This is a genomic window from Cupriavidus sp. HE11 (assembly GCF_056097175.1).
The window spans coordinates 2,499,171-2,556,283 of the sequence record NZ_CP184464.1 but is presented as its reverse complement, the minus strand read 5'-3'; the positions used below and the strand labels follow the sequence as shown (position 1 = coordinate 2,556,283).

The following is a 57,113-nucleotide window of genomic DNA, read 5'->3' as shown; positions in this document are numbered from 1 at the left end:
CTCGGTCGAGGACGAAATCACCGCCGTCTTCTGCGGCTCGAAGAAGAGCCTTGCCAACGGCATCCCGATGGCAAAGATCCTGTTCGCCGGCCACCCGGCACTGGGCCTGCTGGTGCTGCCGCTGATGGTCTACCACCAGCTGCAACTGATCGTGTGCTCGGTGATCGCCGCCCGCTACGCCACCCGCGACGACATCAAGGAAGCGCGCAACGCGGTGCGCGCCTGATCGTCATTCGTCCAGTCCAATAAAAAACGGCGCCTCGGCGCCGTTTTTTCATGCGTGCGGTGTCTTACACCGACGGGTTCTTCGACAGCGGCGGATTCTTGGCGAAGTAAGCCTTGATACCGCGCAGGATCGCGTTTGCCAGCTGCTCCTGGTGCGCGTCGTCGTTGAGCTTGCGTTCCTCTTCCGGATTGGAAATGAACGCGGTCTCGATCAGGATCGACGGGATATCGGGCGCCTTCAGCACGGCAAACCCGGCCTGCTCGACGCTGCCCTTGTGCAACCGGTTGATGCCGCCGATTTCCTGCAGCACCGACTTGCCCACCTGCATGCTGTCGTTGATCTGCGCCGTGGTGGACAGGTCCAGCAGTACGCGCGACACCTGGGCGTCCTTGTTGCCCATGTTGGTGCCGCCGATCAGGTCGGCGTTGTTTTCCTTGTTGGCCAGCCAGCGCGCGGCCGAACTCGACGCGCCGCGCTCGGACAGCGCAAACACCGACGCCCCGCGCGCTTCCGGCGAAACAAAGGCATCGGCGTGGATCGACACGAACAGGTCGGCCTGCACGCGCCGCGCCTTCTGCACGCGCACGTTCAGGGGCACGAAGAAGTCCGAATCGCGCGTCATCATGGCGCGCATATTGGGCTCCGAATCGATCTTCTTGCGCAGGCGCGTGGCGATCTGCAGCACCACGTCCTTCTCGCGCGATCCCGCCGCGCCAATGGCGCCCGGATCTTCGCCGCCATGGCCCGGGTCCAGCGCCACGGTCAGCAGCCGGCGCATCTTGAACTGGCTCGGCGGCGGGACGTTGGTCTGCGCGATCGGGGGCGGCACGGGCGGTGCGGCCGGCCTGTCGGCCGCCGACGGCGTCGACGGCTTCGGCTTCACGGCGGCGATGGCGGGCGGCGGCGCAGTGGTGGCGGGCGGCAGTTGGCCGCGGTCCTCGAACTTGCGCACGATGGCGCCGATGGCATCTTCCTCGGCCCCGGCAGGCGCGCCGGCCACCGTGGCATCGCTGCCGGCAGGTGGCGGGGTCGCGGCAAAGCGGCGCTGCTTGTCCTCGGTGTCGCGCACAAGCTTCCAGAGCGGATCGGGCGGATTGACCGGATACAGGTCGAACACGAGCCGGTTCTTGTATTCGGCAATCGGCAGCAGCGTGAACACCTGCGGAGACACGTCCTCCTTCAGGTCGAACACCATCCGTACCACGCGCGGCCGGTTCTGGCCCACGCGCACCGACTGGATATACGGGTCATTCGGGGTGATCTTCGCCACCAGCTCGCGCAGCGTGGGCGACAGGTCCAGGCCGTCGATGTCCACGACCAGGCGGTCGGGATTGCGGATCATCTGGTGGACGGCCACGAGCTTCTCGTCGGATTCGATCGTGACGCGGGTGTAGTCCTCGGCGGGCCAGACGCGCACGGCCACGATGCCGGCGCCGAACGCGATCTGCGGGCCAGCCAGCGACAGCACCACCGTCCCGGCACCAGCCTTCAGGGCCTGCGCCATCCATTTGCGGCGGGCCTGAAGCAGTCCGTCGGGTCCATCGGGTCGGTCGGTGGCAAGTCGCTTGATCAGCATGCGTTCAGCAGGATAAGTCCAGTGGGAGTATAGGCGCGCAACGTCGCCATGCGGCGATCCGCGCCATCTTCATCCCCATTAACGGCAATTTGTGGCACGCGGTTGTCCGATTGGAGCAACACGTGCAGATCGGGTTCCCCAAGCAGGCGCCCGGCCTTCTCCGGCCACTCCACCAGATTGAACGCGGGCTCGGCGAAACAGTCGCGAAAACCGGCGTCGATCCATTCTTCGGGATCGGCAAAACGGTAGAGATCGAAGTGGTAGACGGTCAGCGGCGAGCCATCGGCGCGCTGCACGTCGTAGGGCTCGCACAGCGTGTAGGTAGGGCTGCGGACCTTGCCGGCATGGCCCAGCGCGCGCAGCACGGCGCGCGACAGCGTGGTCTTGCCCGCGCCAAGGTCTCCGGACAGCTGGACATGCACCGTGCGCGGCGGCATGTTGCGCACCGCGCCGGCCAGCGCCGCGCCAAACCGTTCGGTGGCGATTTCGTCGGGCAGCGGCAGGATGCGTTCTTCGAGCAAGGGCATTGCGTACAATTCAGGGATGATCGACCGTGCAGTGCCCGCCCCTACCCCCGCGCAAACCGCGCATCCCGCAGAAGATTCCGCTCCGGCGCGCCCAGATTCCGCCTCCGTCACCACGGACGTGGACCTGGCATCGCTGGCGGCATCCCTGCGCGGCTGGGGCCGCGCGCTCGGATTCGATGAAATCCGCATTGCCGATGTCGATCTGCGGCACGCCGAAGCGGGCCTGCTGGCGTGGTTGCAGGCGGGCTACCACGGCGACATGGATTATATGGCCAACCACGGCGCAAAGCGCGCCCGGCCGCATGAACTGGTGCCCGGCACGGTGCGCGCCATCGTTGCCCGCATGCCATACCTGCCCGCGCAGGGCCCCGACGACTGGCGCCGCCACGAACTGGCGCGGCTCGACGACCCCGCTACCGCCGTGATCTCGCTCTATGCGCGCGGACGCGACTATCACAAGGTGCTGCGCAACCGGCTGCAGCAGCTGGCGGCGCGCATCGAGACGGAAATCGGAAAATTTGGCTATCGCGTGTTCACCGACTCGGCCCCGGTCATGGAAGTGGCGCTGGCAAGCCAGGGCGGCCTGGGCTGGCGCGGCAAGCACACGTTGCTGCTGGACCGTGCCGGCGGGTCGATGTTCTTCCTCGGAGAAATACTGGTCGATATCCCGCTGCCGGCCGATCCGGCGGAGGCGCCCCATTGCGGCAACTGCCGCCGCTGCATCGACATCTGCCCCACCGGCGCCATCCTGGAGCCGTACCGGCTGGACGCGCGCCGTTGTATTTCCTACCTGACGATCGAGCACAAGGGCGCGATTCCCGAGGCATTGCGCGCACCGATGGGCAACCGCGTCTATGGCTGCGACGACTGCCAGCTGGCCTGTCCGTGGAACAAGTTCGCGCACCGCGCCACGCTGCCCGATTTCGACGTGCGCAACGGCTTTGACGCCCCCGACATGGCCGAACTTTTCGGCTGGACCGAAGCGGAATTCAACCAGCGGCTCGAAGGCAGCCCGATCCGCCGGATTGGTCACGAGCGCTGGCTGCGCAACCTGGCGGTGGGGCTGGGCAACAGCCTGCGCGCGGCGTCGGCCGGCGACCCGGCCCTGGCCCGGCGCATCCGCGCGGCCCTGCTGGCCCGGCGCGATACCGCCACGCCGCTCGTGCGCGAGCACATCGACTGGGCGCTGGCCCAGGACACCGCTGGCTGAACGGCCCCGAACCGGGCCGATCGGCTAGCTGACCAGCGACAGCCAGACCGGCGTGGTCACCACGGCCGCCACCGTCATGGCCGAAATGGTGGCCGCCACCATCGGCCCGTTGCCACCCATGCGCACGGCCAGGATGTACGCGCTGGACGCCGTGGGCAGCGACGCATAGATGACCACGATCTGGTACTGCAGCGTGGTCAGCGGCAGATACTTCCCGACCAGCCACGCAAAGCACGGCATCGCCAGCAGCTTCACGCCGCTCCACCAGGCCATCGGGCCCGCCGCACCGGTGGCCCCGCTCATCTGCAGGCCGGCGCCCACGGTCATCAGGCCCAGCGCGGTCGATGCCGAGCCCAGGCGGCCCAGCGTCATGCCGATCACCTCGGGTGGATGCAGGCCCAGCAGGTTCGTTGCCAGGCCGATGGCCGTAGCCAGGATCAGCGGATTGCGTGCCAGCTCGCGCAGCAGCTTCGATTCGCCATGCTGCGCCAGGGCCCACACCGCCGCCACATTGCACAGCGGCACGGTCACGCCGACGACCAGCGCCATCATCGCCAGCCCCTCGCCGCCGCCAAGCCGCGCCGCCAGGGCCAGCCCGATATAGGAATTGAAGCGGAAAGCGGTCTGGAAACCCGAGGCAAAGTCGATCGGGTCGGGCCGCAGCACGTAGCGCACCAGATAGCCGGTGGCCATGCCGAAAGCCATCGTGGCAAGCGCCAGGCCGAGCATGGCCGAGGTCGAAGAGAAGTCGAATTTCGCGCTGTTGGTGGATTGCAACAGCAGCGCCGGAAACAGGACGAAGTAGACCAGGCGTTCCACGCCGGCCCAGAAGGCGCGGTCGAACGAGGTGAATCGAACCAGCAGCCAGCCGATAAGGATCAGGCTGAAATCCGGCACCAGCAGCAGGGCGGCAGACATGTCTCGAATGCTTTGTAGTTATCGTGGCGCCCGACGGCAGGCTTCGTGAAAAGTGAAGACTAGGGCAGATCCGGATGGGTATTTTTTCAGAATTCCGACAACATGGCACGCTGAATTTCGCCTTGCCCGCGGCTTTGCCGCCACCTGTCGCACCATGAAGTCCACGCAGTCTTCGCCCCGCCGATTCACGCTTGCCCGCCGCCTTGCCGTTTCGCTGTGCGCGACGCTGGCGCTCGGCCTGCTGTTGCCGTCGGTATCCGCGATGGAGATTGGCGGCGTGCGCTTCGACGACATGGCGCGCCTGGGCGGCCGGCAGTTGCCGCTCAACGGCACCGGGCTGCGGCAGGTATTCGTGATCAAGGGCTACGCGGCAGGGCTGTACCTGCCTGAGCGGGCCCGCAATGCCACCGTGGTACTGGGCTCGCCGGGCCCGAAGCGGCTGCAGATCCGCCCGCTGCGCGAGGTGGAATCGGCGCAGTTCGTGAAGGCCCTCAACGACGGGCTGCGCGAGAACCATTCCGAATTGCAGATGCAGCTGCTGTCCGACCGCGTGACGCTGCTGGAACGCACGATGACCCAGCTGGGCACGGCCCAGCGCGGCGACATCATCAATTTCGACTTTACGCCCGAAGGCGGAACCGCCGTGACGCTGAACGGCATTCCGCGCGGCCAGGCCATTCCGGGCGAGGATTTCTACCAGGCGGTGCTGCGCATCTTCCTGGGCGAACACCCGGTGGACCGCAACCTGAAGCGCGGCCTGCTGGGCGGCTGATTCCGAAGCACGCCGGCGCACCGCTGCAACCGCAGCGGCGCACCGGTGTTTCATGACCTCCCCGGGCGCGATCCGCCCGGCTTCAACGACGGGAGACTCTCCTCAATGCAAGCTCACAAGAAAGCCCTGATCCTGGCTTCGACGGTCTTCATGGCCGCCGCCTCCGTGGCATCCGTAGCACAAGCACAGAGCAACTATCCGACCAAGCCGATCCGCCTGATCATTCCGTTCGCGCCGGGCGGCACGACCGACATCGTCGGCCGCGGCGTGGCCGACCAGATGAGCCGTATCCTGGGTCAGCCGGTGGTGGTGGAAAACCGCGCCGGTGGCGGCGGCTCGATCGGCGCCGACGCCATCGCCAAGTCGGCCCCGGACGGCTACACCATCGGCATCTCCACGGTGTCGACGATGGCCGTGAACCCGGCCTGCAACCCGAAGCTGTCGTACGACCCGATCAAGGACTTCAAGCCCATCGCCAACGTGGCGAACGTGGCGAACGTGATCGCGGTGAATCCGAACTTCCCGGCCAAGGACTACAAGGAATTCCTGGCCGTGCTGAAGGCCAACCCGGGCAAGTATTCGTACGCGTCGTCGGGCACCTGCGGCTTCGGCCACATGCTGGGCGAGCAGTTCAAGGTGTCGACCAAGACGTTCATGGTTCACATTCCGTACCGTGGCGCAGGCCCGGCACTGAACGACGTGCTGGCCGGCCAGGTGCCGATCATGGTGGACAACCTGCCGTCGTCGATGCCCTACATCAAGGCCGGCAAGCTGCGCCCGATCGTGGTGGCCTGGAACAAGCGCGTGGATGGCCTGGCAAACGTGCCGACCTTCGGCGAAATGGGCCTGAAGGAGCCGAACGATCCGGCCTGGTACGGCCTGGTGGCCCCGGCCGGCACGCCTGACGACATCATCGCCAAGCTGAACGGCGCGGTGGTCAAGGCGCTGCAGGACAAGGGCTTCGTGGACCGCCTGCAAGCCGCCGGCGCCGAGCCGTCGGGCAACACGCCGGCCCAGCACGCCGCCGAGATCAAGAAGGAATTCGACAAGATGAAGAACCTGGTGAAGGTTCAGAACATCAAGCTGGAGCAGTAAGCCAGTCGAGCTGCGCAAAGGTGTTTTCCCCTCTCGCGCCTGTGCGGGAGAGGGGTCGGGGGAGAAGGCAGGCGCCTGATCCCGCTGACGCCTTCCGCCAGGGACCACCACACTGGTGGTCCTTTTTGTTTTCTGCGGCTGGCGGGCATGCGCTGCCGGATATTGACCCGCCCGCCTCACTCCCGCCCCTCTCCCGCAGACCGGAGAAGGGAGAAAACCAAGGGTGAGTTCGGCAAAAAGGCATAAAATCCGGACCTGGTCATTTCATCCAGCCACCCACCATGCAACGTCCCTTCGATGCCGTCCTGCCCGCGCCATTCGGCAAGGTCGGCGTGCGCGTCGATGGCGCGCAGATCCACGAGATCGTCTACCTGCCCGATTCGTTTGCCGACATCGCGCCGGCCGATGCGCTGACACGGCGCGTGGCCGAGCAGCTCGCGGCCTACTACGGCAACCCGGACATGGTCTTCGACCTGCCGCTGGCGGCGCGCGGCACCGATTTCCAGCGCAAGGTCTGGAATGCGATCTGCGCCGTGCCGCGCGGCGGGCTGACCACATACGGCACTATCGCCAAATCGCTGCAGAGCATGCCGCGCGCGGTGGGCCAGGCCTGCGGACAGAACTGGTTTCCGATCGTGATCCCGTGCCATCGCGTGGTGGCCGCCAACGGCCTCGGCGGCTTCGCCCATCACGGCGAGGAAGGCTTTCACCTGGGCGTCAAGCGCTGGCTGCTGCGCCATGAGGGGGCAATGCTCCTATGAGCGCGGTGCTGGCCGACGACCTGGCGCTGGTCGACCGCTTCTGCGATGCGCTGTGGCTCGAAGACGGGCTGTCGAAGAACACCATCGATGCCTATCGGCGCGACCTGGCGCTGCTGACGCGCTGGCTGCACGAGACCGACACCTGCGCGCTGCTGGCCGTCGACGACACGGCGCTGTCCGGCTACTTTGCTGCACGCCACATGGATACCCGCGCATCATCGGCCAACCGGCGCCTGACGGTCTTCCGCCGCTTCTACCAGTGGGCGCTGCGCGAGCACATGATCGAGGCCGACCCCTGCCTGCTGCTGCGTCCGGCCAAGCAGCCGCCGCGCTTTCCGAAGACGCTGTCCGAAGGCCAGGTCGAGGCGCTGCTCGAAGCCCCCGACGAGGACACGCCGCTGGGCCTGCGCGACCGCACCATGCTCGAACTGATGTACGCAAGCGGGCTGCGCGTGTCCGAGCTGACGAACATGAAGACGATCGAAATCGGGCTCAACGAGGGCGTGGCGCGCGTGGTCGGGGGCAAGGGCAACAAGGAACGGCTGGTGCCGTTTGGCGCCCAGGCCGGCGACTGGCTGCGCCGCTATCTGGCCGAAAGCCGGCCCGCGCTGCTGGCCGGCCGCGCCTGCGACGAACTGTTTGTCACCCAGCGCGGCGAAGGCATGACGCGCCAGACGTTCTGGCACCTGATCAAGAAGCATGCGCGCCAGGCTGGCGTCCACGCCCCGCTGTCGCCGCATACGCTGCGGCATGCGTTTGCCACGCACCTGCTGAACCACGGCGCCGACCTGCGCGTGGTGCAGCTGCTGCTGGGCCATGCCGACATCTCCACCACGCAGATCTACACGCACGTGGCGCGCGAGCGCCTGCGCGAGCTGCACCTGCATCACCATCCGCGCGGCTGAGCCGGCGCGGACCATCCTTTCCATGAGCAAGCAGAAACACATCTCCGAAACACCGGCCACGCAGATGCTGCGCAAGCAGGGCGTGGCATTCGGCGAGCATGCCTATGACTATGTCGACCACGGCGGCACCGGCGAATCGTCGCGCCAGCTTGGCGTGCCCGAGCACAACGTGGTGAAGACGCTGGTGATGGAAGACGAGGCCGCCAGGCCGCTGATCGTGCTGATGCACGGCGACTGCTCGGTATCGACCAAGAACCTGGCGCGTCAGATTGGCTGCAAGAGCGTGCAGCCGTGCAAGCCCGAGGTGGCCCAGCGCCACAGCGGCTACATGGTGGGCGGCACGTCGCCTTTCGGCACCAGGAAACGCATGCCGGTCTATGTGGAAGGCACCGTGCTGGCGCTGGACACCATCTATATCAACGGCGGGCGGCGCGGCTACCTGGTCAGCATCGCCCCGGGCGTGCTGACCGACCTGCTGGACGCCAAGGCGGTGACTTGCGCGCTGCCCGACTGATGCCGACCAGGCCGGCCGCCAGATTGCGGGAAGCCGGGGAAACCACGGAGTCCGCTGCCGCCGTGCCGCGCTACAATCGCGCCAGCCTGAAATTCCTTGTCTTTATTCCCACACAATGGTCAACCTGATATTTGCCGTCATCGCCTACCTGATCGGATCGGTGTCGTTCGCCGTCGTGGTCAGCAAGGTCATGGGCCTGCCCGATCCGCACAGCTACGGCTCCGGCAACCCCGGCGCCACCAACGTGCTGCGCACCGGCAACAAGAAGGCCGCCATCATGACGCTGATCGGCGATGGCCTGAAGGGCTATGTGGCGGTCATGCTGGTCAAGCACCTGGGCCCGGGCTACGGCGTGGACGATACCGGCATCGCGCTGGCCGCGCTGGCCGTGTTCCTGGGCCACCTGTACCCGGTATTCCACCGCTTCGCGGGCGGCAAGGGCGTGGCAACCGCGGCCGGCATCCTGTTCGCCATCCACCCGCTGCTGGGGGCCGGCACGCTGGCCAGCTGGCTCATCATCGCGTTCTTCTTCCGCTATTCGTCGCTGGCCGCGCTGGTGGCCGCGATCTTTGCGCCGTTCTTCTACGTGCTGATGTTCGGCGTGGATATCATCGCCGGCGCCGTGCTGGTCATCAGCGTACTGCTGATCGCGCGTCACCGTAGCAATATCGCCAAGCTGCTGGCCGGCAAGGAAAGCCGGATCGGGGAAAAGAAGAAGGTTTGAGGTTGAGCCACCGAGGGTGGTCTCCCCTCTCCCACTGGTGGGAGAGGGGCGGGGGAGAGGGCAGGCGGCTCAAGATGCGACGGTCGCATTTTGTATTGCCGCGCCCTCTCCCCCGACCCCTCTCCCGCGCTGCGGGAGAGGGGAGTGTAGTGGTCCAATTTCCTCAGACAGGTCGATAGGTGGAAAATCACGATCGACGAGGAAAGACGACATGACAAAGCAACGCCGCAAGTTTGACGCTGCCTTCAAGCTGGAGGTAGTCCGGATGATCCGGGATCAGGGCCTATCGGTCGCCGAGGTTTGCCACACGATGGCGATTGGCGAGACCGCCTTACGGCGCTGGCTGGTCCAGTACGACCTTGAAGTGGCTGGCGGCAAGGGAGTGGGCAAGCCGCTGACGCCTGAGCAGCAGCGCATTCGCCAGCTCGAAGAGGAAAACCGCCGCCTGAAGGAGGACAACCTGATCCTAAAAAAGGCATCGGCCTTCTTCGCCCGCGAACTCAAGTGATCTATCGAGTGGTTAGCGGATTGCAGAAGGAGGCGATCGCCATCAGTCGGGCATGCCGGGTGCTGGGCGTGAGCCGGGCGGGGTATTACGCGGCCGGGCGAGAGCCTGCCACCAAGGAGAAGGCCTTGCGGCAGGCGGTGTATGTGCGGGCGGCGTTCGAGGCCAGCGGACGTACCTACGGCAGCCGGCGCGTGGCGCAGGATTTGGACAGGCAGGGGGTGAAGATCGGGCGCTATCGGGCCCGCACGCTGATGCGCCAGGAGAATCTGCACCCGGTGTGGAAGCGCAAGTTCGTGGCGACGACTGACAGCCGGCATGGCAGGCCGGTGGCGCCGAACGTGCTGAGCAGGCAGTTCAGGCCCGCACAGCCCAACCGGGCCTGGGTGTCGGACATCACGTATGTGCGCACGGGGGAAGGCTGGTTGTATCTGGCGGTGGTGTTGGACCTGTATTCGCGCAAGGTAGTGGGCTGGGCCAGCGCAGCGGCCATGCCCGCCGCGCTGGTGGCGTCGGCCTTGAAGATGGCCATCCTGCAGCGCAATCCGGCGCCCGGACTGATAGTGCATTCGGACCGGGGCAGCCAGTATGCAAGCGAGGAGTACCAGGGATTGCTGGCGCGCCACGGCCTGGTTTGCAGCATGAGCCGGGCCGGCGATTGCTGGGATAACGCTGTAGCAGAACGCTTCTTCCTGAACCTGAAGATGGAGCGCGTCTGGCAGAGGCGGTACGTCGACCGGGCCGAAGCCCGGCGCGACATCACGCAGTACATCGTGGGTTTCTACAACCCGGTGCGCTTGCATTCGACACTGGGCTACACGTCGCCAACAGACTACGAGGACAAGTTCCAACAGACCACCCTAATACCTGTCTGAAAAAACTTGACCACTACAGAGCAAAACAACGCGCAATCAGGCCGCCTGTGCCAGCGCCGTGAATGGGAAGACCATCTCCACGCGCAGGCCGCCTTCATCGCGGTTGCTGATCGTCAGCCTGCCGCCGCCCTGCCTGACCAGACGGTCGACAATGGCAAGGCCCAGCCCCGAATGTGCATTGCCGCCGCGCGCCGGGTCCAGCCGCACGAAGGGCATGGTCACGCGCTCGATGGCATCGGCCGGGATGCCCGGGCCCTGGTCTTCCACGGTCAGGCACCAGCCCTCGCTGGTGCGCGCCGTTGCCACATAGACCGGCGGCGCCCCGTACGCATATGCGTTGTCCACCAGGTTGCCGATGATGCGGTCCAGCTGCGTGGCGATCATCCGGAAACCATCGCCAGCGGTCAGTTCCAGCACCACCAGCCTGTCCTGCTCGTGCAGCGATGCCGCCAGTTCCCCGATACGCTTGTCCACCGGCACCGGCCGGGCCGTGGGCTCGCTGCTCTGCGCAAAGGTCAGGAACTGCTCGACGATGGCCGACATCGAGTCCACGTCGCGCGTCACCCCTGCGGCCGCCTTGGGGTCCGACAGCATCTCGGCCCGCAGGCGCAGGCGCGCCAGCGGTGTCTTCAGGTCATGCGCAATGCCGGCCAGCATCGTGTTGCGTTCCTGGTCGATGCGGAACAGGTCGGCCACCATGCGATTGAAACGCACGATCAGCTGGCGCAGCTCGTGCGGCCCGCGCTCGCGCAGCGGCGGCACCGCCTGCTGGCGCGACAGCTTTTCGGCCGCCTCCGCCATGTCACGCACCGGGCGCTGGATCTGCCACGCCACGAACAGCGCGAACACGATCGCCACGCCTACCACCAGCACCACCCCAGGAATCAGGCGGTTGTCCGGCGGCGGGTTGTGGACGAACAGGATCGGCATGGCGATCCATCGGTTGCGGTTGGGCAGCTTGATCCAGAGCCGCGGCGTGGACAGTTCGTCTTCCAGCCTCACCTCCGCGCCGGGCGGCAGGCGGCGCGTGAACTGGTCCACCAGGCGGCGCGGGCGCCCTCCCTGCGGTGGCTTCGCGTGCTCGTCGGCCACGGCCGTATCGGCCACCTCCACCAGGCTCGGCAACGGCACGGGCGGCCGGGCGTCCAGCGCGCGCTGGATGCTGTCCAGCTGGAACAGCATCTGCTCGACCGAATAGTCGATCTGCTGCTGGCGCCGGTCCATGCGCAGGATGGCAAGCCACGAGAAATGGCTGATCACCAGCACGGCGGCGATCAGCAGCGCCATGCGGCCGAACAGGGTGTCGATTCTTAGCTTCATGCGGGAGCTTTATTGCGGAACGCTGTCCTCGGCTTCGTCGGGCACGAAGGTGTAGCCTCGGCCACGTACGGTCTGGATATAGCGCGGGCGCTGTGCGTCTTCGTCCAACAGTCGGCGCAGGCGCCAGATCTGCACGTCGATGCCACGGTCGCTGATGCCGTTGGCGGTGCCATACATCAGTTCGACAATGCGCTCGCGCGACAGCACTTCCAGCGGATGCATCAGCAGCAACTTCAGCAGCGCGAATTCGGTATCGCTGATCGACACAGCCTGGCCGCTGCGTTCCAGCGACCGCTGGCGGAAGTTCACGCGGAACGGGCCAAAGGCGATCGATTCACGGTCTTCGGGGGCGGCGGCCGGGCGTGCCAGCTTGCGGCGCAGCACGGCGTTGATGCGCGCCAGCAGCTCGCGCGGCGAGAAAGGCTTGCCAAGGTAGTCGTCGGCGCCGATTTCCAGCCCGACGATGCGGTCGATCTCGTCGCTGCGCGCGGTCAGCAGGATCACCGGGATGTCGTCGTTCTTGGCACGCAGATTGCGCAGGGCGGTCAGGCCGTCGACCTTGGGCATCATCAGGTCGAGCACGATGAGCGCCGGGCGCTCGCGCTCCAGCCTGGCTTGCAGGCCATCACCATCGTGCAGCACCGACACGGCAAAGCCCTGCGATGTCAGGTATTCGCGCAGCAGGTCGCGCAGTTCGGGATCGTCGTCGACAACGAGAATCTGTGTGGGCTGGTTTGTACGCATAGGCACATGATAGTCAGGACGGGCATCCAACTTTGCAAATGCCCGGGACGGTTTTGTTTCTGGAGGTTACACCCACGCCGCCCGTAACCCGCTGTAATAAAAGCGGGAGGCCGCGAAATACGTGGGACCACGGCTGCACATTATGCTTCCATCCATGACGCGCCCTGCCGGGCGCCATCCCACCTGACGGCGGGTCGCCCTGCCCTCGCGATGCGGCATACTGCTGCCACTTCGCCGTCACAGTCGCGGTGAGAATACCGTTTGGCACGCGCCCCTTTCATGTCGTGCCGGTTCCCAGGATTCCGTTCATGTCCCACCCAGAACAAGGTCAATCTATTCCTCCCACTCCGCCGCGCGGTCCGGGCCGTTCGCGCCGCCGCACCTGGATTGCCGTCGCCGTCATTGTCGTGCTTGCGGGTGCCGGCTGGTACTGGCACAGCCACCGCAAGGCGGCCCAGGAAGCCGGTGCCGCCGCACCGGGGGCGGCCAGCGGCGCGGCGGGCATGGGTGCCGGCCGGCGCGGGCCGGGCGGGCCCGGTGGTCCAGGAGGCCCGGGGGGCCCGAACGCCATGCCGCGCTCGCCGGTGGTGGTCAATACGGTCAGCAAGCGCAACATGGACGTTGTGCTCAATGGTCTGGGCAACGTGACGCCGGTGGCAAATGTCACCGTGCGCGCGCAGGTTTCGGGTCCGCTGCTGAAGGTGCTGTTCAAGGAAGGCCAGATGGTCAAGGCCGGCGACGTGCTGGCCGAGATCGACCCGCGCCCCTTCCAGGCCGCGCTGGACCAGGCCGTGGGCCAGCTGGCCCGTGACCAGGCGCTGCTGCAGAACGCCCGGCTGGACCAGCAGCGCTACAAGACGCTGCTGTCGCAGGATTCGATCTCGAAGCAGCAGGTGGACACGCAGGACGCGCTGGTGCGCCAGTACGAAGGCGTGGTCAAGACCGACCAGGGCAATGTCGACAACGCGCGGCTGAACCTGGGCTACACCCGGATCGTTGCGCCTACCTCTGGCCGGATCGGCCTGCGCCAGGTGGATCCGGGCAATATCGTCAGCACCGGCGACACGAACGGCATCGCCCTGATCACGCAGATCCAGCCGATCACCGTGCTGTACACGATCCCAGAGGACAACCTGCCCGCCGTGCTCAAGAAGCTCAACGCCGGCGAGAAGCTCCAGGTGCAGGCGTGGGACCGCCAGATGCGCAACCAGCTGGCCGAGGGCTCGCTGCTGACCACTGACAACCAGATCGACACCACCACCGGCACGGTCAAGCTCAAGGCCATCTTCCAGAACACCGACGGGATGCTGTTCCCGAACCAGTTCGTGAATGTGCGCACCCGGGTGGATACCATGGAAGACGCCACGGTGATTCCGGTGGCCGCCATCCAGCGTGGCCAGCAAGGCACCTTTGTCTACGTGGTAGGCGACGACAATACTGTGAAGGTTCAGGTGGTGACGCTGGGCCCGAGCGATGGCGCCCGCACCGCCGTGCTCAAGGGCGTGGAGCCCGGCCAGCGCGTGGTGGTGGACGGCGCCGACCGGCTCAAGGAAGGCATGGTCGTGGAAGCGGTGGACCCGGCCGCACGCGCCGCGCAGCTGCAGCCGTCGAGCGCGCCGCGTGCGCGTGGCCGCCGTGGCGCACATGGTGGCGCCAGCGCCGCACATGGCGCATCGGGGGCGCCGGGGGCACCAGGCGCCGCCAGCGATGGCAACGGGGCCTCGGCAGCAGCGGGCGCGCCGGGCGAACGCCGCCGCATGCGCGACGCCGACGCCAGCCCGAATCCGGCCACCAACACGCCTGCCAATCCGGGCGCCAGCGTGGGCCAGCGGCCGCAGCAGTAAGGAAGAGGACAGGGAAGCGGCATGAATCCTTCACGCATCTTTATCGAGCGGCCGGTTGCCACGGCCCTGCTGATGGTCGCCATCCTGCTGTCGGGGCTGGTCGCATTCAAGCTGCTGCCGCTCTCCGCCCTGCCCGAGGTCGACTACCCGACCATCCAGGTCACCACGCTGTACCCCGGCGCCAGCCCCGACGTGATGACCTCGTCGGTCACGGCGCCGCTGGAGCGCCAGTTCGGCCAGATGCCGGGCCTCAAGCAGATGTCGTCGTCGTCATCGGGTGGCGCGTCGGTCATCACGCTGCAGTTCGAACTGACGCTGTCGCTGGACGTGGCCGAGCAGGAAGTCCAGGCGGCCATCAACGCAGGCGGCAACCTGCTGCCGGCCGACCTGCCGATGCCGCCGGTCTACAGCAAGGTGAACCCGGCCGATGCGCCGATCATGACGCTGGCGATGACGTCCGACACCCTGCCGCTGCCCAAGCTGCAGGACATGGTCGACACGCGCGTGGCGGCCAAGATCTCGCAGATCCAGGGCGTGGGCCTGGTCACGATCAGCGGCGGCCAGCGTCCGGCCGTACGCATCCAGGCCAACCCGACCGCACTGGCCAACCTGGGCATGTCGATCGACGACCTGCGCACCGCCATCGGCAGCGCCAACGTCAACGGCGCCAAGGGCAGCTTCGACGGCCCCTCGCGCGCCTCCACCATCGACGCCAACGACCAGCTCAAGTCTGCCGACGAGTACAAGCAGATCATCATCGGCTACCAGAACGGTGCGCCGATCCGCATTACCGACGTGGCCGAGATCATCGACGGCCCCGAGAACAGCCGCCTGGCCGCGTGGGCCAACGCCAGGCCGGCCATCGTGGTCAACATCCAGCGGCAGCCGGGCGCCAACGTGATCGAGGTGGTAGACCGTATCAAGACGCTGCTGCCGCAATTGCAGTCGGCGTTGCCGGCATCGGTCCACGTGCAGCTGCTGACCGACCGCACCACCACGATCCGTGCCTCGGTCAAGGACGTGGAGTTCGAACTGCTGCTGGCTATCGCGCTGGTGGTGATGGTGATCTTCATCTTCCTGCGCAACCTGTCGGCCACGATCATCCCGGGCGTGGCCGTGCCGCTGTCGCTGGTGGGCACGTTCGGGGTGATGTACCTGGCCGGCTTCTCGATCAACAACCTCACGCTGATGGCGCTGACCATTGCCACGGGCTTCGTGGTGGACGACGCCATCGTGATGATCGAGAACATCATGCGCTACATCGAGGAAGGCGATTCCCCGATGGAGGCCGCACTGAAGGGCTCGAAGCAGATCGGCTTCACCATCATCTCGCTGACGTTCTCGCTGGTGGCCGTGCTGATTCCGCTGCTGTTCATGGGCGATGTGGTCGGGCGGCTGTTCCGTGAATTCGCGATCACGCTGGCGGTGTCGATCCTGATCTCGGCCGTGGTGTCGCTGACCCTGACGCCGATGATGTGCGCGCGCCTGCTGCGCCATGTGCCGGAAAGCGAACAGTCGCGCTTCCACCTCGCCACGGGGCGCTTCTTCGACAACGTGATCGAAAAGTACGGCCGGGCGCTGGAATGGGTGCTGGCACGCCAGACCGCCACGCTGGCCGTGGCCGTCGGCACGCTGGTGCTGACCGGCCTGCTGTACCTGCTGGTGCCCAAGGGCTTCTTCCCGGTGCAGGACACCGGCGTGATCCAGGCCATCACCGAGGCCGCGCAGACCAGTTCGTTCCAGTCGATGGGCCGCAAGCAGGAAGCCGTGCAGAAGGTGATCCTGGAAGATCCGGCGGTCGCCAGCGTGTCATCGTTCATCGGCGTGGATGGCACCAACCAGACCATCAACGCCGGGCGCATGCTGATCAACCTGAAGCCCAAGGGCGAGCGCGACTCGATGGCCGTGGTGACCGACCGCCTGCAGGAATCGGTGCACAAGCTCGGCGGCGTGTCGCTCTACATGCAGCCCGTGCAGGACCTGACCATCGAAGACCGCGTGGCACGTACCCAGTACCAGTTCACGGTGGAAGATCCCGACCCGGCCGTGCTGGCCGAATGGGTGCCAAAGCTCGTCGAACGGTTGCGGCAGGAACCCGAGCTGCGCGACATTGCCAGCGACCAGCAGAACAACGGGCTGCGCGCCTTCGTGGAGATCGACCGCGACGCCGCCGCGCGCTTCGGCATCACCACGGCCGTGATCGACAGCGCGCTTTACAGCGCGTTCGGCCAGCGCCTGATCTCGACCATCTTCACCCAGGCCAGCCAGTACCGCGTGGTGCTGGAGACGATGCCCGAGTTCCGTACCAGCCCGGCATCGCTGGCTGAACTGCGGCTGCCGTCGTCGTCGGGCGGCCAGGTGCCGCTGGGCTCCATCGCCCGGATCTCCGAGCGCACCGGCCCGCTCGTGATCAATCACCAGGGGCAGTTCCCGGCCGCCACGATCTCGTTCAACCTGGCGCCGGGCGAATCGCTGGGCGCCGCCGTCGACAAGATCACCAAGGTGGAGCAGGAAATCGGGCTGCCGATCTCGATGGCGACGGAATTCCAGGGCGCCGCGCTGGCCTTCCGGGCGTCGCTGTCGAACACGCTCTGGCTGATCCTGGCCGCCGTGGTTACGATGTATATCGTGCTGGGCGTGCTGTACGAGAGCACCATCCACCCGGTGACGATCCTCTCCACGCTGCCGTCGGCGGGCGTGGGCGCGCTGCTGGCACTGCTGGTCTTCCAGCAGGACCTGGGCATCATCGCGATCATCGGCATCATCCTGCTGATCGGCATCGTCAAGAAGAACGCGATCATGATGATCGACTTCGCGCTCGAAGCCGAACGCGAGCACGGCATGAAACCGTACGACGCCATCTTCCAGGCCTGCCTGCTGCGCTTCCGGCCCATCCTGATGACCACCATGGCCGCACTGCTGGCCGCGCTGCCGATGATGCTGGGCTCGGGCATCGGCTCGGAACTGCGCCGCCCGCTGGGTATCACGATGGTTGGCGGCCTGCTGGTCAGCCAGGTGCTGACGCTGTTCACCACGCCGGTGATCTACCTGGCGTTCGACCGCGTGGCGTACCGCCTGAGGGACTGGCGCACCCGCAGGTTCGGCAGCCCCGACGAGGGCGGTGACGACGGCGACGGCGGAGACGATGGCGGCCATCGCGTGACGCCGCGTCCGCAGGAGCCGAACGCCTGATGAACCTCTCGGCCACCTTCATCCATCGCCCGGTAGCCACCGCGCTGCTGACCATCGGCATCCTGCTGGCGGGCATTGCCGCGTTCCGGCTGCTGCCGGTGTCGCCGCTGCCACAGGTGGACTTTCCGACGATCTCGGTCTCGGCGTCGCTGCCCGGCGCCAGCCCCGAGACCATGGCGGCCACCGTGGCAACGCCGCTGGAGCGCGCGCTGGGCGCCATCGCGGGCGTGACCGAGATCACGTCGAGCAGTTCGCTGGGTTCCACGCGGGTGACGCTGCAGTTCGACCTGTCGCGCGACATCGACGGCGCCGCCCGCGACGTGCAGGCGGCCATCAATGCGTCGCGCGCCACGCTGCCCACCAGCCTGCCGAACAACCCCACCTACCGCAAGGTGAACCCGGCCGACGCGCCGATCATGATCATCGCGCTGACGTCGCCGACGATGACGCGCGGCCAGCTCTACGACGCGGCGTCGACGATCCTGGCCCAGAAGCTGTCGCAGGTGGAAGGCGTGGGCCAGGTCACCATCGGCGGGTCGTCGCTGCCGGCCGTACGGGTGGAGTTGAATCCGACCGCGCTGAATCAATACGGCATTTCGCTGGAGGACGTGCGCAACACCATCAGCGCCACCAATGCGAACCGGCCGCTCGGCATCCTGGACAACCCCAACACGGCGTGGCAGGTCTATGCCAATGACCAGGCGATGGCGGCCAGGGACTACATGCCGCTGATCATCCGTTACGCCACGCCGGGCACCTACTCGTCCACATCGGCCGGCGCGCTGATCGCCAGCACGGCCAACGCGGCAGCGGGCGGCAATGTCAGCACCAAGACCGTCAACGGCGTCACCACCACCACGATCACCACCAGCAGTGGCACCACCACCATCAGCACCGGCGCCACGGGCGGCAACGTCAACAGCGGTGGCCCGAACTCGTTTGCGGTGCCGGTGCGGCTGCAGGACGTTGCCAATGTGGTGGATTCCGTGCAGGACATCCGCAATGCGGGCTCGGCAAACGGCAAGCCGTCGGTGCTGCTGGTGCTGAACCGGTCGCCGGGCGCCAACATCATCGAGACCGTCGACCGCGTCAACGACATGCTGCCGCAGCTGCGCAAGATGATCCCGGCCACGATCTCGCTGGACGTGATGATGGACCGCACGCCCACCATCCGCGCGTCGCTGCGCGAGGTGGAGCACACGCTGATGATCTCGGTGGCGCTGGTGATCATGGTGGTGTTCGTGTTCCTGCGCAACGTGCGGGCCACGCTGATCCCCAGCGTGGCCGTGCCGGTGTCGCTGGTGGGCACGTTCACGATCATGTACCTGGCCGGGTTCTCGCTGAACAACCTGTCGCTGATGGCGCTGACCATCGCCACGGGCTTCGTGGTCGACGACGCCATCGTGGTCCTGGAGAATATCTCGCGCCACATCGAGGAAGGCATGAAGCCGATGGCCGCCGCACTACGTGGTGCGCGCGAGGTGGGGTTCACGGTGCTGTCGATGAGCCTGTCGCTGATCGCGGTGTTCATCCCGCTGCTGCTGATGGGCGGCATCGTGGGCCGGCTGTTCCAGGAATTCGCAATCACGCTTTCGGTAGCCATCCTGGTGTCGCTGGTGGTCTCGCTGACCACCACGCCGATGATGTGCGCGCGGCTGCTGCGCCCCGTGCATGAAGAAAAGCAGGGCCGCTTCCACCGGGCCACCGAGCACCTGTTCGTGCGCCTGCAGAACGGCTATGGGCGCACGCTGGGCGTGGCACTGCGCCACGGCCCGGTGATCTGGCTCGTGCTGCTGCTTACCATCGCGCTGAACGTCTACCTGTACGTGATCGTGCCCAAGGGCTTCTTCCCGCAGCAGGACACCGGGCGGCTGATCGGCTTTATCCGCGCGGACCAGGCCACGTCGTTCCAGCTGATGCGCACCAAGCTCGACAACTTCATCAAGATCGTGCAGTCCGACCCGGCCGTGGTCAACGTGACGGGCTTCACGGGCGGCTCGCAGCGCAACACCGGGCAGATGTTCGTCACGCTCAAGCCGCTGTCCGAGCGCAAGGAAACGGCCGACCAGATCGTGGCGCGGCTGCGCGGCAAGCTGGCGAAGGAGCCCGGGGCGAGCCTGTTCCTGACGCCCGTGCAGGATATCCGCATCGGCGGGCGCCAGAGCAGTTCGGCCTACCAGTTCACGCTGCAGTCCGATGACCTCGACGTGCTCCGCGCGTGGGAGCCCAAGGTGCGCGCGGCGATCTCGAACATCAAGGGCCTGGAGGACGTGGATACCGATACCAACGACAAGGGCTTGCAGACGTCGGTCATCATCGACCGCGACACGGCGTCGAAGCTCGGCGTCACGGCCCAGCAGATCGATGCGATCCTGAACGACGCGTTCGGCCAGCGGCTGGTGTCGACGATCTATCACCCGCTGAACCAGTACCGCGTGGTGATGGAACTGAGCCAGGAGTACCTGCAGGGTCCACATGCACTGCAGGATATCTACGTGGTCACGGGCGGCGGCAAGCGTGTGCCGCTGTCGGCTTTCGCGCACGTGACGCCCACCAGCACGCCACTGGGTGTGAATCACCAGGGCCAGTTTGCCGCGTCGACCATCTCGTTCAACCTGGCCGAAGGCTACTCGCTGTCGCAGGCCACCGACGCCATCAAGCTGGCAATGGCGCAGATCGGCGCGCCCGAGACGCTGCAGGCCAACTTTGCCGGCGGCGCCAAGGCGTTCCAGGATTCGCTCAAGAGCCAGCCGCTGCTGATCCTGGCCGCCATCATCACGATCTATATCGTGCTGGGCATTCTCTACGAGAGCTATGTCCATCCGCTGACGATCCTGTCGACGCTGCCGTCGGCGGGCGTGGGCGCGCTGCTGGCGCTGCTGCTGTTCAAGACCGAGTTCAGCATCATCGCGCTGATCGGCGTGATCCTGCTGATCGGCATCGTCAAGAAGAACGCGATCATGATGATCGACTTTGCCATCGACGCCGAGCGGCGCGACGGCCTGAGCCCGCGCGACGCCATCTACCGCGCCTGCCTGCTGCGTTTCCGGCCGATCATGATGACCACGGCCGCCGCGCTGCTGGGCGCGGTGCCGCTGGCGCTGGGCCGCGGCGATGGCGCCGAACTGCGCGCGCCGCTGGGTATCTCGATCGTCGGCGGCCTGGTGGTCAGCCAGCTGCTGACGCTGTACACGACGCCCGTGGTCTACCTGACGCTCGACCGCTTGCGCCTGAAGGTCGGCGCCTGGCGCGCGCGCCGGCAGCAACGCGGCGCTGCGCCGCAACTCGAACACTGAAGAAGGCATCCGCCATGTTCCGACACTCCTATTCTCTTTCGGTGGTGGCCCTGGCCTGTGCCCTGCTGGCCGGCTGCGCGGTCGGCCCCGACTACAAGCGCCCCGACGCGCCCGTGCCCAAGGCCTTCAAGGAAGCCAGCGAGGCCATGCCCGCATGGACCGGCGACTGGAAGACCGCCGAACCGCAGGATGCCGCGGGCCGCCCGGACTGGTGGCGCGTGTTCAACGACCCCACGCTGGACGACCTGATATCCCAGGTGCAGGTGTCGAACCAGAACATCAAGGCGGCCGAGGCGATCTATCGCCAGGCCACCGCATCGCTGGCGGCGGCGCGCGCCGGCTACTTCCCGACCGTCGGCGCCAATGTGGGCGTGTCGCGCGGCAAGTCGAGTTCTGGCGGCCGGGTGATCGACGGCCAGAACGCCACGTTGTCGGCCAGCTGGGAAATCGACATCTGGGGCCGCATCCGCCGCCAGGTGGAAAGCGCCGAGGCCGGCGCACAGGCCAGCCAGGCCGACCTGGCATCGACGCTGCTGTCCACCCAGTCCACGCTGGCGCAGAGCTACTTCTCGCTGCGCGTGGCCGATGCCCAGCGCGCGCTGCTCGACCGCACCGTGGCCGACTATGCCAAGTCGCTGCAACTCGTGCAGAACCAGTACAAGGCCGGCACCGCGCAGCGCTCGGATGTGCTGCAATCGGAAACGCAGCTCAAGTCTGCCCAGGCGCAACAGCTCGATATCCAGATCAGCCGCGCACAGCTGGAGCACGCCATCGCCATCCTGGTCGGCAGGCCGCCGTCGGAGCTGAACATCGCACCGGCCGATATACAGACTCAGGTGCCCGTGGTGCCGGTGGCCGTGCCCTCGCAAATGCTGGAACGCCGGCCCGACATCTCCGCCGCCGAACGGCGCATGGCATCGGCCAATGCCGAGATCGGCGTGGCCCAGGCCGCCTACTACCCGACGCTGTCGCTGTCGGCCACGGGCGGCCTCACGGCCAGCACGCTGGCGCGCTGGCTGTCGCTGCCCGACCGCGTGTGGTCGGTCGGCGCCGGCCTGGCCGGTACGGTGTTCGATGGCGGCCTGCGCAGCGCCGCCAAGGCCCAGGCCGTGGCCGCCTACGACCAGAACGTCGCCAACTATCGCCAGACCGTGCTGACGGCCTTCCAGGAAGTCGAGGACAACCTCGCATCGGCACGCGTGCTGGAACAGGAAGCCGTGGTCCAGGGCGACGCCCTGCGCTCCGCCCGCGAGGCACTATCGCTGGTCAACAACCGCTACAAGGCCGGCACCGCGGGCCTGCTCGACGTGCTGACCGCCCAGACCGCGGCCTATACCGCCGAGACCACCACGCTGCGCATCATGGATCGCCAGTACACGGCGGCCATCACGCTGATCAAGGCGCTGGGCGGAGGGTGGCATGGATATGACGTGGAGGTGGGGAAGGCGGAGGGGAGTACAGGGAGTACGGTAACTTCGCCGCAGTAACGCCTACCGCCCGTCCGGCACCGGCAGCGGTTGCTGGCTGACGCGCTCCTTCAGCCATGTGGCGGCCTTGCCCAGCGGACGCTGCTTGTGCCAGACGATTTCCATCGCCACGGGCCAGTCCTGGTCCTGGAAGGTCAGTTGCGGCGATACCAGACCCGCTGCGGCCGGTGAGTTGGCGGCGACGTGCCAGGGGACAAAGGCCCAGCCCAGGCGGCGCTTGACCAGTTCGACGATGACCCACTGGCTTTCCACCCACCAGACTTCGGCGGCCACGCGCAGGCGCTTCTTTTCCTCGCTGTCGCTTCGCGTGGCCACCATCAGCTGGCGGTAGCGTTTCAGTTCCTCGAAGTCCACGCGCGGTTGCGCGGCCAGCGGGTGGTCGGGCGCGCAGATGATCGGCATGGGCACCCAGCCCAGCGCGTGGAATCCCAGTTCCGGCGGCAGGATCTCCTGGCGCCACATGATGCCCAGGTCCGCGCACTGGCTCAGCACCAGGCGGCTGACGTCCTCCATCAGCGGGAACAGGATTTCCAGCTCCACTGACGGAAATCGCTCGGAGAACTCGGTCAGCAGTTCGCCCAGCGTTTCCTCGGGATACAGCTCGTCGACGGCCAGCGTCAGGCGCGACTCGACCCCTTCGCCCAGGCTTTTCGCCACGCCCCGGAAATGCTCGCAGCGCTCAAGGATCACGCGTGCTTCCAGCAGCAGCCTTTCGCCGGCGGGCGTCAGTACCGGGTATCGGGCGCTGCGATCGAACAACGTGGTGTCCAGGTCGACTTCCAGATTTGCCACGGCGGCGCTGATGACCGACTGCGCCTTGCCAAGCTGGCGGGCGGCGGCCGAGAACGAGCCGGTTTCGGCGGCGGCCGCAAACGCCTGGAGCTGGTCGAGGGAAGGAGACATGGTGTGCGATGGGTATGCGCGCGATCTGCAGCACGATCTATCGGATTTTTAGATGGTATCCAACTTGCGATCAGCTGTCGCGCCGATAGAATGCCTCCCATCGCTGAAATTTGCTGAATTGGAGAGTCTCATGCGCACCACTGCGGACCGTATTCGTCACACCGTCGGATTCGAGGTGATCGGTCTGATCGCGTTCGCGCCGCTGGCGAGCTGGGTGTTCGGCTACGAGTTGCACCAGATGGGCATCGTGGGCGCCGTGGCGGCCCTGATCGCGGCCACTTGGAACTACATCTACAACATCCTGTTCGACCGCGCGATGCTGCGCTTCACTGGCCAGCTCAGGAAATCGACGGCGATCCGCGTGCTGCACGCCATCCTGTTCGAGGGCGGCCTGCTGATCGTGTTCCTGCCGTCGGTGGCCTGGTACCTGAAGATCGGCCTGGTCGAAGCGTTCATCATGGACATTGCCGTGGCCGGCTACTACATGGTCTACGCGTTCTTCTACAACTGGGCCTACGACGTCATCTTCCCGATCCCGAACGCCACGCCGTCGGCGTCCCCGTCGGCAACGGACTGCCAGTCGGCCAACTAAGCGGACCGAGCGCCGCGTAGTCGACCTCGATCATGAAATGCGGCCGGAAACGGCCGCATGACGTCATCCGGCGTGCATGGACCATGCGTTAACATGCTCGCCATGCCCATCTGCCCGCCCCTGCTCCGCCGCAGCCTGTCGCCCGCCATCGTCGCGGCCACGCTGCTCGCCCTCGGTCTGTCCGGAGCCCAGGCCAAACCCGTCAAGAACACCAAGGCCACCCGCGCCGCCACCGCTGCCACTGCGGTCGCCGCAACGGCCGGCGCCACCCGCGCCAAGGCCGAACCCGCCGATCCCGCCGCCGCGCGCAGCGGCCTGCCCGCCAGCGTGACCGCCGCGCTGCGCCGCGCCCATGTGCCGCTGTCCGCCGCGAGCTTCTACGTGGTCAAGGTTGGCGCCCCGCAGGCGCGCGTAAGCTGGAACGCCGAAACGCCGATGAATCCGGCGTCGACGATGAAGGTGGTCACCACCTTCGCCGGCCTGCAGTTGCTGGGGCCCGAGTTCCGCTGGCTGACGTCGCTCTATGCCGACAACCAGCCGGGCCCCGATGGCACGATCAACGGCAACGTCTATCTGCGCGGCCGGGGCGACCCCAAGCTCGTGCCCGAGGAAATGGCAAAGCTGGTCGCCACGGCCCGATCCGCCGGCGCCACCACCATCAACGGCGACGTGGTGCTGGACCGCAGCTTCTTTGCCGATGGCATGGACGGCAGCTACACGATCGATGGCGAGACCCAGCGCGCCTACAACGTGAACCCGGACGCACTGCTCTACGCGTTCAAGACGCTGTCGTTCACGATCACCCCTGACGCCACCAACCGCACTGTGGACGTGGCCGTCACGCCCGCGCTGGCGCAACTGCGCGTGGACAACCGGATGACGCTGGCCAATGGCCGATGCGGCGACTGGAAGTCGCGCGCCACGCCCAGCATCATGCCGCAGCCGGACGGTACCGTCGTGGCATCGTTCGATGGCAGCTATTCGGCAGACTGCGGCGAGCACATCGTCAACCTTGCCACACTGAGCCATAGCGATTTCATCTGGGGTGGCTTCGTTGCCGAATGGCAGAACGCCGGCGGCCGCTTTGCACGTCCGCCCGGCCTGCGCAGCGGCGCGGTGCCGCGCAACGCCTTCCTGCTGGCGCGCCACTATGGTCAGCCGCTGGGCGACATCGTGCGCGACATCAACAAGTTCTCGAACAACGTGATGGCCCGCCAGCTGTTCCTGACGATCGGGGCGGAGATGGATCGCAAGGGGCCGGCCAGCACCGACAAGTCGTCACGCGTGATCCATCAGTGGCTGGCCAAACAGGGCCTGGACATGCCGAACCTGGTGCTGGAGAACGGCTCCGGGCTGTCGCGCGACGAGCGCATCAGCGCCTACGACATGGCCCGCCTGCTGCAACAGGCACTCGCCAGCAACGTGGGGCCGGTGCTGCTCGACTCCCTGCCGATCCTCGGCGTCGACGGCACGCTGCGCAACCGATTGACGCGCGCCAATGCCGCCGGCAATGCCTACCTGAAGACCGGTACGCTGGCCGATGTGCGGGCGCTGGCCGGCTATGTCGACGCGCTCAACGGCGAACGCTATGTGGTGGTGGCCTATATCAACCACCCCAATGCTTCGGGTGCGCAGGAAGCGCACGATGCGTTGATGCAGTGGGTCTACAAGGGCGCGCCTTGAGCCTGGATAGGGGCGTGGTGGGGATTTGATGCGCTTGCCCTCTCCCCCGCCCCTCTCCCGCGCGCGGGAGAGGGGAGAAAACCAGGGGCATGTCCGAAGTTCTCGGGGCGCGCCCTGCTCCCGGGATAGGGGAGAAACCCGGGGGCAGGTCCGAAACTCTCGGGGTGCTAGAGAAGGGAGAAAACCGGGGGCAGGTCCGAAGCTCTCGGGGTGCTAGAGAAGGGAGAAAACCGGGGGCATGTCCAAAGCTCTCGGGGTGCTAGAGAAGGGAGAAACCCGGGGGCAGGTCCGAAGCTCTCGGAGTGCTAAAGAAGGGAGAAAACCGGGGGCAGGTCCGAAGCTCTCGGGGTGCTCCCCTCTCCCGCATGGCGGGAGAGGGGCCGGGGGAGAGGGCAGGCGCTTGAGCTTCAGCTGTTCTCGAACGCAGCCGCCGCGCGGCCCAGCCGGTCGCGCACACCGTCCCACTCGTGCGAGTCGGGCACCGGCTCGAACACCAGCCGCTGGTAACCTTCCTTGTCGAGCTTGCGCAGCAGGCCGTACAGCGCCTGGGCAAAGGCGTCGGGCGTGGCCGGCGCTTCCACGAACACGCAGCGCGGGTCCGCACTGGCCGATGCCTTGCCGACAAACGCCAGCCGTCCACCTTCGGACAACCCATGCAGGAGCTGCGGCAATGCGTCGGCTTGCGCCAGCGTCAGCGTGGTGCGCGGCGCATAGTGGGCCTTGAGCGTTCCCGACGCACGCGGCGCGGCGGCATCGGGCGGCAGCGGCAGCGTGCCCAGCACGTCAGCCATCATCGCCGCGGTAATCGCGCCGGGGCGCAGCAATACCGGGCCAAGCGTATCGAGGCGCGACAGGTCAACGATCGACGATTCGATGCCGACATCCACGCCATCGCCTTCCAGCACATAGACGGTGCCGCCGAACTCGTCGCGCACGTGTTCGGCCGTGGTCGGGCTGACCTGGCCGAACTTGTTGGCCGACGGCGCGGCAATGCCGCCCCGGCCGCGCCTGAAACGCGACAGCAGCGCCTGGGCCACCGGGTGCGACGGGCAGCGCAGGCCGATGCTGTCCTGTCCGCCCGCCACGGCCGCCGGAATATGGGCGGCACGCTTCAGGATGATCGTCAGCGGGCCGGGCCAGAAGGCGTCGATCAGCTTCTGCGCGGCTTCCGGGACGTCATCGGTCCAGTAGCTGACATCGCCGCCGTCCACCACATGCACGATCACCGGATGATTGGACGGGCGGCCCTTGGCGGCAAAGATGCGCGCGACGGCCTCGGGGTTCTCGGCGTCGGCGCCCAGTCCGTAGACGGTCTCGGTCGGAAAGGCCACGAGCTGGCCGGCTTCGAGCAGACGAACCGCCTCGTCAAGCTCGGCGGCCGTTGGCATGCGTGAAGACATCGAATCTCAGAGCGGGATATGCAGGGCCGTGGCGGCAGCGTCGAACGCCGCGGCAGCAGCCTCCTCGTGCTCGCCCACGCAGTTCACGTGGCCCATCTTGCGCGACGGGCGCGCATCGTTCTTGCCATAGAGATGCAGCTTGGCACCGGGCTGGCCCAGCACCTCGCCCCACGCGGGCGTGCGCTCCAGGCCGAACTCGAACCAGCAGTCGCCCAGCAGGTTCAGCATCTTGCCGGCCGAATGCTGGCGCGTGCTGCCCAAGGGCAGGCGGGCCATCGCGCGCACCTGCTGCTCGAACTGGCTCGTCTCGCAGGCATCCATCGTGATATGGCCGGAATTGTGCGGGCGCGGGGCCATTTCGTTGGCCACCAGCGTGCCGTCGGTCAGCACGAAGAACTCGATGCACAGCACGCCGACGTAACCCATTTCCGAGGTAATCGTGGCGGCGGCGGCACGGGCCCGCGTGGCGATGTCGTCGGACACACTCGTCGACGGCATCGTGGTGGAAAACAGGATGCCGTCGCGATGCACGTTCTCGGCCAGCGGCCAGGTGGCGGTGCTGCCGTCGGCGGCACGCGCGGCCAGCACCGACACCTCGTAGGCCAGCGGCAGCATCTGCTCCAGCACGCACGGCACGTGCTGCATGGCCTTCCATGCGGCGCGCACGTCCTCGCGCGTCTTCACGCGGGCCTGGCCCTTGCCGTCGTAGCCCATGCGCGCGGTCTTCAGGATGCCGGGCAGCACGTTGTCGGGCACGTTGTCCACGTCGGCATCATGCTGGATCACCCAGTGCGGGGCCGGTGGCACGCCGGTACGCTCGGCGCACGAGGCGAAGAACTTCTTCTCGCCGATACGGTTCTGTGCAATCGACACGCAGTAGCCGCGCGGCGCCACGAACACGCCGGCCTGCTCCAGGCGGTCCAGCGAGATCGACGGCACGTTCTCGAATTCGGTGCTCACGGCCTCGCACAGCCGCGCCACTTCGGCCAGCGCGGCCTCATCGGTATAGGTGGCGCAGATATGGCGATCGGCCACGTTGCCGGCAGGGCTGTCCTGGTCCGGGTCGAGCACGCAGACGCGATAGCCCATCGACTGCGCCGCATGCGTGAACATGCGGCCCAGCTGGCCGCCGCCGAGCATGCCAAGCCAGGCACCGGGCAGGATCGGCGCGCCTGGGGCGTCGACGCCAAACTCGGCGCGCGACTCCGGCGTATGGGCTTCGGACAGGTAGGGATGGATATCGGTCGGCATGGCTCAGGCTTCGGTCACTACAAGGTCTTAAACGGGCAGGGTCATCGCGCGGGCAGCTTCGGTCTGCTTCGCGCGGAACGCTTCCAGCGCGCTGGCCAGCGCGTCGTCGGTGGTGGCCAGCGTGGCGATGGCGTGCAGCGCCGCGTTGGCGGCACCGGCTTCACCAATGGCGAACGTCGCCACGGGCACGCCCTTGGGCATCTGCACGATCGACAGCAGCGAATCCTCGCCGCGCAGGTACTTCGACGGCACGGGCACGCCGAACACCGGCACGATCGTCTTGGCGGCGATCATGCCCGGCAGGTGCGCGGCGCCGCCGGCACCGGCGATGATCGCGCGGATGCCGCGGCTGCGGGCCGACTCGGCATAGCGGAACATGTCGTCGGCCATGCGGTGCGCCGATACCACCTGCGCCTCGAACGCCACGTTGAAATCCTTGAGCATGGCCACGGCGTGCTGCATCACGTCCCAGTCGGAACTGCTGCCCATCACCACGCCCACCACCGGCTTTGCTGCGTTGCTCATGTTCTGGTTCCTTCCGCCTTATTGCAGCTGCTCGCCGGTCAGGCGGGTCAGCGCTTCCTTGTACTTGTCGGCGGTCTTCTGCACCACGTCTTCGGGCAGCTTCGGTGCCGGCGCGGTCTTCGGCCACGGCTTGCCGTCGATGCGCACGGCTTCGAGCCAGTCGCGCACGAACTGCTTGTCGAACGACGGCGGGTTGGTGCCCACCTGGTACGAGTCGGCCGGCCAGAAGCGCGACGAATCGGCGGTCAGCACCTCGTCCATCAGGGTCAGCGTGCCGTCTTCGTCCAGGCCGAATTCGAACTTGGTGTCGGCGATGATGATGCCGCGCGTGGCTGCGTACTCGGACGCTTCCTTGTACAGGCGGATCGAGATGTCACGCATCTTGTCGGCCAGCTCGCGGCCGATGCGCTGCACCACCTCGTCGAACGAGATGTTCTCGTCGTGCTCGCCCATCTCGGCCTTGGCCGCCGGCGTGAAAATCGGCTCGGGCAGCTTCTGCGCGTTCTGCAGGCCGGCCGGCAGTTCGATGCCGCAGACCTTGCCCGTGGCCTGGTAGTCCTTCCAGCCACTGCCGGCCAGGTAGCCGCGCACCACCGCTTCCACCAGGATCGGCTTCAGGCGCTTGACCACCACGGCGCGGCCCTTGACCTGCGCCACTTCGTCAGCGGCCACCACGCTTTCCGCCGTCACGTCCGTCTCGTGGTTCGGCACGATGTGCGCGAGCTTGCGGAACCAGAAGTTGGCCATCTGGTTCAGCACGCGGCCCTTGGCCGGAATCGGCTCGCCCATGATCACGTCGAAGGCCGACAGGCGATCGGTGGTCACGATCAGCAGCTTGTCGTCGCCGACGGCGTAGTTGTCGCGGACCTTGCCCTTGCCGAGCAGCGGCAGGGACTGGATGGAGGATTCGTAGAGGGCGTCAGACATGGTGTGAAAGCGGCTGCGGCTGAAAACAAGCGGGGCTTCGTGCGGTTGGCGAAGCCCCATGAAGTACGAACGCCCCGCGCGCTGGGCGGGCGGGGCGGCGAAACGATTTACTGCACGACCTGGGCGAGCTTGCCCGACTTGTACTGGCCGGCGATGTCGACCAGCGACACGGCCTTGATCTTGCTGGCCTGGCCTTCGCAACCGAAGGCGATGTAGCGGGCCTTGCAAACCTGCTTGGCGGCTTCGCGGGCCGGCTTCAGGTATTCGCGGGGGTCGAACTTGCTCGGGTTTTCCACGAAGAAGCGGCGGATCGCGCCGGTCATCGCCAGGCGGATGTCGGTGTCGATGTTGATCTTGCGCACGCCGAACTTGATGGCTTCCTGGATTTCTTCCACCGGCACGCCGTACGTTTCCTTCATGTCGCCACCGAACTGGCGGATCTCGGCCAGCAGTTCCTGCGGCACCGACGACGAACCGTGCATCACCAGGTGCGTGTTCGGGATGCGGGCGTGGATTTCCTTGATACGGCCGATGGCCAGGATGTCGCCCGTGGGCTTGCGCGTGAACTTGTACGCGCCGTGCGACGTGCCGATGGCGATGGCCAGTGCGTCCAGCTGCGTGGCCTTGACGAAGTCGGCGGCCTGCTCCGGATCGGTCAGCAGCATCGAGTGATCGAGCTTGCCTTCGGCGCCGATGCCGTCTTCCTCGCCGGCTTCACCGGTTTCCAGCGAGCCCAGGCAACCCAGTTCGCCTTCCACGGTCACGCCCAGCGCGTGGGCCATCTGCACCACCTTGCGGGTCACGTCGACGTTGTATTCGTAGTCCGACGGGGTCTTGCCGTCTTCCTTGAGCGAACCGTCCATCATCACCGACGAGAAGTTCAGGTCGATGGCGGCCTGGCAGATCGCCGGCGACTGGCCGTGATCCTGGTGCATCACCACGGGGATGTGCGGGTAGGCTTCCACTGCGGCTTCGATCAGGTGACGCAGGAAGTGCTCGCCAGCGTATTTGCGCGCACCTGCCGAGGCTTGCATGATCACCGGGGCGTTAACCTCGTCGGCGGCCTGCATGATGGCCTGGACCTGTTCGAGGTTGTTCACGTTGAAGGCCGGCAGACCGTAGTTGTTCTCGGCGGCATGGTCCAGCAGCTGGCGCATGGATACGAGTGGCATGTCAAACTCCTGAATAAAAAAACGGTATCTAGTATTTTTTCGATGCTGCGCCGGGCAGGTTCGCGCATCCGCGGTGCGCCGTCCGTGCAGCGCACCACATCGGACGTCATCTCTTTACTTGAACTTGCTGCCGACCCTCACGATCTTCAGCGTGTTCGTGCCGCCGGCCTGGCCCATCGGCTCGCCAATCGTCAGCACAATGAAATCGCCATGCTGCACGGCACCCTGTGCCAGCAGCAGTTCCTCGGCCTGTTCCAGCGCCTCGTCCCGGTCGGTGCTCGATTGCAGCGGCAGCGGCACCACATTGCGGTAGAGCTGCATCTTGCGCTGCGACGCCAGGTTCGGCGTCATGGCATAGATCGGCACATGGATGCGGTGACGGCTCATCCACAAAGCGGTGGCGCCCGAATCGGTCAGCGCGGCAATTGCCTTCACGCCTAGATGATAGGCCGTGAACAGCGCACCCATGGCAATCGACTGGTCGATGCGCGAGAACGTCTGGTTCAGGAAATCGGTGTCGAGCTGCACCACCTCGGACTTCTCGGCTTCCAGGCAGATCGCGGCCATGGCCTCGACCGTTTCCACCGGATAGCGGCCGGCGGCGGTCTCGGCCGACGTCATCACGGCGTCGGTGCCATCCAGCACGGCGTTTGCCACGTCCGACACCTCGGCGCGCGTCGGCACCGGGTTGACGATCATGCTTTCCATCATCTGGGTGGCCGTGATCGTCAGCTTGTTGGCCTCGCGGGCCAGGCGGATCATGCGCTTCTGCAGCGCCGGCACGGCCGCGTTGCCCACTTCCACGGCCAGGTCGCCACGGGCCACCATGATGCCGTCCGATGCGTTCAGGATTTCCTCGAGCACGCCGGGGCGGATGGCCTCGGCGCGTTCGATCTTGGCGATCATGCGCGCCTTGTGGTTGTGCGGCTGGCCGGCCACGTTGGCCAGCTGGCGCGCCATTTCCATGTCGGTGGCGTTCTTCGGGAAGCTGACGGCCACGTAGTCGGCGTGCAGGGCCATGGCGGTCTTGATGTCCTCCATGTCCTTGGCGGTCAGCGCCGGCGCCGACAGCCCGCCACCCTGGCGGTTGATACCCTTGTTGTTCGACAGGTCGCCGCCCACGCGCACCGTGGTGAAGATCTCGCTGCCGATCACGCGGTCCACCACCAGCACGATCAGGCCGTCATTGAGCAGCAGCACATCGCCCGGGCCCACGTCGCGCGGCAGGTCCTTGTAGTCCAGCCCCACGCGCTCCTGGTTGCCGGTCTCGCAGGTGGAGTCCAGCACGAACGCATCGCCGGCCTTCAGCGTGACCTTGCCGTTCTCGAACTTGCCCACGCGGATCTTGGGCCCCTGCAGGTCGGCCATGATCGCCACCTCGCGGCCGCAGGCCGTGGCGGCCTCGCGCACCAGCGCGGCGCGGTCGATATGGTCCTGCGCGGTGCCGTGCGAGAAGTTCAGGCGCACCACGTCGACACCGGCCCCGATCATGCGGGTCAGCACTTCCAGCGAGCTGGACGCGGGGCCAATCGTGGCAACGATCTTGGTGGAACGGGTCATGCGGGCGGTTTCCTGGGGTTGGCTGCTTATGGGCTTGCGGGCTTCAGGGGCAACTGGTTTCGGGCCGGCCGGCTCGCGCCGCCAGCCCGCGCGGGCTTCAGCCGGCAGCGCGTTGTTCCAGCACTTCGAACGCCGGCAGCTTCTTGCCTTCCAGGAACTCCAGGAAGGCGCCGCCGCCGGTGGAGATGTAGCCGATACGGTCGGCGATACCATACTTGGCGATGGCGGCCAGCGTGTCGCCGCCACCGGCGATCGAGAACGCCTTCGACGTGGCGACGGCTTCGGCCAGCACCTTGGTGCCGTTGCCGAACTGGTCGAATTCGAACACGCCGACCGGGCCGTTCCAGACGATGGTGCCGGCGGCCTTGAGCTGGTCGGCCAGCATGGTGGTGGTCTTCGGGCCGATATCCAGGATCATGTCGTCGTCGGCCACATCCTTGACGTCCTTGACCGTGGCGGCAGCCGTTGCGCTGAATTCCTTGGCGCAGACCACGTCCACCGGAATCGGCACCGATGCGCCGCGGGCGGCCATGATGTCGATGATGGCGCGGGCGTCGCCCACCAGGTCGGCCTCGGCCAGCGACTTGCCGATCTTCAGGCCGGCGGCCAGCATGAACGTGTTGGCGATGCCGCCACCGACCACGAGACCGTCCACCTTGTCGGCCAGCGCCTTCAGGATGGTCAGCTTGGTCGAAACCTTCGAGCCGGCCACGATGGCTACCAGCGGACGCGCCGGCTGGCCCAGCGCGCGGCCCAGCGCGTCGATCTCGGCGGCCAGCAGCGGGCCGGCGCAGGCGATCGGCGCGAACTTGGCGATACCGTGGGTGGTGGCTTCGGCGCGGTGCGCGGTGCCGAAGGCGTCATTGACGTAGACGTCGCAGAGCCTGGCCATCTTCTGGGCCAGCTCGTCGCTGTTCTTCTTCTCGCCCTTGTTGACGCGGCAGTTTTCCAGCAGCACCACCTGGCCGGGCGCCACTTCCACGCCGTCGACCCAGTTCTGCACCAGCTTTACCGGCTTGCCGAGCAGTTCCGACAGGCGCGTGGCGATCGGGGCCAGCGAATCTTCGGGCTTGAACTCGCCCTCGGTCGGGCGACCCAGATGTGACGTCACCATCACGGCCGCGCCAGCTTCCAGGCAGGCCTGGATGGCTGGCACCGACGCGCGGATACGCGTGTCCTCGGTGATGTTGCCTGCGTCGTCTTGCGGCACGTTCAGGTCGGCGCGGATAAACACACGCTTGCCGGAGAGTTTGCCTTGGGAAATGAGATCGGTAAGACGCAGGACAGAGGTCATGGCGATAAGAGCGGGGACGGGGACGGCATACAGCCGTCCACAGAAGTCGGGAAAACCGCCATTTTACCTGATCGCCGTTACGGATTTACGCCTTCCGGCCCCCGACCATCCGCGCATCACACGGCCGCCCCGTCATACCCCTACTTTAGTAGGGATCATTGTCTTAACAACATCGCGGCCGCATGCGGTAATGTACGCCTTAATGTACTAAACGTACGCTTAGTCAGACACTCGAACTACTTTTGGTAGTTTTAGTACATCATGACGTGAGACAACAGCCGGCACAGACTGGCGCCACCATTTCCGCGGACGTGCGCGACGGACACGCGGGAAGGAACAGACGTGGTGAATGCAAGGGGGTAGTCAGATGGAACAAGCCGCCATCCACGGTGCTATCCGTGGGTTGTATGAAGGCATCCTCGATCCCGCCGCATGGCAGCAGAGCCTGCGCACGCTGACCGAGATCGCCGACACGGCGCATGCATCGATGATGGTTTGGGACACGGTGCGCGACCAGGTAACAGTCAACGAAGTAGTCAATCCCGTGGCGGAGTTGTTCACCGCCTATGAAAACGATTTCCAGGCCATCGACCCGGCCAAGGCCTTCGCGCCCCGGCTGGTGCCCGGCGCCTGGTACATCGACGCGCGCGACCTGGGTCCCCAGGCCATGGCGCGACATCCGTTCTATCGCGATTTCTTCAATCGGTTCGACCTGCGTTCGTACGTCGCCTGCCTAGTGGAACGCCAGCCGCACTACGAGGTGTATTTCTCGATGCAGCGTGCGCTGTCACAGGACGCCTTCTCGGGCGAGGACACGCGCCGGCTCGACTGGGTCGTCCCGCACATGCGCAGCGCCATTGCCATGCGCGACCGCACGCTGGCACTGTCGACCATGGCCTCGATCTCGGCCCGCCTGCTGGAACGGCTGGCCTTTGCCGTGGGCGTCTACGCGCCCGACCGGCACCTGCTGCTGGCGAACATGGCCGGAGAACGCTGGGCGCGCCGCCTGGAACCTTCGGGCAAGACCACGGCCTGGCATCTGTCGCGGCCCTTTGCCGACATGGTGCAGGCGGCTTGCGATCCCGGCAATCCGCTTGGCGCGCAAGCGGCGCGCGCCAGCGACGATCACGGCAACCATGCCGAAGTCCTGGTCCTGCCGCTGCCGCCCACGCATGCGTTTGCCTCGCAGTGGCAGCAGCCGGCAGCGCTGGTTGTAGTGCACGAGGCCGGTGCGCCATCGGTACTGCTGGACACCGTGCTGCGCAATCTCTACGGGCTGACGCCGGCCGAAACGCGTCTCGCGGCGCGCCTGGCAACGGGCGAAGGCTTGCCCGAGGCGGCCCGTCACATGCGCATTCGCCACGAGACCGCGCGCACCCAGCTCAAGGCCGTCTTCCTGAAGACCGGCTGCACGAGCCAGGCGCAATTCACCCACCTGCTGACGAAGCTGGCGGCCACGCTGGACGGAGGCTGACGCCTGCCCTGCCGTCCCCTGCACGCGAATCCGCGCTGCGGCCCCTGGCACGCCTCGACCATATCGACCGTCGGCAAGTCGCGATGCACGGCGGCACCCTTCGCTCGCGTGCCCGCCGCCAAGAAGAACAAAGGAAGTAACGTAATGAACGCAGCTGACATGCATGAGACCATTCGTGGCCTATATCTGGGCGTGTTCGAGCCCCTTGCGTGGCAGCGCAGTCTCTACGCGCTGTGCGAACAAAGCGGCAGCATCCAGGCATCGTTGCTGGTCCTGGATACCCGGCTGCAGACCGTGCAGGTACGCCATATGGTCAACCGTGCGCCCGATAACCTCGCCATTCTGCCGCCGCCCTACCGGCTGCACAGTGGCATGCCGGTATCCGGATCAATGCCCGTGGGCGGCTGGCATATCGACCAGCGCGACACCGCCGGCGCCAGGGCGCCCAACCAGGCCTTTCTTGTGGAGTCGTTGGACGACGTCGCACTGACATCGGTCATGGCCTGCCTGGTGGACCGCCGTCCGGAGCACGAGATCTATCTGGCCCTCCAGCGCCCGGCCAGCGAGGACGGCTATTCGGAGACCGACGCACGCGCGCTGGACTGGGCCATTCCGCATCTGCGCGAGGCCATGGCCCTGCGCGACCGCACGCACGCAGTGGCGGCACAGGGCCGTGTCTCGGCAGACCTGCTGAATCGCCTGCCATTCGGCGTGGTCGTGTTTTCGGAATCGGGCAAGGTTCTGCTGGCTAACGCGGCCGGCTCGCCGTGGCCGCGCCGGCTGCTGCCCGGAGACGCCACCGACAGCAAGGGCAGCACCAATGGCAACGGATGGCACCTGTCGCGGCCTTTCGAAGATGTCGTGCGATCGCTGTGCGACCCGAACTCGCTGCAGCCGGCCCAGGCCATCCAGGCCATTGGCGCCGATGGCCGCGCAGCACAGATCGTGGCCGTGGCGCTGACGCCCGCGCTCTTTCAGTCTTCGGAATGGGAAGGGCAGCCGGTACTGGTTTCCATCCACGAGAACCGCGGGCCGCCGCGCGCGGTGCCGGCCGTGCTGCGCGACCTCTACGGCATGACGCCCGCCGAAATCCGGCTTGCCATGCTGCTGACCACCGGCATGGGTCTGCCCGACGCCTGCACGCAGCTGGGGATCAAGCGCGAGACCGCGCGTTCGCAACTGAAGGCGATATTCACCAAGACCAGCACCAGCACCCAGGCGCAGCTCGCCCACCTGCTGACGCGCCTGAGCGGCATCCTGGCCGAGCCGGCCGACAACGAGCTGCAGACCTTCTAGCCCAGCAGCCGCAGCGCGGTGTACACCGCCATACCCACCACGATCATCCCGACCATGCGTCTGGTCAGCACATAGCAAACCGTGGCGGCAATGCCCGCCATGAGCTTGTCGTTGCCCGGCGCGATCGTGAAGTGCCCTTCGAAGGTCAGCAGGTCGGGCAGGATGATGGCCGCCAGCGCCGCAGCCGGCGCATAGCGCAGCGCGCGCTGGATGCGGTCCGGCACCGTCACGCGCTCGCCCGCCATCAGGAACAGCGCACGCGAGAACACGGTCACCACGGTCATGCCAAGGATGGCAATCCAGGTATCGAGATGGCTCATGCCTGGTCTCCGGTTGGCTGGCGGCCCTTGCGGGCGCGGATGCCCTTCAGCGTGGCGCGCGCGGCCATCTCGTCGCTGGCCATGCCGGCGGCAATCGCGGCCACCACGGCAATCACCAGCGCCAGCCGGTACGGCAGGTCGAAGCACAGCAGCGCCACCACGGCCGACACCACCACGGCCATCAGCGTCGAGCGCGAATTGATAGTCGCGATCATCACCGGAATCAGCGCCAGCGTGCCTGCCAGCGCCAGGCCCCAGCTGTCCGGGAACAGGCTGGCCAGCAAGATGCCAATAATCGACGACACCTGCCACGTGGCGCCGTTGATCAACGCCATGCCCCAGAAGTACCCCTCCTTGCCCGGCGCGTAACCCGGCTCGGCGTAGCGCTGCATGAAATAGACAAAGTGCAGGTCGCCGTTGAAGAAGCCCAGCAGCGTGCGGCGCCAGCCCGGCAGGTAGTTGAAGTGAGGCTGCAGCGCGGCGCTGAAGATCACGAAGCGCAGGTTGACCACGGCCGCCGTGAGCCAGACCGTCCAGATCGGCATGCCCGCCGCGAACAGCGGCAGCACGGCAAGCTGGGCAGACCCCGCATAGACCAGCAGCGACATGCCGATGGCCTCCGGCACGGTCAGCGCCGACTTGCTCATCGCCACCCCGGTGACCAGGCCCCAGGAAAATACCGCGGGCAGCGAGGGCGCGAAAAATCGCGCGCCGTCGAGAAAGGCGTTGCGCTCCACCTCGGCAAAGCGATGCCAGAGGCGCAACCACACCGGGGACGACTGTCGGGGTGTCATGGCGAGATGAGAAGAGACGGTACGGCAGGCCGTCTTGTGTGCGGCATTGCCGTCAGGAAGGGCCATCGGCCACGCAGGATGCGTGGCCGATGGCGGAGCAGCCATTATAGGGCCGCTGGTGCCACTGGTAAGCGGTGGCTTAATTGCGGGCGGCGCGACTGTTGTTTCGAGGTCAAAGCGCCGCCGTCACATGGCAATCCGGCCAGCATCCCGACTGCCCAGGGCCAGGCAGATCCAGCCCGGCCCAGACCCGCCCGAATCAACTCATGCGGGCTTGCCGGCCGGCGCAGCCGGCGCCAGCGTCGTTGCGGCCGTGACGCCGGCCGGCTCGGTGGCCTCGTCATGGTCGTCGCCGCCACCGGCCTGGCCAAGGTCGATGCCCGAGGTCTCGGGCAGCAGCGCCGCGGACACCATCACCAGCGCGTAGCCCACCCCGGCCACCATGGCGATGGCAAGCGCCAGCGACGTGCGCCCGCTGTTGAGCCAGCCCACGGCCAGCGGGAAGAACGACCCGATCACGCGGCCCAGGTTGTACGCCACGCCGTAGCCAGTGGCCCGCACGCCGCTCGGGTACGACTCGGAAATGGTGGCACCGATGCCCGAGAACACGCCCTGCATCAGCACCCCGAGCGGAAAGCCCAGGAACAGCATCGACGTATTCGAGACCGGAATCACCATGTAGATCATCGCCATCACGAAAGCGCCAGCCGCAAACGCGATATAGGTCAGGCGCCGGCCCCAGCGGTCGGTGGCATAGGCGCCGGCCACATAGCCGACCAGCGAGCCCAGGATCGTCACGGCCAGGTAGGAACTGGTGCCGAATACGGACAGCCCGCGCTCGGTCTTCAGGAACGTCGGCAGCCAGGTGGCAATGGCGTAGTAGGCGCCCAGCATGCCGCCCGACAGCAGGCTGCAGAGCAGCGTCTTCTTCAGCAGCGGCTTGCGGAACACGCGCGCCAGGTCGGCAGAGGCCGAGACCTTGCCGCGTTCGGCGCGGCTTTTCAGGAAGACTTCGGGCTCCTCCAGGTTGCGGCGCAGGTAGACCACCACAAGCGCCGGCAGGATGCCCAGGAAGAAGCAGACACGCCACGCCACTTCGGGTTCGAACAGGTTGAACGTGATGGCATAGGCGATGGCCGCGCCGCCCCAGCCAAACGAATAGCTGCTGGCCGTAAAGCCCGAGTACTTGCCGCGATGCGCCGGATTGCGGATCAGCTCGGTCACCAGCACCATGCACAGCGACGATTCCCCGCCGAAGCCCAGGCCCTGCAGCATGCGGAACACCATCAGCTGTTCTGGCGAATTGGCGATGCCACACAGGAAGCAGGACACCGCGAATACCAGGATGGTCCAGCGCAGCACGCGCACGCGGCCAAAGCGGTCGGCCAGCAGGCCCGCGCCAACGGCGCCGACCAGCGACGACACCAGCGTCCACGTGACGATGGCCCCCGCCATCGACTTGCTCATGCCCCACTGCGCCAGCAGCGTCGAAATCAGGAACGAATAGATCATGAAGTCGAACACGTCGACCGCATGCCCCAGAAACGCCCCGTAGAACCCCTTGCGCTCGGCGCGCGACAACTCCTTGAACCAGTCCAGCATGATCGCCCTCCCCTTTTAGCGATTTTGCGATGCAGCGATGTCGTGAATTAACGATTCGGCGATGAAGCGATACGCGGTGGCCGGAAGCCATGGCCGGCGTCTTCCAGCAACTGGGCAAAGCGCAGCGACGTGAGGTCGCCGTAGCGGCGGGCCACGATCTGCACGCCCACCGGCAGGCCATCGCGCGCGGGGCCGATCGGCGCCACCGTCGATGGCAGGCCGCACAGCCCCGAATGGCCGGCCCAGAACAGTTGCGACGTCAGCGGCCACGGCTGGCCGTTGACCGTGATCGTGCGTTGCCACGGCTCGCCCTGTTCGTCGAGCGCAAAGGCCGTGGTGGATGCCGCCGGGCACAGCAACACGTCAAAGTCGCCAAAGAACCGGTTCCAGGCACGCGCGAAGGCTTCGCGGGCCGGTTGCATCAGCAGCCAGTGCCGGTGGCTCAACGCGGCCCCGGTGAACTGCAGCGACGCATAGTCGGCGTCGTCGCCGTTGGGGTCGCCGGCACGCGCCAGCGCATCGGCAAATGCGGCGTCATCCATATGGAACGACGTCGTCGCGCGCAGCAGCAGCACGTAGATGCGCCACAACTGCGCGGCGTCGAAGTCGGGACGGACGTTCCAGGCAACCGCTACCCCCGCCGCCTCCAGCTGGTGTCCGAGCTGCTCGATGGCGCTACTGACCGTCGCGTCGACTTCGGCCAGCGGATGGCTGGGCAGCACGGCCACGCGGAAATCGGCCAGGCGCGTGTGGTCGCATGGCGGCAGGTCGAGCTGCCACGCGGGCGCGTCGGCGGCATCGGGTCCGACGATGGCGCGCAGCACCAGTTCCAGGTCGCGCGCGCTGCGGGCCACGGGGCCGGCCACATTGATGTCCTGTTCGGCAAACCCGGTCCGCGCATTGCCATGGCCGCGCAGCGGCACGATGCCGTGGCTGCTCTTGTGCGAGAACACGCCGCAGTAATGCGCCGGGTTGCGCAGCGACGAGCCGATATCCGAGCCGATATCGAAATAGCTCATGCCGGCGCAGACGGCCGCCGCGCTGCCGCCGGACGACCCGCCCGGGGTGCGCGACAGATCGTGCGGATTGCGCGTGGTGCCATAGACCGCGTTGTAGCTTTGCCAGTCGCGCAGGCCCAGCGGCACGTTGGTCTTGCCCAGCAGCACGGCGCCGTGCGCACGCAGGCGCTCCACCACCACTGCATCGGCCCCGGCGCGATGATCGGCCCGCGCCGGCACGCCGCATGTGGTAGGCCAGCCGGCCACATCGAACGATTCCTTGATCGAGAACGGCACGCCATCGAGCGGCCCGCGCGAGCGCCCGGCCTGACGGCGCGCATCGCTCTGCATGGCCGCCTCGCGGGCCGCCTCGAAATCGGCCAGCACGATCGCATTGACCTGACCGTGATGGGCATCCCAGGCCGCCTGGCACGATTCGACCAGCGCCAGCGCCGTGGTTTCTCCACGCGCCAGTTGCGCGGCGGCAATGTGGGCAGGCATCCAGCGGACATCTGGCCGGGACGGATCGGCCGGCACGGGGTCGGGCAGGGTCACAGTGGCTCCGTTGTTGTCATGGGCGCGGCGCACGACATCTGGCCGAACCTGTGGGGGCATGTTGGAAGCAACGCGTCGGGATCAAACGACTCGGTATACTATATTCCGAATCCAAAGAATCTCAAGGCAGTATTTGTGCCAAGGCTGGATGCACCGCAACAGTACGTGCAGACACGCAGCTGCCCCCCATCCTCCGCCTGTGGGATAAGGGTTGGGCGAGAGGGCAGGCGTACCGTACCCTTGCCACGCAGCAAAAACGGCCCTCGCAAGAAAGACCTGCAAATGTGCGTTCGCACCAAAGCTGGGATGAATTTGTATACCGTTTGGTGCAGGCGCGTCAGATTTGGCCCGACCTGCCCCATCCACCGGTCCCGCTCCCGCGATGCGGGAGCGGGAAGCCACCTGCCGGGGAGGCAAGCTCAGCGCCGCAGCAACCCCACCAGTTCGTCGATATCGGGCAGCGGCACGTCGCGGCCCGTGGCCTCGTCGGCAGACGCGTCGAGCACCCCTTCGGCCAGCGCCCGCTTGCCCTGGTGCAGGTCGACGATGCGCTCCTCGATCGTGCCGGCCGTGATCAGCCGGTAGACCGTCACCGGCCGCTGCTGGCCGATGCGGTGCGCGCGGCCCATCGCCTGGTCTTCCGCAGCCGGGTTCCACCACGGGTCTGCGATCACGACGTAGTCGGCCGCGGTCAGGTTCAGGCCGAAGCCACCGGCCTTCAGGCTGATCAGGAACACATCGCCCTCGCCGGCCTGGAAGGCCGCCACGCGTTTGGTGCGTTCGGCGGCGGGCGTGGCGCCGTCCAGGTACTGGCACGCCAGGCCCGCCTCGTCCAGCGGCTGGCGCAGCAACTGCAGGAAATCGACAAACTGGCTGAAGACCAGCGTCTTGTGGCCGTTGGCTGCCAGCGTGGCTGCCAGTTCGGCAAAGGCACGCACCTTGGCACCGGGATGGCCTGTCTCGGGCGTCACCAGCCTTGGATCGCAGGCCGCGCGGCGCATGCGCATCAGTTGCGCCAGCACGTGGATACGCGCCTGAGGCTCGGGCAGCGTCGCGCGTGCCTTGCGGTCCTTCCGAGGTCGCAACAGCGCGCGTTCGGCCTCGGACAGCGCCTGGCGCCGCAGCGCCTCGTAATGCGCGGCCTCGGCCGGCTCGGGGGCCACGCGGATCACCAGTTCCGTGCGGGATGGCAATTCGTCCAGAACTTGCGCCTTGGTCCGGCGCAGCACGAATGGCGCGATCATGCGGCGCAAGCGGGCGCGCGGGTCACGTGCCCCGTTGCGTTCGATCGGATTCGCAAAATGCTCGTTGAAGCGCGCCAGCGACCCCAGCAGGCCCGGATTGCAGAAACGCATCACGGCCCACAGTTCCGCCAAGCGGTTTTCCACCGGGGTGCCGGACAGCGCGATACGGCAGTCGGCCTGCAGCGCGAACATGGCCTGCGCGCGCCGCGACGACGGGTTCTTGAACGACTGCGCCTCGTCCGCCACCACCGTGTGCCAGGATCGGTCGCAGAATGCACGGCGCGCCTGTTGCAGCAGGTTGTACGAGACGATCACCAGATCGTGCGCGCCGGCCTGTTCGACGATGGCCGTGCGGTCGCCTTCGGCGTACACATGCACCTGCAGCGCCGGCGCGAAGCGTCGCGCCTCGGCCGCCCAGTTGCCGCATACCGACGTGGGCGCCACCACCAGCGCCGGGCCGCCGGCCGCGCGCGCCAGCAGTACGGCCAGCGACTGCAGCGTCTTGCCCAGGCCCATGTCGTCAGCCAGGCAGGCGCCGAAACCTGCCTCGGCCAGCGACATCATCCAGCGATACCCCTCCACCTGGTACGCGCGCAGGTCGGCGGCCAGCGTGGCCGGCACCGGGGCATCGGCCTCGCGCGCGCTGCGCAGCCGCTTAACGCGTGTACGGAAATGCGCATCGGGATCGATGCCCACGCCGGCCAGTACGTCGTCGAGCCAGGGCGTGGCCACCAGCGGCACGCGGATGCCATCGCGCACGCCGTCGCCCACGGCGGCCAGGTCGCGCAGGCGCTCGCGCAGTTGGCGGGTCAGGGCCACGTACACGCCGTGCTCCATCGCGATAAAGCGGCCTGCGTGCCCATGCGCCCAGGCCACCAGCTTTTCCAGCGACAGCACCAGGCCTTCCGCCACGTGCAATTCGCCCACCAGCTTGAACCACTCGCTGCCGGTTTCGACGCTGACCGCCAGTTGCGGCAGATCGGCCGACAGCACGCGCAACTCCCGGCCGCGCGGCCATTCGAGGTCGATCACGCCTGCCAGGCCCGGCAAGGTCTCGATCACGGTCAGCGCGTCTTCGGGATCGTCCAGCGTCCAGCTGTGCTCGCCGCTGGCCGGCGCCTGCTGGACCAGGAACGGCAGCGCATCGAACACCTCGGCCACGTGGGCCTGCTCGGCAGCGAGATCGCGATAGGTGACCAGCGTATCGCCCCCGATCGTCGCCATCAGTTGCGCGCGGCCATGAGCCGGAGCCAGCCGGGGGCCAGGCGCCCCAAGCGGCGTCACCACCAGGCGCAGGCTGATGCCGCGTCCCACGGGCGCCACTTCGGCCCGCAGCCGCGATTCGGGGTCGCGCTCGCGCGCTTCGCCCGAACTGTCGGCGTGGATCTGAAAATGGCCCGCCAGCACGCGCAGCGTGCTGTCCAGGCGCGCCTGTGCCGTGGCCGGCACGGTCAGGCCGCCGGCAATCAGCTTGGCGGCCTCTTGCTGGGCAGGCGTGAAGCGGATCACGCGCAGGCGGCGCGCGCCGTCCTGCAGCACCGTGACCTGGCGCAAGGCTTCGGCTTCCTGCTTCGCGGCGGCCGGCAGGAAGTCCTCCATCGACTTCGGCGCCCGCATCGGCGGCACGATGCGCAACTGGAAGCGGTCGCCTTCGCGCACAGCCTCCAGCGAAGGTGCAGCCTCAAGCACCTCCATCGGTACGGTAGGCGCGTGGGCCAGCACCACGGCCGGGTGTCCGACCAGCGCCATGATGGCGGCGGCGCGGTCCAGCACCAGGCGCCGGTTGCGCGAGCTGTCGCGCCGGATCGTGCGCGCCACACGGGCATCCCACGGCGGGAGGGTATCGTCGTCGGCCACGCGGGCCAGCGTCACGGGGCGCGGGCGCGTCCAGCCACGCGTGCCCCAGCTTTGCTCCATCGGCTCGATGGTGCCGATCTCGCCGTCCACATCGAGCGTCAGGGCCCACAGCAGGCGGCGGCCCGCGCCGGTGGCGTCCGGGGCCGGCTCGCCGCCAGCCAGTGCCTCAAGCGCCCCCAGCGCGTCCTGCCAGCGGTCGCCACCGGCGGGTTCGTCAGGGTCGAGAGGGGTGGGAGCGGACTGGGACACTGGGAACGAAGGGCGCGCAGGTCGGGAAAGAAGGTGCGATTGTAGAACGGTGTGTGTGCCGCGCCGCGTTGGCACGCAAGGCCCCCCGGCTTACAATGGCGCCTTTACGCCTTTTGTTGGTGCGTCGGGACAGGCCATGACGATGGCAGATCGCGACGGCAAGATACGCGGGAAGCGCATCGGGCGCGGCCAGATGTACCGCGCGGACGAAGCGTTCTTCGCGGCCGTTGGCGGCACCGACGAGAAGTACAGGAAGCGGCTGACGCGGGTCTGATCCGGCGCCATCCGCAGAACACCAATCCATCCCTGCAAGACAACCGCAAGACCATGACGCAAACCGCAACCGTCGTCGAAATCGGCGCAGAAGACATTCCGCTGCATTGCCCCACCGGCAACACTCCGGCCTGGAACTACCACCCCCGCGTCTTCCTGGACGTGGTGGACACGGGCGAAGTGAAGTGCCCGTACTGCGGCACCGTGTACAAGCTCAAGCCGGGCACCGTGCTGAAGGGTCACCACTGACCCGCGCGGCCCACGCCTCTTCCTGCCGTTTCGACCTGACGCCCCGGGCCGCCCAGCGCCCCGGGGCGTTGACATGCCCGGGCAAGCAAAACAGGGCCACGCACCAAAGGGCCAAGCAATACCCACTTTCATGAGAAAAGCCCTCGTTATCGCCCCTAACTGGATTGGCGACGCGCTGATGGCGCAGCCGCTGTTCGCGCTGCTCAAGGCTCGCCATCCGCGCCTGGTCATCGATGCCCTGGCGCCCAAATGGGTGGCCCCGGTTCTGGCGCGCATGCCCGAGATCGGCAAGGTGTTCCCGAGCGACCTGGCACACGGCAAGCTGCAGCTCAGCGCGCGGCTGATGTTCGCGCAGCAGCTCAAGCACGAAGGCTACGACGTGGCCTATGTGCTGCCGAATTCGCTGAAATCGTCGCTGATCCCGTTCCTGGCCGGCATCCCGCTGCGCATCGGCTATCGTGGCGAAGCGCGCTTCGGCATGCTGAACGTGCGCCACGCCAATCCGCCGCGCGACAAGCGTCCGCCGATGGTGGAGCACTACGCCCGCCTGGCGCTCAAGCCCGGCGCGCGGCTGCCCGAGTCGATTCCCGACCCGCGTCTCAAGGTTGACCCGGCGCGCATGGCCGCCACGGCCGAGCGCTTCGGCATCGCTCCCGGCACGCGCGTGATCGCGTTCTGCCCGGGTGCCGAATACGGCCCGGCCAAGCGCTGGCCCGCCGCGCACTTTGCGGCGCTGGCGCAGATGCTGCGCCGGTCGTATCCTTACGCGCAGATTGTGACGCTGGGGTCTGGCAAGGACGCCGAGATCGCCGAGGAGATCGTGCAGGGTGCGCCGTTCGTGCGAAACCTGTGCGGTCAGACATCGCTGGACGATGCCGTGGACCTGCTGGCGCTGTCCGAAGCCGCGGTCTGCAACGACTCCGGCCTGATGCACGTGACCGCCGCGCTGAACCGGCCCCAGGTGGCCGTCTATGGTTCCAGCGACCCGCGCCACACGCCCCCGCTGTCACAGGCAGCGAGTATCATGTGGCTTCAACTCGAGTGCAGCCCCTGCTTCAAGCGCGAGTGCCCGCTGGGCCACCTGCGCTGCCTGAAGGAAATCGAACCCGAAATGGTGTTCGTCGAGTTGCGCAAGCTCCTGCACCGTCCCTGACCCAACCAACATGCCCCGTTTCGCCCGCCTGTTCGATTCCGCCGAAGACATCGTCGAGGCCTTCCGTGAAGCCATGAAGTTGCGCGATGCCGATGGCGCGCTGCGCCTCTGGCTGGACGAGGACTCGGTCACCTGCGTGATGCCCGACGGCCAGCGTCTGATCGGCCATGAGAACCTGCGCCAGGCCTTTGCGCAGCTGCTGGAAGAGCAGCCGGTGCTGATCGACGCCATCGAGACCAGCAGCCATTCATCGCTGGGCGTGTCGATCTTCGACGTCACCGAAGCGCTGCGCTTTGGCGAAGGCCGTGTGGAAGCCGACCTGTTCGTGCACACCACCTACGTGCTGATGCAAAACCACGAGGGCTGGCGCCTGGCCCATATCCACTGCAGCCCGGCCAACGCCGTGCAGGTGGCCGCCGTGGCCGCCGCACCGGGGCAGGCCCTGCATTGACGGCCGTACCGGCCATGCCGTTGTTCGGCGACACGTTCCAGACGCCGTGGTGGCTGCGCGGCGGCCATGCCCAGACCATCCTGCCGGCCCGCTTCACGCGGCATCGCCGCATCGCGTTTCGCCGCGAACGCTGGACCACGCCGGACGGCGACTTCATCGACCTCGACTGGACCACGCACCCGACAACGCCCGGTTCGCCGCTGGTTGTGATGTTCCACGGCCTGGAGGGCGATTCCAGCAGCCACTACGCACAGGCGCTGATGGCGGCGCTGCGCGACCGCGGCTGGGCGGGGGTCATCCCGCATTTCCGTGGTTGCTCGGGCGAACTGAACCAGGCGCCGCGCTTCTACCACTCGGGCGATTCCACGGAGATCCGCTGGGTACTGCACCGGATGCGCGACCAGTTGCATGCCACCGAGCCCGGCCGGCCGATGCTGGCCGTGGGCATCTCGCTGGGCGGCAATGCGCTGCTGCGTTTCCTGGGCGAGGACGGCCGGGATGCCAGCTTCCTGCGCGGCGCGGCCGCCATCTCGGCACCGCTCGACCTGGCGGCCGGCGGTGCAGCGCTGTCGAGCGGCTTCAACATGCTCTACACGCGCATGTTCCTGCAGACGCTTAAGCGCAAGTCGCTGGCCAAGCTCGACCAGTTTCCGGGCCTGTTCGACCGCGAGGTCATGCTGCGCAGCCGCGACCTGTACGCGTTCGACAACGTGGTGACGGCGCCGCTGCACGGCTTTCGCGATACCGATGACTACTGGGCGCGTGCCTCCAGCAAACCCATCCTGGGCGAGATTCGCATTCCGACGCTGGTGCTCAATGCCCGCAACGACCCGTTCCTGCCCGCCCCGCATCTGCCCGGCCCCGCCGATGTCAGCGCAGACGTGCTGCTGGAACAGCCCGCTTACGGCGGCCACGTCGGCTTCATGACGCCGCGTGGCGGCCTGCTGGGACAACTGCCGCTGCTGCCGCTGGCCGGGCATATCGAATGGCTGCCCACGCGGATCCTGGGCTTCTTCGACAGCATCGGCAAATAAAGGAGACACCATGGATGAAGTGGTCAAGCAAGCCATGGCGAGGTGGCCGAACGTGCCGAACTGCTTCGGCTGGCTGGCGCTCGACCGTCGCGGCCAATGGCGCATGCGCAACGAGTTCGCGCAGCAACACGGCCTGTCTGGCGATCCGATCCGCCATGAGGCGCTGATCGGCTTTATCGAGCGCAACTACACGCACGATGGGCACGGCGCCTGGTATTTCCAGAACGGCCCGCAGCGGGTGTTCGTATCGCTGGCGTACGCGCCCTGGATTGCGCGCCTGCACAACGGCGCGCTGACCACGTCCACCGGCCGCGCATTCACGCCGGCGGCGTGCTTTGCCGACGAACACGGCAACGTCTTGCTGTCCGGCACCGTGGAAGGAGTGGATGGCGAGCAGGCGGCGCTGCTGCATGATCACGATCTCGACGCCTTCAGCACGGCCAGCGACTGGCACGGCGAGGCATGCGGCGCAGTGCTGGGCGTCTTTCACCATGCCGGGCGCGATCTCGACATCGAGCCCATCCTGGAGGCGGAAGTGCCGAAGCGCTTCGGCTTCGTGCGGGCGCCAGTGGCGGAGTAACTCCGCACCGGGGGCGTTAGTTCGGCATGCCCTTGTTGTCCTGCCGGTCTTCCTTGAACTGAAGCTGCAGCTGGTGCAGGCGCGCGTCGACTTCCGAGAGCGTATAGAAATCGCCATCGCCGGCCTTGCGCGCGATCTGGAGCTGTTCGATGGCCGCCTGGTACGAGCCGTCCATCGCATACTTCTCGGCCAGCGCCTGATGCTGCTGCAGCCGCTTGCCCTGCGCGGCATAGGCACGCGCCAGCAATTCCCACCACTCCGAACGGCCCGTCTCCTCGCGCGTGCGCGAGCGCAGGAAGGTCACAGCATCGTCCAGCCGGTTGGTGGCGAGCAGCGTGTCGGCATAGGTCAGCGCGGCCGCGTGCGATAGCGGGAAAGCCTTCAGCGTGGCGGCCGCCTGCGTGAGCGCATCCTGCGAGCGGCCCTCGCTGCGTGCCAGTTCCACGGCCATCACATCCAGCATCGGCGTACCCGACGTGGCGCCCGGGATCGTGCCGTACAGACGCCGCGCCTCGGCCAGGGCCTTTTCGGCATCGACGAACCGGCCCAGCTGCTGGTTGGCGAATGCAATGCCGTAATACACCGCCGGCAGCCGTATGGGCGGGGCCTTGGACAGCTGCGCCTGGAACGAGGCCAGCAGGTTGCGCAGGTCGTTCGGCGTGGGCGACTGCAGCACCGCCGCGCGCACCCGGGCGAATTCATAGTCGGGCGTATTGCCAACCTTGTGCGCGGCCACGTGGCGCACACGATCCTGCATGTCGGCGATACGTTCGGACGTCAGCGGGTGGGTGCGCACGTAGGCGGGCACGGAATTGTCCGAGATACCCATCACCCGTTGCAGCCGCTGGAAGAAATCGGGCATGCCCTGCGGATCGAAGCCCGCGGCGGTCATGATCTGGAAGCCCACGCGATCCGCCTCGCGTTCGGCGCCGCGCGAGAACGACAACTGGTTGGCGATGGCCGCGCCCTGCCCGCCCATCGCCAGGGCCGCCGCCGCATCGCCGCTCTTGGTGGCGGCCAGGCCGGCCAGCACCATCGACGCCAGCGCAATCCACATCGACTGGTCCTGGCTGGTGATGCCACGCGCGATATGCCGCTGCATGACGTGGCCGATTTCGTGGCCCAGCACCGATGCCAGTTCGGATTCCGTATCGGACTGGACCAGCAGGCCCGTATGCACGCCGATATAGCCGCCCGGCATCGCGAATGCGTTGATCGAACGGTCGCGCACGCCGAACAGCTCGAAGCCGGTAGCGAAGGTGCCCGACCCGTTGGAACCGGAAATGTTCATGCGCCGGGCCGCCTGCACCAGACGGTAGCCGAGCGCGTTCAGGTAGTCGTTCAGCAAGGCGTCCGACACGTAGTCCGGATCGCGCCGGATGCTGCGCATGATGCGGTCGCCGAGCCGCTTTTCCATGTCCGGCGACAGCGACGCCGTGGACGGATCGCCCAGATCCGGCAACTGGATGCCGGCGCTTTCCACCACCGTATTGCCGCTGCGCAGGCCGAATTCCGATTTCTGGCCCGCGCGGACGCTGCGGTTGAGGTTGTCGTAGACCTGGTCGCTGACCGTGCTGTTCAGGGTGGGCACTGGGGCCGAAACCGACGAGGTTTGCGATGCCGAGGTTTGCGATCCCGATCCCCCCGACGTGGCGGCCAGCTTCGCATTGGCAGCCGCGGCGGCACTGGTCCGGCCCGGCTGCGCCGCGGTCGTGGCAGGGGTCGTGGCGGACGCGCCCTGCGGCCATGCGGGCGCCGCCATGGTCAGCACGAGCACAGCCGCGACGGCGCGCGTCAGATGTGACGCACGGACGGCAGGCACGGCGGGCTCCTGGGCGCGGGCACTCGACCGGACGGGCAGGCGGCGAGGCCAAGATGTCTTGGGCATGTTGCTATGATAGCGGCCTCTGGATGCCGTTCACATCGGGCAAGCCCCAGCGCCGGCCGCCGTTGTCTTGCGCCACGTTCCCGGCCCCGTTGCGACCGCCCCATTCACCCCTTCCCCCTGCCCTACCTTTGCCGCCCATGAGTCAGCTCACCCATTTCGACACCGCCGGCCAGGCCCACATGGTCGACGTCGGCAACAAGACCAGCACCCATCGCGTGGCCATAGCCACCGGCACGATCACGATGCTGCCCGAAACCTTCGCACTGGTCCGCGACGGCACCGCCAAGAAGGGCGACGTGCTCGGCATTGCCCGCGTGGCAGCCATCATGGCCACCAAGCGCACGGCCGACCTGATTCCGCTATGCCACCCCATCGGCCTGACCCGCGTGGCAGTGGACTTCGCGCTCGACGAACCCAGCTCGACCATCGCCTGCGTGGTGCGCACCGAAACCCACGGCCAGACCGGCGTGGAGATGGAAGCGTTGACCGGCGTGCAGGTGGCGCTACTGACAATCTACGACATGTGCAAGGCCGTGGACCGGGGCATGGTCATGGGCAACGTGAAGCTGCTGGAAAAGCACGGGGGGAAGTCGGGGGATTGGGTGGCGGCATAAGCCAGTCCCGAAACAGCATGTTCCGATTCAGAAGCTCCTTGTCGCGCTCCCGTCACGCGCCCGTGCCGGCACATGCGCCTTGTTCGTCCCGCCCGTAATAAAGGTAACGCCACATTTCCGGATGTCCCGAAATGCCCCTGTCGGCGGCAAATTGATATTCAATGCAAGACATGACGGTTGCCGTCAGTCGTCCGGCCGCAAGGTTCGGACGTTAAGCACAGGCAGGAACTCGAGGTACACATCATGAACGGGCGCAAGCTCTGCCAGATCGTTCTGGCAATGGCCGCGATGGGCGCGGCGGGGTACAGCACGACAACGCTGGCCCATGGGTATTACCACGGTGGGCATGCCCACGTGGGTGTAGGTGTCTACGTGGGGCCGGGCTGGGGTTGGGGTCCGGGATGGGGCCCCGGCTGGTATCCGTATGGTCCGTACTACGCTCCCGGCTACTATCCGGGCTACTATCCGTCACCCGCCGTCGTGGCAGCGCCGCCGGCGGAGCCGCCGCAATATATCGAACAGGGCAGCGACGGCAATCCGGCCGTGTCCGATGGGTCGTCGCCCAACGCCTGGTGGTATCACTGCGCCCGGCCCGAAGGCTATTTCCCTTATGTGAAGGACTGCCCTGGTGGCTGGCAGCGCGAGCAGCCCCATGCACCCTCTTCGTCCGCACCCGTTCCCGCTGCCCCTGGAGTCACGTCATGAGATTGCGTTCGTTGAGTCTGCTGATCGCGGCATCGCTGGGCCTGGGTGCCTGCGCGGTGATGCCTTCGGGGCCGAGCGTGATGGCGCTGCCGGGCACCAACAAGACGTTCGACCAGTTCCGCGGTGACGACTACAACTGCCGGCAATTCGCCTTCGGGCAAGTAGGCGGGACCACGCCGCAGCAAAACGCCAACGCGGCGGCCGTGGGCAGCGCCGTGGTAGGCACCGCGCTGGGTGCGGCGGCGGGCGCCGCGTTCGGCGGCGGCCAGGGTGCCGCCGTGGGCGCCGGTGTCGGCCTGCTGACCGGGTCGGCGATCGGAGCCGGCAATTCCTACAACGCCGGCTATGGCTCGCAGCATGCGTATGACGCCGCCTATGTCCAGTGCATGTACGCCAGCGGCAACCGCGTGCCCGTCTATGGGCAGATGGTGACAGCGCAACCGCCGGCACGTGCGGCAATGCCACCACCCAACTACCAGCCGTACTATCCGCCCCCGCCTCCGCCGGGCTACGTACGCTGATCCAGCCCTAGTTGTCCTGAGACGCGCGGTGTTGACCGCGCTGGACGCGCAGGTGTACCCACGCGCAGAACTCGCGCGGCCGGCGATCGGCGCCCAGCGCATCGCAATCGCGCGATAGCGCGGCGAACTGGGCCACCTCATCCCCCTGGTAGTAATAGCGCAGGCGTTCCATCCAGAGCCGGGCGCGCGCCTGCTCGCCAGTCAGCGCAAGCAGCCACGCGCTGCGGCGGATCAGGTTGGGGGTGGGCAGCAGGTGCAGCGCATCGACATGGCCCGGCAGCAAAGCGGCTGCACTATCGGGCGTGATGGTCATATGCTCGGCGACGTCCGATGCTGCGTGCTGGCGGAACCAGTAACGGGGCATCGGCAAGGCGTCGCGATGCGCATCGCTCGCATATTCCCGCGCCTCCACGCGCTTGTAGTCCTGCCACAGTGTGACGAGCGCCACCGCCGACACTGCCACGAACACCAGGCTCGCCACCATCGCGCCGCCACGTGGCCACGGCCGGCCGAAGCCCGATGGCTCCAGCCAGGCCAGCAGGAAGCAGAACGGCAGGAAGAAATACAGGTAGTGCAACGGGTACTCCAGCATCGAGTGCGCCACGAGCATGGCCAGCCAGACCAGCACCGGCACCGCCATGCTTCGCTCGGCCGCGTTGCCACGCCAGATGCGGTCACGGATCACGCGCCAGAACCATGCCGCCAGCACGAGCACGACACCAGCGGTGCCAACCGCGCCCGTCTTCGCCAGAAGATCGAGCATCGCGTTATGGGCATGCAGCGACATTTCCGCTACCACCTGCACTTGCGACGCCACCTGGAACTGCGCCCATCCAAACTCGCCGTAGCCGACGCCCAGCCATGGATGCGCATGGAACATTGCCAGCGCCTGAGACCACAGTGCGCCACGATAGGAAATCTGGTTGCCCGACTGCAACTGCGAAACGGTATCGAACAACCGCCAGTCGAACGCCTGCCCCGCCATCTTGATGGCCGGCTGCAGCACCACGATGCCCACGACCAGCAGCACGGCAGCAGCGACCAGGCCGGGGGCCCGATGCATCGGGCTGACCCCACGCGGCGTACCGCGTGCCATGGCGGCCGCCAGCAACGCGTATATGGCCGTCAGCCCGACATGCACAAGGCCGGTCCGCGACCCGGACAGCACGATGCCGCTTTCCAGCAGCGCCGTTGCCACCAGCCAGGTCGGAAACTGCAGCCAGCTGCGCGTTGCCAGCCAGATGGCAGCCGCCAGCGCCAGGCCATTGAGCGTCGCCTGATGGTTAGGCTGGTTCAGGTTGCCCCATAGCCGCCGGTTGGTGTCGTAGAAATACTCCGACACCAGCCCGAACGCCTGGTCTTCCATGTGGAAGACCTGCACCCACTGCGCCAAGGTGCCTAGCAGCCCCGCCACCAGAAAGGCGATGGCCAGCGCATCGACGATGCTGGCCCGACGATCCACCGACGATGCCTGCCCCATGCGCCAGGCGCCCAGCATCACGGCCGCGCCCAGCGCCAGCACCATTTGCGTGGTCAGGCGGCTGCCGGAGACATCGGCCATGCCCGACGCCGCCTGCAGCAGCGTGGTTGCAATCAGCCAGAGCGGGAAAGCCGCCACCCAGGGAAACGCCTTGCGAGGCCGGGAGCCCGACACATCGACGCGCACCAGCGCCAGCACGGCCACCAGCGCCACGCCAAGCAGCGCAGCCGTCCATTCGCCAAAGAACGTCGCCAGCGGCAACGTATGCCGCGAGACCAGAAACGGGAGGGTGAAGGCAACGACAATTGCCGTCGCGGGAAGCGTGGCTCGGTGCAGCGGCATGCGCGCAGGGGGCTCAAGGAGACAAAGGCGCCATGATAGCGTGGCGGCCAGCGCCGATGGGGCAGAACCGCTCCTGCACGCGTCGGTCACCCTATCGAGGACGCACGGACCGACCTGGATCGGCCGGCCCGCGATGCTGGGCGACTACGTCCCGTATCAAGCCTTTTTGGCTGCCCCCTTGCATGCCTGCGGCAGGAAACGCTGCGCGATCTTGTCTGAATCGCACTTCCACTTGATTGAGCCCTTGTCCGCGTTGTCCATCGTCAGCGTCATGGTCTTGCCTTTCAGCTCCTTGGACACGCCAGACTGCCTGAATGTCGCGATGATCGTGCAGTTGCCCTTGTCATTGGCGGTGCCGCCAACGTTTACGCGCTCCACGTACTTGCCGTTGATATCGGCCGCAGCCGGGATGCCGTCTGACATCTCATTGGCGTTGTTCGGGCAATTGCCGGATTGCGAGAACGTTTCCGTTACCGACACCTTCTGCCCCGACGCCAGTGTCAGCCCCTCGGATATCTGCGCCCGTGCGATGTAGTCCTGGTACTGCGGAATGGCAATCGCCGCCAGGATGCCGATGATCGCGACGACGATCATCAGTTCGATCAGCGTGAAGCCGGCGTGGCGACCCTTTTGGTAATGCATGTTGACCCCTTCTGAAGTTGTTGGAATGGCATTGCGCCGGCAGCCTCCAGGGCCATCGGCACGGCCATCTTCGGGGGAGTCGCGTCGCCTCCGGATTGATTCAGGGCAAGGCGGCAAACATCGTTGCAATCGCAGGCAGATGCAGTCGATTCGATACGAATTATCGCGCTCAGTCGTTTCCCGGACGCGGCTCGGAACACTCCGAACCGCGCCCGGGGCTGGCACAGCCAGCCACCGCCAGCCACACCCTCACCTGCCTGGCCTGGCGCTCATTCGGCCGAGGCCTTCGTCAGTTGGATGCAGGCCTGCGGCAAGTACTTCTTGTCGGCCGACGATTCGCACTTCCACGTCACCGAGCCCTTGTCCGCGTTGCCCATGGTCAGCGTCACGGATTTGCCGGTCAGGCCCTTGGCGATACCACTATCCTTGAAGTTCGCCGTGATCGTGCAGCCGCCAGCTTCGGTGGCGGTGCCGCCGACCAGCACGCTGCCGATGTAGCTGCCGGATATGTCGGTCGAAGCCGGGATGCCGCCGGCCACCCCACTGGCGTTGCTGGGACAGCTGCCCGAGTTGGAGAAAGCCTCCGTCACCGGCGCCTTCTGCCCCGACGCCAGGTTGACCCCTTCAGAGAACTGCGAGCGCGCCACGTAGTCCTGGTACTGCGGAACGGCGATGCCCGCCAGGATGCCGATGATGGCCACCACGATCATCAGTTCGATCAGCGTGAAGCCGTGTTGCGTACGGCTGGCGGCGCAGTGGGCACCGCGATGGATGGCGTTCAGTTTGCCTTGCATATTGACCCTTTCGTTGTCGTCGTGAAATTGACGTGTTGAATTGGAAGTTCAGCCGCGCGTGGCTGGGGTCATGATCGGGAGAACACTGGCGAGGCTCCAATGACCTCGGACAATTCCCACAGAAATGTGGGAATTGTTTGGAAATCCGCAGGAGTCCGTGGCGCGGACGCTGCAGTTCCAGTGTTGTAAAAACAAAACGGGCGACCCATGGTGGGTCGCCCGTTTCAGGCTCGCGATGCTACTTCTGTATTGCCCGATACTGTCGTCAGGCGGTCTGTGCGCTACGGCGGCGCATCAGCTTGCCGATCAGCACGACCAGCACGGCGCCAATCACGCCGAACACCAGGTGTGCGTGCGGCACATGAACCTGGAACCACTCGGCATCCACCGGATCGCTGACCAGCATTTCGCCAGCCAGGTAGCCCAGCAGCGCGGCGCCCAGCACGATGATGATCGGGAAGCGCTCCATCACCTTGAGCAGCAGCGTGCTGCCGAAGACGATCAGCGGAATCGACAGGCCCAGGCCGATGATCAGCAGCATCAGCTGGCTACCTTCGGGGCCCTTCTGCGCGGCAGCGGCCACCGCCACCACGTTGTCCAGCGACATGACCAGGTCGGCGATCAGGATCGTGCGGATCGCGGCCCAGATGTTGTCCTTGGCGTCATGACCGTCTTCGTCGTCATCGCCGGTCAGCAGTTGCACGCCGATATAGACCAGCAGGACGGCGCCCACGATCTTCAGGTACGGCAGGCTCAGCAGCTTGACGGCTGCCACGGTCAGCACCACCCGCATGATGATGGCGGCGGCGCTACCCCAGAAAATGGCCTTCTTCTGCTGGGCAGGGGGCAGGTTGCGCGATGCGAGCGCGATCACCACTGCGTTATCGCCCGACAGGACGATATTGGTCAGGATGATCGACCCCAGCGCAATCCAGAACGTGCTGCTGGACAACAATTCCACGGCTAGACTCCTCGAAATTCCAAAGTTATGTTCCGTGCCCGCGGAAGCTGCCGGATTCGGCCAACTGCGGACTTTCGGATGTCTGAACTACCAGACATGAAGATTTATCGTACGAACCTTTCGATTCGGTTTCAACGGGGGTGGTTCATGTCTCGGGATATACCCTAGGACATCTGCCACGCCAGAACGACATTGCCCCCGCCACAGGGACGGGGGCAATGTATTGCGGTGCGTGCGGCGTCATCTCGACCCCGCGCCCCGCAGGTACGGCGCGCCGTGCGATGTGCCAGACAGGCCACACGGCACGGCATCGACCTGGCTGCTTACAGCATTGCCTTCAGCAGACGGCCCATTTCCGACGGGTTCTTGGTGACCTTGATACCGCAGGCTTCCATGATTTCCAGCTTGGCCTGGGCGGTGTCGGCACCACCCGAGATCAGCGCGCCGGCGTGGCCCATGCGCTTGCCCGGAGGCGCGGTCACGCCAGCGATGAAGCCAACCACCGGCTTCTTCATGTTTTCCTTGATCCAGTAAGCCGCGTTGGCTTCGTCCGGACCACCGATCTCACCGATCATGACCACGGCGTCCGTATCCGGATCGTCGTTGAACATCTTCATCACGTCGATGTGCTTCAGGCCGTTGATGGGGTCGCCACCAATGCCGACAGCCGACGACTGGCCCAGGCCCAGCGCGGTCAGCTGGCCCACGGCTTCGTACGTCAGCGTGCCCGAGCGCGACACCACGCCGATACGGCCCTTGCGGTGGATGTGACCCGGCATGATGCCGATCTTGATTTCGTCCGGCGTGATCAGGCCCGGGCAGTTCGGTCCCAGCAGCAGGGTCTTCTTGTTCTGCTTACGCATCTTGTCCTTGACTTCCATCATGTCACGGACGGGGATGCCTTCGGTAATGCAGACCACCAGGTCCAGGTCGGCGTCGACGGCTTCCCAGATGGCAGCAGCAGCGCCGGCGGGCGGCACGTAGATCACCGACACGGTGGCGCCGGTCTGTTCCTTGGCGTCCTTCACGCTGGCGTAGATAGGAATGCCTTCGAAGTCTTCGCCGGCCTTCTTCGGGTTCACGCCGGCAACGAACGCGTTCTTGCCGTTGGCATAGTCACGGCAGCCACGGGTGTGGAACTGGCCGGTCTTGCCGGTGATGCCCTGGGTGATGACCTTCGTGTCCTTGTTGATCAGAATGCTCATTTGCTAGTCCTTTTAGTCGCCCCGCCCGGCTGCG

Annotated in this window: 50 protein-coding genes (1 of these 50 only partly in view); 26 read left to right on the top strand and 24 right to left on the bottom strand. The window is 66.6% G+C overall.

Annotated elements, in window-relative coordinates:
- Positions 1 to 226, top strand: partial view of a bile acid:sodium symporter family protein gene (locus tag ACOABP_RS11855; protein WP_474225178.1) — the final stretch only. It extends 800 nt beyond the left edge of the window; 226 of the gene's 1,026 nt are visible here — the last part of the coding sequence; its start codon lies beyond the left edge, outside the window; it ends in the stop codon at positions 224 to 226.
- A gap of 64 nt (positions 227 to 290) precedes the next feature.
- Here ACOABP_RS11855 and ACOABP_RS11850 read toward each other — a convergent pair whose 3' ends face one another.
- Entirely contained in the window at positions 291 to 1,802 is a 1,512-nt protein-coding gene (locus ACOABP_RS11850; protein WP_474225176.1) for an N-acetylmuramoyl-L-alanine amidase, read from the bottom strand.
- Positions 1,796 to 2,329: a tRNA (adenosine(37)-N6)-threonylcarbamoyltransferase complex ATPase subunit type 1 TsaE gene (tsaE, locus tag ACOABP_RS11845; protein ID WP_474225175.1), complete on the bottom strand. Its 534-nt coding sequence runs from the start codon at positions 2,327 to 2,329 to the stop codon at positions 1,796 to 1,798. The genes ACOABP_RS11850 and tsaE overlap by 7 nt, the downstream gene beginning before the upstream one ends.
- 16 nt (positions 2,330 to 2,345) lie before the next feature.
- Here tsaE and queG point away from each other — a divergent pair, with 16 nt between their 5' ends.
- Positions 2,346 to 3,539: a tRNA epoxyqueuosine(34) reductase QueG gene (gene queG, locus ACOABP_RS11840; RefSeq protein WP_474225174.1), complete on the top strand. Its 1,194-nt coding sequence runs from the start codon at positions 2,346 to 2,348 to the stop codon at positions 3,537 to 3,539.
- Positions 3,540 to 3,563: 24 nt separating this feature from the next.
- On the opposite strand, the gene ACOABP_RS11835 is transcribed toward queG, so the two are convergent.
- Positions 3,564 to 4,457, bottom strand: coding sequence for an AEC family transporter (locus tag ACOABP_RS11835; RefSeq protein ID WP_474225172.1), 894 nt, complete (start codon positions 4,455 to 4,457; stop codon positions 3,564 to 3,566).
- Positions 4,458 to 4,611: 154 nt separating this feature from the next.
- Between ACOABP_RS11835 and ACOABP_RS11830 the strand changes: the two genes are divergently transcribed.
- From ACOABP_RS11830 to ACOABP_RS11800, 7 genes are all read left to right on the top strand, one after another.
- A complete protein-coding gene (locus tag ACOABP_RS11830; protein WP_474225170.1) occupies positions 4,612 to 5,229 on the top strand; it encodes a chalcone isomerase family protein in 618 nt (205 codons plus the stop codon).
- Positions 5,230 to 5,334: 105 nt separating this feature from the next.
- Positions 5,335 to 6,324, top strand: coding sequence for a tripartite tricarboxylate transporter substrate binding protein BugE (locus ACOABP_RS11825; RefSeq protein ID WP_474225168.1), 990 nt, complete (start codon positions 5,335 to 5,337; stop codon positions 6,322 to 6,324).
- Between the two features lie 281 nt (positions 6,325 to 6,605).
- Positions 6,606 to 7,085 (top strand): methylated-DNA--[protein]-cysteine S-methyltransferase, encoded by a 480-nt coding sequence (locus tag ACOABP_RS11820; protein ID WP_474225166.1) that lies wholly within the window; start codon positions 6,606 to 6,608, stop codon positions 7,083 to 7,085.
- Complete coding sequence (gene xerD / locus ACOABP_RS11815; protein WP_474225165.1) at positions 7,082 to 7,990, top strand: site-specific tyrosine recombinase XerD; 909 nt, start codon at positions 7,082 to 7,084, stop codon at positions 7,988 to 7,990. Before ACOABP_RS11820 ends, xerD begins: the two co-directional genes overlap by 4 nt.
- A gap of 22 nt (positions 7,991 to 8,012) precedes the next feature.
- On the top strand, positions 8,013 to 8,504 hold the full coding sequence (locus ACOABP_RS11810) for an aminoacyl-tRNA deacylase (RefSeq protein WP_066739392.1): 492 nt from the start codon (positions 8,013 to 8,015) through the stop codon (positions 8,502 to 8,504).
- A gap of 115 nt (positions 8,505 to 8,619) precedes the next feature.
- Positions 8,620 to 9,228, top strand: a complete 609-nt coding sequence (plsY, locus tag ACOABP_RS11805; RefSeq protein WP_474225163.1) for a glycerol-3-phosphate 1-O-acyltransferase PlsY — start codon at positions 8,620 to 8,622, stop codon at positions 9,226 to 9,228.
- A 211-nt stretch (positions 9,229 to 9,439) separates the two neighbouring features.
- A protein-coding gene (locus tag ACOABP_RS11800) for an IS3 family transposase (protein ID WP_474224667.1) occupies positions 9,440 to 10,608 on the top strand; the annotation gives its coding sequence in 2 pieces (ribosomal slippage) (positions 9,440 to 9,707 and positions 9,707 to 10,608; 1,170 coding nt in all).
- 36 nt (positions 10,609 to 10,644) lie between these two features.
- Here ACOABP_RS11800 and ACOABP_RS11795 read toward each other — a convergent pair.
- Both ACOABP_RS11795 and ACOABP_RS11790 read right to left on the bottom strand, forming a co-directional pair.
- Positions 10,645 to 11,928, bottom strand: coding sequence for an ATP-binding protein (locus ACOABP_RS11795; RefSeq protein ID WP_474225161.1), 1,284 nt, complete (start codon positions 11,926 to 11,928; stop codon positions 10,645 to 10,647).
- 9 nt (positions 11,929 to 11,937) lie between these two features.
- Positions 11,938 to 12,672, bottom strand: a complete 735-nt coding sequence (locus ACOABP_RS11790) for a response regulator (protein WP_066739401.1) — start codon at positions 12,670 to 12,672, stop codon at positions 11,938 to 11,940.
- A gap of 308 nt (positions 12,673 to 12,980) precedes the next feature.
- Here ACOABP_RS11790 and ACOABP_RS11785 point away from each other — a divergent pair, with 308 nt between their 5' ends.
- The 4 genes from ACOABP_RS11785 to ACOABP_RS11770 are packed head-to-tail and all read left to right on the top strand — an operon-like array spanning position 12,981 to position 22,491.
- A complete protein-coding gene (locus ACOABP_RS11785; protein ID WP_474225160.1) occupies positions 12,981 to 14,516 on the top strand; it encodes an MdtA/MuxA family multidrug efflux RND transporter periplasmic adaptor subunit in 1,536 nt (511 codons plus the stop codon).
- A gap of 21 nt (positions 14,517 to 14,537) precedes the next feature.
- On the top strand, positions 14,538 to 17,708 hold the full coding sequence (locus tag ACOABP_RS11780) for an MdtB/MuxB family multidrug efflux RND transporter permease subunit (protein ID WP_474225158.1): 3,171 nt from the start codon (positions 14,538 to 14,540) through the stop codon (positions 17,706 to 17,708).
- Entirely contained in the window at positions 17,708 to 21,004 is a 3,297-nt protein-coding gene (locus tag ACOABP_RS11775) for an efflux RND transporter permease subunit (RefSeq protein WP_474225157.1), read from the top strand. Before ACOABP_RS11780 ends, ACOABP_RS11775 begins: the two co-directional genes overlap by 1 nt.
- Before the next feature lie 14 nt (positions 21,005 to 21,018).
- On the top strand, positions 21,019 to 22,491 hold the full coding sequence (locus ACOABP_RS11770) for an efflux transporter outer membrane subunit (RefSeq protein ID WP_474225156.1): 1,473 nt from the start codon (positions 21,019 to 21,021) through the stop codon (positions 22,489 to 22,491).
- Positions 22,492 to 22,494: 3 nt separating this feature from the next.
- On the opposite strand, the gene ACOABP_RS11765 is transcribed toward ACOABP_RS11770, so the two are convergent.
- Positions 22,495 to 23,394, bottom strand: a complete 900-nt coding sequence (locus ACOABP_RS11765; protein ID WP_474225154.1) for a LysR family transcriptional regulator — start codon at positions 23,392 to 23,394, stop codon at positions 22,495 to 22,497.
- Between the two features lie 130 nt (positions 23,395 to 23,524).
- On the opposite strand from ACOABP_RS11765, the gene ACOABP_RS11760 reads away from it, so the two are divergent.
- Both ACOABP_RS11760 and dacB read left to right on the top strand, forming a co-directional pair.
- Positions 23,525 to 23,986: a PACE efflux transporter gene (locus ACOABP_RS11760; RefSeq protein WP_474225152.1), complete on the top strand. Its 462-nt coding sequence runs from the start codon at positions 23,525 to 23,527 to the stop codon at positions 23,984 to 23,986.
- Between the two features lie 93 nt (positions 23,987 to 24,079).
- A complete protein-coding gene (gene dacB / locus ACOABP_RS11755; RefSeq protein ID WP_474225151.1) occupies positions 24,080 to 25,669 on the top strand; it encodes a D-alanyl-D-alanine carboxypeptidase/D-alanyl-D-alanine endopeptidase in 1,590 nt (529 codons plus the stop codon).
- A 407-nt stretch (positions 25,670 to 26,076) separates the two neighbouring features.
- On the opposite strand, the gene ACOABP_RS11750 is transcribed toward dacB, so the two are convergent.
- From ACOABP_RS11750 to ACOABP_RS11720, 7 genes are all read right to left on the bottom strand, one after another.
- Positions 26,077 to 27,069, bottom strand: coding sequence for an L-threonylcarbamoyladenylate synthase (locus ACOABP_RS11750; protein WP_474225150.1), 993 nt, complete (start codon positions 27,067 to 27,069; stop codon positions 26,077 to 26,079).
- A gap of 6 nt (positions 27,070 to 27,075) precedes the next feature.
- Positions 27,076 to 28,320: a 5-(carboxyamino)imidazole ribonucleotide synthase gene (locus ACOABP_RS11745; RefSeq protein ID WP_474225149.1), complete on the bottom strand. Its 1,245-nt coding sequence runs from the start codon at positions 28,318 to 28,320 to the stop codon at positions 27,076 to 27,078.
- Between the two features lie 27 nt (positions 28,321 to 28,347).
- Positions 28,348 to 28,845 carry a 5-(carboxyamino)imidazole ribonucleotide mutase gene (purE, locus tag ACOABP_RS11740; protein ID WP_066739411.1) on the bottom strand — a complete coding sequence of 166 codons (498 nt, stop codon included), beginning with the start codon at positions 28,843 to 28,845 and terminating at the stop codon, positions 28,348 to 28,350.
- Between the two features lie 18 nt (positions 28,846 to 28,863).
- A complete protein-coding gene (locus ACOABP_RS11735; RefSeq protein ID WP_474225148.1) occupies positions 28,864 to 29,772 on the bottom strand; it encodes a phosphoribosylaminoimidazolesuccinocarboxamide synthase in 909 nt (302 codons plus the stop codon).
- Between the two features lie 107 nt (positions 29,773 to 29,879).
- Positions 29,880 to 30,944, bottom strand: coding sequence for a class II fructose-bisphosphate aldolase (gene fba / locus ACOABP_RS11730; protein ID WP_474225147.1), 1,065 nt, complete (start codon positions 30,942 to 30,944; stop codon positions 29,880 to 29,882).
- A gap of 114 nt (positions 30,945 to 31,058) precedes the next feature.
- Positions 31,059 to 32,504, bottom strand: a complete 1,446-nt coding sequence (pyk, locus tag ACOABP_RS11725; RefSeq protein WP_474225146.1) for a pyruvate kinase — start codon at positions 32,502 to 32,504, stop codon at positions 31,059 to 31,061.
- Positions 32,505 to 32,601: 97 nt separating this feature from the next.
- Positions 32,602 to 33,798: a phosphoglycerate kinase gene (locus ACOABP_RS11720; RefSeq protein ID WP_474225144.1), complete on the bottom strand. Its 1,197-nt coding sequence runs from the start codon at positions 33,796 to 33,798 to the stop codon at positions 32,602 to 32,604.
- Between the two features lie 367 nt (positions 33,799 to 34,165).
- Between ACOABP_RS11720 and ACOABP_RS11715 the strand changes: the two genes are divergently transcribed.
- Together ACOABP_RS11715 and ACOABP_RS11710 are read left to right on the top strand one after the other, a co-directional pair.
- On the top strand, positions 34,166 to 35,272 hold the full coding sequence (locus tag ACOABP_RS11715) for a helix-turn-helix transcriptional regulator (RefSeq protein ID WP_474225142.1): 1,107 nt from the start codon (positions 34,166 to 34,168) through the stop codon (positions 35,270 to 35,272).
- A gap of 144 nt (positions 35,273 to 35,416) precedes the next feature.
- Positions 35,417 to 36,568 (top strand): helix-turn-helix transcriptional regulator, encoded by a 1,152-nt coding sequence (locus ACOABP_RS11710; RefSeq protein ID WP_474225141.1) that lies wholly within the window; start codon positions 35,417 to 35,419, stop codon positions 36,566 to 36,568.
- On the opposite strand, the gene ACOABP_RS11705 is transcribed toward ACOABP_RS11710, so the two are convergent.
- The 5 genes from ACOABP_RS11705 to ACOABP_RS11685 form a co-directional block, all read right to left on the bottom strand.
- Entirely contained in the window at positions 36,565 to 36,888 is a 324-nt protein-coding gene (locus ACOABP_RS11705) for an AzlD domain-containing protein (protein WP_066739418.1), read from the bottom strand. The genes ACOABP_RS11710 and ACOABP_RS11705 overlap by 4 nt on opposite strands.
- A complete protein-coding gene (locus ACOABP_RS11700) occupies positions 36,885 to 37,682 on the bottom strand; it encodes an AzlC family ABC transporter permease (protein WP_066739419.1) in 798 nt (265 codons plus the stop codon). The genes ACOABP_RS11705 and ACOABP_RS11700 overlap by 4 nt, the downstream gene beginning before the upstream one ends.
- A gap of 264 nt (positions 37,683 to 37,946) precedes the next feature.
- The gene (locus ACOABP_RS11695; protein WP_474225139.1) at positions 37,947 to 39,284 is read right to left on the bottom strand and encodes an MFS transporter; all 1,338 of its coding nucleotides are present in this window, start codon (positions 39,282 to 39,284) and stop codon (positions 37,947 to 37,949) included.
- A 47-nt stretch (positions 39,285 to 39,331) separates the two neighbouring features.
- Entirely contained in the window at positions 39,332 to 40,897 is a 1,566-nt protein-coding gene (locus tag ACOABP_RS11690; protein ID WP_474225138.1) for an amidase, read from the bottom strand.
- A 359-nt stretch (positions 40,898 to 41,256) separates the two neighbouring features.
- Positions 41,257 to 44,187: a DEAD/DEAH box helicase gene (locus ACOABP_RS11685; protein ID WP_474225136.1), complete on the bottom strand. Its 2,931-nt coding sequence runs from the start codon at positions 44,185 to 44,187 to the stop codon at positions 41,257 to 41,259.
- A gap of 136 nt (positions 44,188 to 44,323) precedes the next feature.
- Between ACOABP_RS11685 and ACOABP_RS11680 the strand changes: the two genes are divergently transcribed.
- From ACOABP_RS11680 to ACOABP_RS11655, 6 genes are all read left to right on the top strand, one after another.
- A complete protein-coding gene (locus ACOABP_RS11680) occupies positions 44,324 to 44,461 on the top strand; it encodes a hypothetical protein (protein ID WP_474225135.1) in 138 nt (45 codons plus the stop codon).
- Positions 44,462 to 44,514: 53 nt separating this feature from the next.
- A complete protein-coding gene (locus tag ACOABP_RS11675; RefSeq protein WP_029051276.1) occupies positions 44,515 to 44,709 on the top strand; it encodes a zinc-finger domain-containing protein in 195 nt (64 codons plus the stop codon).
- Positions 44,710 to 44,839: 130 nt separating this feature from the next.
- Positions 44,840 to 45,862: a lipopolysaccharide heptosyltransferase II gene (gene waaF / locus ACOABP_RS11670; protein ID WP_474225134.1), complete on the top strand. Its 1,023-nt coding sequence runs from the start codon at positions 44,840 to 44,842 to the stop codon at positions 45,860 to 45,862.
- 10 nt (positions 45,863 to 45,872) lie between these two features.
- The gene (locus ACOABP_RS11665) at positions 45,873 to 46,313 is read left to right on the top strand and encodes a YybH family protein (RefSeq protein ID WP_474225132.1); all 441 of its coding nucleotides are present in this window, start codon (positions 45,873 to 45,875) and stop codon (positions 46,311 to 46,313) included.
- Positions 46,314 to 46,327: 14 nt separating this feature from the next.
- Positions 46,328 to 47,347 carry a YheT family hydrolase gene (locus tag ACOABP_RS11660; protein WP_474227822.1) on the top strand — a complete coding sequence of 340 codons (1,020 nt, stop codon included), beginning with the start codon at positions 46,328 to 46,330 and terminating at the stop codon, positions 47,345 to 47,347.
- Positions 47,348 to 47,357: 10 nt separating this feature from the next.
- The gene (locus ACOABP_RS11655) at positions 47,358 to 47,927 is read left to right on the top strand and encodes a DUF2946 family protein (RefSeq protein ID WP_474225130.1); all 570 of its coding nucleotides are present in this window, start codon (positions 47,358 to 47,360) and stop codon (positions 47,925 to 47,927) included.
- A gap of 16 nt (positions 47,928 to 47,943) precedes the next feature.
- Here the strand turns inward: ACOABP_RS11655 and ACOABP_RS11650 are convergent, their stop codons facing one another.
- Positions 47,944 to 49,815, bottom strand: coding sequence for a beta-barrel assembly-enhancing protease (locus tag ACOABP_RS11650; protein ID WP_474225129.1), 1,872 nt, complete (start codon positions 49,813 to 49,815; stop codon positions 47,944 to 47,946).
- Positions 49,816 to 49,952: 137 nt separating this feature from the next.
- Here ACOABP_RS11650 and moaC point away from each other — a divergent pair, with 137 nt between their 5' ends.
- The 3 genes from moaC (at position 49,953) to ACOABP_RS11635 (ending at position 51,655) form a co-directional block, all read left to right on the top strand.
- Positions 49,953 to 50,429, top strand: a complete 477-nt coding sequence (moaC, locus tag ACOABP_RS11645) for a cyclic pyranopterin monophosphate synthase MoaC (protein ID WP_474225128.1) — start codon at positions 49,953 to 49,955, stop codon at positions 50,427 to 50,429.
- Between the two features lie 243 nt (positions 50,430 to 50,672).
- Positions 50,673 to 51,134 (top strand): hypothetical protein, encoded by a 462-nt coding sequence (locus ACOABP_RS11640; RefSeq protein WP_474225126.1) that lies wholly within the window; start codon positions 50,673 to 50,675, stop codon positions 51,132 to 51,134.
- Positions 51,131 to 51,655, top strand: a complete 525-nt coding sequence (locus tag ACOABP_RS11635; RefSeq protein ID WP_474225125.1) for a hypothetical protein — start codon at positions 51,131 to 51,133, stop codon at positions 51,653 to 51,655. The genes ACOABP_RS11640 and ACOABP_RS11635 overlap by 4 nt, the downstream gene beginning before the upstream one ends.
- Positions 51,656 to 51,662: 7 nt before the next feature.
- Here ACOABP_RS11635 and ACOABP_RS11630 read toward each other — a convergent pair whose 3' ends face one another.
- The 5 genes from ACOABP_RS11630 to sucD form a co-directional block, all read right to left on the bottom strand.
- Positions 51,663 to 53,477, bottom strand: coding sequence for a PglL family O-oligosaccharyltransferase (locus tag ACOABP_RS11630; RefSeq protein ID WP_474225123.1), 1,815 nt, complete (start codon positions 53,475 to 53,477; stop codon positions 51,663 to 51,665).
- Between the two features lie 156 nt (positions 53,478 to 53,633).
- Positions 53,634 to 54,119: a pilin gene (locus tag ACOABP_RS11625; RefSeq protein ID WP_474225121.1), complete on the bottom strand. Its 486-nt coding sequence runs from the start codon at positions 54,117 to 54,119 to the stop codon at positions 53,634 to 53,636.
- Between the two features lie 269 nt (positions 54,120 to 54,388).
- Positions 54,389 to 54,913, bottom strand: coding sequence for a pilin (locus ACOABP_RS11620; RefSeq protein ID WP_474225120.1), 525 nt, complete (start codon positions 54,911 to 54,913; stop codon positions 54,389 to 54,391).
- Between the two features lie 265 nt (positions 54,914 to 55,178).
- Entirely contained in the window at positions 55,179 to 55,874 is a 696-nt protein-coding gene (locus ACOABP_RS11615; RefSeq protein ID WP_092595240.1) for a TerC family protein, read from the bottom strand.
- A gap of 323 nt (positions 55,875 to 56,197) precedes the next feature.
- On the bottom strand, positions 56,198 to 57,079 hold the full coding sequence (sucD, locus tag ACOABP_RS11610) for a succinate--CoA ligase subunit alpha (protein WP_061954871.1): 882 nt from the start codon (positions 57,077 to 57,079) through the stop codon (positions 56,198 to 56,200).
- Positions 57,080 to 57,113 lie beyond the last annotated feature (34 nt).

Bases quoted from the DNA above. Each gene is read 5' to 3' on its own strand.
- ACOABP_RS11850 (WP_474225176.1), bottom strand. From the start codon at position 1,802: ATGCTGATCAAGCGACTTGCCACCGACCGACCCGATGGACCCGACGGA.
- tsaE (WP_474225175.1), bottom strand. From the start codon at position 2,329: ATGCCCTTGCTCGAAGAACGCATCCTGCCGCTGCCCGACGAAATCGCC.
- queG (WP_474225174.1), top strand. From the start codon at position 2,346: ATGATCGACCGTGCAGTGCCCGCCCCTACCCCCGCGCAAACCGCGCAT.
- ACOABP_RS11835 (WP_474225172.1), bottom strand. From the start codon at position 4,457: ATGTCTGCCGCCCTGCTGCTGGTGCCGGATTTCAGCCTGATCCTTATC.
- ACOABP_RS11830 (WP_474225170.1), top strand. From the start codon at position 4,612: ATGAAGTCCACGCAGTCTTCGCCCCGCCGATTCACGCTTGCCCGCCGC.
- ACOABP_RS11825 (WP_474225168.1), top strand. From the start codon at position 5,335: ATGCAAGCTCACAAGAAAGCCCTGATCCTGGCTTCGACGGTCTTCATG.
- ACOABP_RS11820 (WP_474225166.1), top strand. From the start codon at position 6,606: ATGCAACGTCCCTTCGATGCCGTCCTGCCCGCGCCATTCGGCAAGGTC.
- xerD (WP_474225165.1), top strand. From the start codon at position 7,082: ATGAGCGCGGTGCTGGCCGACGACCTGGCGCTGGTCGACCGCTTCTGC.
- ACOABP_RS11810 (WP_066739392.1), top strand. From the start codon at position 8,013: ATGAGCAAGCAGAAACACATCTCCGAAACACCGGCCACGCAGATGCTG.
- plsY (WP_474225163.1), top strand. From the start codon at position 8,620: ATGGTCAACCTGATATTTGCCGTCATCGCCTACCTGATCGGATCGGTG.
- ACOABP_RS11795 (WP_474225161.1), bottom strand. From the start codon at position 11,928: ATGAAGCTAAGAATCGACACCCTGTTCGGCCGCATGGCGCTGCTGATC.
- ACOABP_RS11790 (WP_066739401.1), bottom strand. From the start codon at position 12,672: ATGCGTACAAACCAGCCCACACAGATTCTCGTTGTCGACGACGATCCC.
- ACOABP_RS11785 (WP_474225160.1), top strand. From the start codon at position 12,981: ATGTCCCACCCAGAACAAGGTCAATCTATTCCTCCCACTCCGCCGCGC.
- ACOABP_RS11780 (WP_474225158.1), top strand. From the start codon at position 14,538: ATGAATCCTTCACGCATCTTTATCGAGCGGCCGGTTGCCACGGCCCTG.
- ACOABP_RS11775 (WP_474225157.1), top strand. From the start codon at position 17,708: ATGAACCTCTCGGCCACCTTCATCCATCGCCCGGTAGCCACCGCGCTG.
- ACOABP_RS11770 (WP_474225156.1), top strand. From the start codon at position 21,019: ATGTTCCGACACTCCTATTCTCTTTCGGTGGTGGCCCTGGCCTGTGCC.
- ACOABP_RS11765 (WP_474225154.1), bottom strand. From the start codon at position 23,394: ATGTCTCCTTCCCTCGACCAGCTCCAGGCGTTTGCGGCCGCCGCCGAA.
- ACOABP_RS11760 (WP_474225152.1), top strand. From the start codon at position 23,525: ATGCGCACCACTGCGGACCGTATTCGTCACACCGTCGGATTCGAGGTG.
- dacB (WP_474225151.1), top strand. From the start codon at position 24,080: ATGCTCGCCATGCCCATCTGCCCGCCCCTGCTCCGCCGCAGCCTGTCG.
- ACOABP_RS11750 (WP_474225150.1), bottom strand. From the start codon at position 27,069: ATGTCTTCACGCATGCCAACGGCCGCCGAGCTTGACGAGGCGGTTCGT.
- ACOABP_RS11745 (WP_474225149.1), bottom strand. From the start codon at position 28,320: ATGCCGACCGATATCCATCCCTACCTGTCCGAAGCCCATACGCCGGAG.
- purE (WP_066739411.1), bottom strand. From the start codon at position 28,845: ATGAGCAACGCAGCAAAGCCGGTGGTGGGCGTGGTGATGGGCAGCAGT.
- ACOABP_RS11735 (WP_474225148.1), bottom strand. From the start codon at position 29,772: ATGTCTGACGCCCTCTACGAATCCTCCATCCAGTCCCTGCCGCTGCTC.
- fba (WP_474225147.1), bottom strand. From the start codon at position 30,944: ATGCCACTCGTATCCATGCGCCAGCTGCTGGACCATGCCGCCGAGAAC.
- pyk (WP_474225146.1), bottom strand. From the start codon at position 32,504: ATGACCCGTTCCACCAAGATCGTTGCCACGATTGGCCCCGCGTCCAGC.
- ACOABP_RS11720 (WP_474225144.1), bottom strand. From the start codon at position 33,798: ATGACCTCTGTCCTGCGTCTTACCGATCTCATTTCCCAAGGCAAACTC.
- ACOABP_RS11715 (WP_474225142.1), top strand. From the start codon at position 34,166: ATGGAACAAGCCGCCATCCACGGTGCTATCCGTGGGTTGTATGAAGGC.
- ACOABP_RS11710 (WP_474225141.1), top strand. From the start codon at position 35,417: ATGAACGCAGCTGACATGCATGAGACCATTCGTGGCCTATATCTGGGC.
- ACOABP_RS11705 (WP_066739418.1), bottom strand. From the start codon at position 36,888: ATGAGCCATCTCGATACCTGGATTGCCATCCTTGGCATGACCGTGGTG.
- ACOABP_RS11700 (WP_066739419.1), bottom strand. From the start codon at position 37,682: ATGACACCCCGACAGTCGTCCCCGGTGTGGTTGCGCCTCTGGCATCGC.
- ACOABP_RS11695 (WP_474225139.1), bottom strand. From the start codon at position 39,284: ATGCTGGACTGGTTCAAGGAGTTGTCGCGCGCCGAGCGCAAGGGGTTC.
- ACOABP_RS11690 (WP_474225138.1), bottom strand. From the start codon at position 40,897: ATGCCCCCACAGGTTCGGCCAGATGTCGTGCGCCGCGCCCATGACAAC.
- ACOABP_RS11680 (WP_474225135.1), top strand. From the start codon at position 44,324: ATGACGATGGCAGATCGCGACGGCAAGATACGCGGGAAGCGCATCGGG.
- ACOABP_RS11675 (WP_029051276.1), top strand. From the start codon at position 44,515: ATGACGCAAACCGCAACCGTCGTCGAAATCGGCGCAGAAGACATTCCG.
- waaF (WP_474225134.1), top strand. From the start codon at position 44,840: ATGAGAAAAGCCCTCGTTATCGCCCCTAACTGGATTGGCGACGCGCTG.
- ACOABP_RS11665 (WP_474225132.1), top strand. From the start codon at position 45,873: ATGCCCCGTTTCGCCCGCCTGTTCGATTCCGCCGAAGACATCGTCGAG.
- ACOABP_RS11660 (WP_474227822.1), top strand. From the start codon at position 46,328: ATGCCGTTGTTCGGCGACACGTTCCAGACGCCGTGGTGGCTGCGCGGC.
- ACOABP_RS11655 (WP_474225130.1), top strand. From the start codon at position 47,358: ATGGATGAAGTGGTCAAGCAAGCCATGGCGAGGTGGCCGAACGTGCCG.
- ACOABP_RS11650 (WP_474225129.1), bottom strand. From the start codon at position 49,815: ATGCCCAAGACATCTTGGCCTCGCCGCCTGCCCGTCCGGTCGAGTGCC.
- moaC (WP_474225128.1), top strand. From the start codon at position 49,953: ATGAGTCAGCTCACCCATTTCGACACCGCCGGCCAGGCCCACATGGTC.
- ACOABP_RS11640 (WP_474225126.1), top strand. From the start codon at position 50,673: ATGAACGGGCGCAAGCTCTGCCAGATCGTTCTGGCAATGGCCGCGATG.
- ACOABP_RS11635 (WP_474225125.1), top strand. From the start codon at position 51,131: ATGAGATTGCGTTCGTTGAGTCTGCTGATCGCGGCATCGCTGGGCCTG.
- ACOABP_RS11630 (WP_474225123.1), bottom strand. From the start codon at position 53,477: ATGCCGCTGCACCGAGCCACGCTTCCCGCGACGGCAATTGTCGTTGCC.
- ACOABP_RS11625 (WP_474225121.1), bottom strand. From the start codon at position 54,119: ATGCATTACCAAAAGGGTCGCCACGCCGGCTTCACGCTGATCGAACTG.
- ACOABP_RS11620 (WP_474225120.1), bottom strand. From the start codon at position 54,913: ATGCAAGGCAAACTGAACGCCATCCATCGCGGTGCCCACTGCGCCGCC.
- sucD (WP_061954871.1), bottom strand. From the start codon at position 57,079: ATGAGCATTCTGATCAACAAGGACACGAAGGTCATCACCCAGGGCATC.